Raw genomic sequence first — 56,291 nt, 5'->3', positions numbered from 1 at the left:
CGCGCTGATCATAGGTGCTTTCGGGAATATTGCCTTGTTTCAACAATATTTTAGCGCGTTCGAATTCCACCTTTGCCTGGGCCAGTTGCGAGCGCGCCTGATTGACATTGTTTTCAAGAATGCGGGTGTCTACCCGGGCAATCAGATCTCCCTTTTTGACCAACATGCCTTCTTTCACGGGAAATTCCTGCAAAACGCCGCCTTCAAGCAATGTCAAAACGGCAGATTGGTCAGGTTCCACCACAATTGGCTGAGAAATCTTGGTTTCACGGGGCCGTTCGGCAACGGCGATGATTTTTGCCGGACGCGGGGCACGTTCTGCCTCGGCGTCTTGCTCGGCCAAAGCCGGGCTCGACAGAGATAGCATCACACAACTGATCAGAGTCGCGACGGGAATGGAAAAAACTGCGGGCGACATTGGAAAACCTTTCGAATCCATTGACCTTTGAAATCAGCATAACAAGGCTGGAAATTAGAGTATAACTTTAGTTTGATCACGTAGCGTTACGGAAAGCAAAATCAAAGGCCCATCAGAGGGTGCAATCTGAACGCCACATGTCCCGTATTAAACGCCGCTTTCTGAAGCTCTCCAGCGAATCCAGGCCTCGGGTGTGTCCAGATCAGTTAGAGCGTTGTGATCTGGCAAAGGCACAAGGCGAACCGGCGTGGACTTTGACGCAATCACGGATCGTGCACCTTCGTCGCCTTTCAGGGCCTTCAATTGGGCAAAGCATGACTTTGGAAAGATCACCGGATGGCCCGGTTGACCATCTTTCGTAGAGGCCCGCAAAATAACACCGGATTGGGTTTCCGACCACGCAGAACACATATCCATCAGGTCTTCGCGGGTGATCTCTGGCATGTCTGCCGGCAGGATCAACACCGCCGTGCACCGGGGGGCCAACGCGGCCACGCCTGCGCGAATACTATAGGCCATTCCATTTGCGGAATCGGCGGATTGAACTACTGAAACATTAAGATCCTTTAATGCCTTAAGGCGGTCTTGGGGTGTGTGTGGCAGGGCAATTGTGACCGGCACTCTGGTTGACAGAGCACGCTCGGTCACCAGGCGGATCAAAGGTTGGCCAGCCACATCCTGTAGCAATTTATCTTCGCCACGCATGCGCGAAGACTTTCCGGCAGCAAGGATCAGGATTGACAGCATAGGCACCCTTTTCAGCGTAAAGATCACCGGAGGCAAGGTTGAGTGCCTCCGGTGGCTGCATTTTTACAAGAAAGACGCCGGTTTAAAAGGGTCAGCCGCGCATTCTTGAACCATCTGCATCAAACAATGGGTCCGTGACGAGCCGCGCCTTGCACATTTGTCCAAGAATTTCGATTTCGACCTCTAGCCCGTCCACAGCCCGGTCGGTTGGAACGAATCCCTGCGCGATTGATTTTTGGGCGTAGTGGCTGAAACCGCCGGATGTACAAAACCCGACAACTTCACCCTCGAGCCAGATCGGTTCATAAGCGTTGACGTCAGCATCAATGGCGTCGACCTCAAAGGCGCAAAGCTTGCGGGTTGGGCCCGCGTCGCGTTCGGCTTCGGCGGCGGCACGCCCAATAAAGTCGCCGGGCTTTTTAAAGCTGATAAAACGATCAAGTCCGGTTTCTGCTGCAGTATAATCCGGTGAGAATTCAGACAACCAGGACCCAAAGAATTTATCGAGCCGGAGCGACATCATCGCGCGCATCCCAAACGGGCGCATGCCATGGGGTTGTCCGGCGCTCCAAAGTGTGGACCACAACGCGCGTTGCGAGGGCAGGTCGCAGTAGATTTCATAGCCCAGATCACCTGTGTAGCTGACCCTTTGAATGATGCAGTCCGCCATGCCAACGCTCATGCGGCGCACATCCATAAACCGCATGTCGGAAATATCCTGACGGGTGCAGGCCTGAAGCACTTCGCGGGCTTTGGGGCCGGCAATTTGGAAACCGTTCAGCGTGTCAGAGATGTTTTCAACCGCGACCCCATGTTCCTTGTGCTGCAGGAACCAGCGCATGTGATAGGCTTGGGACCCATACGAAGCTGTCAACTGAAATTCGTCTTTGGAGAGACACGAGATGGTGAAATCCCCGATCAGACGCCCCTTGGGAGACAGCATCGGCGTGAGCGATAGACGGCCAACCGCCGGCACACGTCCGGCCATGATCCGATCCAGCCATGCACGGGCGTTCTTTCCCCGAATGCGATATTTTCCAAAGTTATGAACCTCATTGATTCCAACGGCTTCGCGCACCGCTTTGACTTCGCGGGCCGTCGCCTCAAAAGCGTTAGAGCGGCGGAATGAGGGCGTTTCAAAGCGGGGTTCATCACCTTTGGCAAAGTAGTTGGGAATCTCCATGCCATATTGCGCGCCCCAGACCGCGCCCATGCCATCAAAAATGTCATTCATCGGCGTGGTGCGGAAAGGCCGTGCGGCGGGCAGTTCTTCGTTCGGGTAGGAGACGCTAAAGCGTTTCTGGTAGTTTTCGATCACTTTGGGGCGAGTGTAGCCCGGCGTGATCCAGTTGCCAAACCGCGCGCAATCCATGGCGAATGTGTCACGTTCGCATTCGCCTTCGACCATCCATTGTGCCAGCATGAGACCGACGCCACCACCTTGCGAGAACCCGGCCATCACAGCGCAGGCAGACCAGTAGTTGCGCATGCCGGGTACGGGCCCCACGAGTGGGTTGCCATCAGGCGCAAAGGTAAAGGGGCCGTGGATCACGGATTTCACACCGGCCGCTTCAAGAGCCGGAAAGCGTTTGTAGGCAAAATCAATCGAGGCTTCAATCTTGTCAAAGTCGTCTTGCAAAAGTTCATGCCCAAAGCCCCATGGCGTGCCGTCGACGGCCCAGGGTTTGCAGGGTTGCTCATAAAACCCAATGCAAAGCCCACGCCCTTCCTGACGCAGATAGCTTTCGCCAGCCGGGTCCATCACATGCGGGTGTTCGCCGCCTGCATCGATGATCTCGGCGATCATCGGCACTTCGTCTGTGACGATGTACTGGTGCTCCATCGGATGCAGGGGCATGTAAACACCGGCCATGGCGGCGACTTCGCGCGCCCACAGGCCACCTGCGTTAACGATGTGTTCGGCGTGGATGGTGCCTTTGTTCGTGACAACATCCCATGTCCCATCGGCGCGTTGATTGGTTTCCTGTACCATGCAATGGGTTTCAATGGTTGCCCCGCCCATGCGCGCGGCCTTGGCATAGGCGTGCGTGGTGCCCGAGGGGTCAAGATGGCCATCCAGAGGGTCATAAAGTCCGCCAATTATGCCGTCTATGTTGGTGACAGGCGCAATCTTTTTGATCTCTTCAGGCGAGACGATTTCAGTCTCAAGCCCCATAAAGCGATGTTTGGCACGTTCAGCGACCAACATATCGAACCGATCCTGATTGTCGGCCAGTGTCACGCCGCCCACGTGGTGTAACCCACAGGACATGCCGGTGATCTCTTCGAGCTCTTTATAAAGGCGAATGGTATAGCCCTGGAGGGCCGCCATGTTGGTGTCGCCGTTTAATGTGTGAAAGCCACCTGCGGCGTGCCACGTAGATCCAGAGGTCAGCTCGGAACGTTCCAACAGCAACACATCGGACCAGCCCAGTTTGGTCAGGTGATACAAAACCGAACAGCCAACAACTCCGCCGCCGATCACGGCCACTCGTGTGGTGGTTTTCATGACGCTTCCTTTTTTGTCGCTTGATTTCTACCTTCACAATTACGGCATTTTGACAAATCGCTGGTCATTTTCCGACGACCTTTGTCGCAAACGTCCAAGTGGTTGCTGGACTGGCGGTAAGACTGTGTTAGGTCTGGGGCATGATACGCGCTTTATTTATTTGTTTTCTGACGATTTTCTCAGGGACGTCCGTTGGGGCTGCGCCCGTTCCTTACGCTTTGGACGTGAAAGACTCTGAAGTTGTGTTTTTCTATACATTGGGGGGGCGCGAAAACCGTGGCGCGTTTTCGGTCAGAAATGCCTCGACAATGATCGACTTGCAGGATGTCAGGCGTTCCTCTTTGGATGTGACCATTTCCACCAATTCAGTCCGCGCTGGCGATCCCTTTGTTACCCTGGCCCTTAAGGGCCCAGAACTTTTGGCGACGGGCAAGCATCCGGAGGCAAGGTTTGTCAGCAAACGGGTTTTTCCTACAGATCTGGGTGTTCGCATCGCCGGAGACCTCACTCTCAAAGGCATCACCCTTCCTGTAACCTTGAATGCGCTCTTTCAGCGCCGCGCAAATGCGCCGACGGACAATTCGGAACTGATTTTACAAGTCACAGGGGCAGTCCCACGTGCCTCTTTTGGTGTGACAGGTTTTCCCGACCTCGTCGGAGATATGATCACTTTGCGCTTTGTGGTGCATTTGGTTCGGGAATGAAGGAAAGGCTCAGAATGCGACGAGATATGTCGCAAAATGGCATTTGGCCGTTCTGACGCGGGGGCAGGCTTGGACCGTAGAAACCAAACCTGAACGGAAACTTTGTTATGCGAACCGAAGCCCAGGCAGTCGTCATTGGTGGCGGTCTTATCGGATGTTCAATTCTCTATCACCTGACCAAACTCGGCTGGACGGATGTCGTTCTGCTGGAGCGGGACGAGCTGACCAGCGGCAGCACATGGCACGCGGCGGCGGGCATTCACGGGCTGCACGACAGCGCCAACATCAGCCGTATTCAGCACTATACGATGACGCTTTATAATCAGCTTGAGGAAGAGACCGGACAAAGCTGCGGCGTTTTCCAGCCGGGCGCGCTCTATCTGGCACAGACCGAGAACCGCGAGCATCAACTGAAATTGCAGGCAGCCAAGGCCAAGCTTTACGGCATGAATTTCCATGAGATCAGCCGGGATGAGGCCGAACGCCTGCATCCGTTGGTCAATTTTGACGGTATCCGCACCATTATGTGGGAAGAGGATGGCGGCAATGTCGATCCCTCGGGTGTGACCCATGCCTATGCCAAGGGTGCGACGCAGCGCGGAGCAGAAATTCATCGTTTTACACCGGTCACAGGCACCGAGCAGCAGCCCGATGGCAGTTGGATCGTGCGCACGCCCAAGGGGGATATCAAAACACCCTGGGTCATCAACGCAGCGGGGCTCTGGGGGCGCGAAGTGGCGAAAATGGCGGGGCTGGAAATGCCTTTGCAACCCACGGAACACCAGTACTTTGTGACCGAGACCATCGCCGAGATTGACGCCATGGAGCGTCGTTTGCCTTCGGTCGCTGACCGCGATGGTGAGTATTACATGCGCCAGGAAGGCAAGGGGTTGCTGATCGGCGCCTATGAAAAGGACATGCGGTTTTGGGCCGAAAATGGCACACCGCTCGACTTTGCCCATGATCTTTTCCCCGACGATCTGGAACGCATCGAAGACAACGTCTTGCGCGCCATGGACCGAGTGCCAGTGGCAGGTACAGCCGGTATCAAGCGGGTCATCAATGGCCCGATGATCTGGTCGCCCGACAGCAACGTGATCCTTGGGCCAGTGCCGGAACTGGACGGCTATTTCATGTGCGGCGGCATCATTCCGGGTTTCTCGCAATCGGCAGGCATGGGGCTGATGGTGGCGCAATGGATCATCGAAGGTGAGATGCAATATGACATGTTCCCATGGGACGTGGCGCGTTTCGGCGCGTGGGCCAATAATCCTGAATTTGTCAAAGCCCGCGTGCGCGATGTCTATTCGCACCGTTTCGCTATCCACTTTCCTAATGAAGAACGCGCGGCAGGCCGGCCACTGCGCACAAGGCCCATTTATGAGACACAAAAAGCCATGGGCGCGGTCTTTGGGCTGAACTATGGTTGGGAACATCCGTTGTGGTTTGCCGACAAGCCCGGTGTTGTCGACACCAATGGCTTTACCCGCCAGAACTGGTGGGGACCGGTGGGCGAGGAATGCAAAATGCTGCGCGAGCGGGCAGGCATCATCGATATCTCGAACTTTGCCAAATACATTTGTAAAGGACCCGGCGCCGAAGGCTGGCTTAACGCGGTTTTTGCCAACACCATGCCCAAAGCTGTCGGTCGGTCGTGCCTCACACCATTGATTGGCAAACGCGGCGGGATTGCCGGTGATTTCACCGTGACTCGTGTTGAAGACGATGAGTTTTGGGTTATCGGATCAGGCATGGCCGAGCGGTATCACAAGCGGTTCTTCAAACAGGTGCCGCTGCCAGGTGGTACGACGTTTGAAAGCAAAACAGACGCGATGTGCGGATTTAACGTTGCTGGTCCCAAGTCTCGCGAGTTGTTGCAGCGGATGACCAATGCCTCACTTGCGACCGAAGATTTCCCTTTCATGCGTTCAAAAATAGTTGAGATCGCAGGTGTCAAAGCGTTGGCATTACGTGTGTCCTTTACCGGTGATCTGGGGTGGGAAATTCACTGTGCCGCTGAAGATCAGAAACGTCTGTACAAGGCGCTTCTTGAGGCGGGTAAAGAGTTTGGCGCAGGCCCCGTCGGTAGCCGCGCGTTGATGTCTTTGCGCGTTGAGAAGGGATATGGCTCGTGGAGTCGCGAATACAGCCCCGAGTACTGGCCGCAAGAGGTGGGGCTGGATCGTTTGTGCAAGATGGACAAAGATTTCCTCAACAAAGCGGCGGTCGCGGACACCATGGCAAATGACGCCCGTGAACAGCTTGTGCTGCTACATCTGGACGAGGCCGCGACAACCGCGTCCAACGCGGATGCCACAGGTGGTGAGCCGATCTTCAAAGAGGGTCAGGGCATCGGCCGTGTGACCTCTGGTGCCTATGGGTATTCCGTCGGCATGTCGCTGGCGTTGGGGTATGTGAAGAATGCCAAGGCGGGGGATGAGGTAGACGTCATGGTTCTTGGGCGCCCCCACAAGGCCGTGATCCTGCAGGAGCCACCGTTTGACGCAAAAGGGGCTCGTCTGCGGGCCTGATGAACGCCGCTTAGCGAGTTTCACTAGAATATGCCACAAGCGACGGGCTATTTACGGATCGGAACGCCGTACAGTTCGAGCTTGTGGCCCTTCAGCTTATAGCCCAGCTTTTCGGCGATCTTTTCCTGCAAAGCTTCGATCTCGGGATCAACAAATTCAATCACTTCGCCCGAGTTGATGTCAATCAGGTGATCGTGATGATCACGTTCGGCGTCTTCATACCGTGCGCGGCCATCGCCAAATTCCAGTTTGTCCAGAATGCCTGCCTCTTCAAACAGCTTGACTGTGCGATACACTGTTGCCAGTGAAATGCCGGCGTCCTTTGCAGAGGCACGGTTGTACAGTTCTTCCACGTCCGGATGGTCCGAACTTTGCTGTAAAACACCAGCAATGGTGCGACGTTGGCCTGTCATGCGCAGGCCTTTGGCTTCGCAGCGGGCAAGAATCGTGTCCGACATAAAGAGCGTCCTGTTTGGCTTGGATTAGCGTTTTAGCGGCGTGACAGGATGCTGGCCACCACTTTTGCACCTAAGACGCGCGGTTTATTTCCTTGACTTGTGAACCGCCAACCCCCATTTGCGCTAGCAACCGCCTTCTGCCGCGTGAGCAGTCGCCCAAGACCGGAGATAACCCGGCCAGAGCAAAGGCGTTCATCTGATCCCAACATCACGCGTGGGGCCAAGGTCCAGAAGGACTGTCGCAAGAACGTGACAGATCGCTTCGCGGCCTACCACCAACTGACCCCCGCGATGGGGCCACCTAAGGTGCGCACATCATGTGTCGTGCCAGAAAGACATTTATTATGACGACGTTTAATAACCTCGGTCTGCCACCAAAGCTGGTTGAAAAGCTGATCAGCACAGGCATCGACAAACCGACCCCAATTCAGGAAGGTGCCATTCCGCACGCGCTGGAAGGCAAAGACGTGATGGGGCTGGCGCAAACCGGGACCGGTAAGACTTTGGCCTTTGGCCTGCCGTTGATTGCCAAACTGCAATCTTATGGCCACCCACCGGCCCCCAAGACAGTCCGTAGCCTGATCCTTGCACCGACACGTGAGTTGGCCAATCAAATCAAGGACAGCCTTGGCATCCTTGTGGATGGCAGCCATTTCAAGGTGGGGCTTGTTGTCGGAGGTGTCGCCATCAATCCACAGATCAAACGCGCGGGCCGGGGCACTGACATATTGGTGGCCACACCGGGACGTTTGATTGACTTGATGGAACGCCGTGCGCTGGACCTTTCGCAGACCGATTTTCTGGTGCTGGATGAGGCAGACCAGATGCTGGATATGGGCTTTATTCATGCGCTGCGTCAGATCGTGGGATGGTTGCCGGAAAAACGCCAGACCATGCTGTTCTCTGCCACCATGCCCAAACTGATGGCCGAGATTTCGGCCTCTTATCTGAACAACCCTGTTCGGGTGCAGGTGGCGCCTCCGGGTAAAACAGCCGATAAGGTCACGCAAGGGGTTCACTATATCTCGAAGGCAGAGAAACCCAATCTGTTGATCGAGTTGCTGAGCACCCACCGTGACGAAGCGGCAATTGTGTTTTCCCGTACCAAACATGGGTCTGACCGTCTGGTGAAGGCTTTGGTTAAGAAAGGGTTTGAGGCCCTGACCGTGCATGGCAACAAAAGTCAGGGGCAGCGTGAACGCGCCCTAAAGGCGTTCCGCAATGGTGAGGCTATGGTGCTGGTGGCGACAGATGTTGCTGCGCGGGGGTTGGACATTCCGCAAGTGCGCCATGTTTACAACTTTGATCTGCCCAACGTTCCAGAAAACTATGTGCACCGGATCGGCCGGACGGCACGTGCTGGTATGGATGGCGCGGCAGTGGCGTTCTGTTCACCGGACGAAACGGATGAGTTGAAGGCCATTCAGAAAGTTCTGAAAATGGACATTCCCGTGCTGTCTGGTACGCCTTGGTTGGGGATGACCGATCCATCCCATAAGAACAAACCCAAAAGCAACGGCGGTGGTCGTGGCAAAGGTGGTCCGCGCCGTAGTGGCGGAGGCGGAGGCAATCCGAACCGTTCAGGCGGTGGTGGCGGCAAACCCTCGGGAGCGCCGGGCGGTCAGCAAAGGCGTCGGCGTCGTCCATCGAGCGGCAAAGCGGCCTAGAGTCCAAGTCCGCCTTTGGCGAAACGCTTTAGTAAGATGAAGAGGGGGCGGTGGTCAGTAGGCCAGCCGCCCCTCCATCGTTTTGACGGCCGCTCCGCTGATGGTGACCGAGCCGTTGTCAGTGGTGACGCCAATCACCGAAGGGCGTCCCAGTTCGTCGCCTTGATGAACCCGCAGAGTGACGTCTTGACCCTGAAGCTGGGCCAGAAGGGCGCCAAGGGTGGCGCAGGCGGACCCTGTGGCGGGGTCTTCGGGGATGTTATCAAGTGGAGCAAACATGCGGGCGTGGATCACGTCTGCTTCGCGCACGTATGCGAATTGCGCAAAATCAAGGCCAGAGGGATGCGCTTTGGTGCCTTCGCGAAATGCGCCGACGTCCGGTTGCAGCGCTGCAAGCGTGTCGCGGCAGTCAAGCTCGGTCAGGGTGAATGCCAGCCCAAGAGAGGCCATAACAGGGGCATGGGTGCTGGTCAGGATGGCGTCCTGAGATGCGCCGAGGGCGCGTGCAACCAGACAAGGGTCAGGATGGGCCATGATGTCGAGCGGTACATGGGTGGTGAACTGCGCACTGCCTTTTTCGGCACGACAGGCCAAGGGACCAACACCCAATTCCAGCACCATATCTGGGCCATATCCAAGATCAGCCAGTGCCACGGCAGTGCCTATTGTCGGATGGCCCGCAAAGGGGACTTCCATCGTGGGGGTGAAAATCCGTACCTTGGCCGTGTTGCTCAGATCATCCGGCGGAGTGACAAACGTCACTTCGGAAAAATTGAACTCGGCGGCGATGCTTTGCAGCTCTTGTTCAGGCAAGTCGCTAGCATCGGGAAAAACAGCCAGCTGATTGCCGCCAAAAGGCTTTTCGGTGAAGACATCGTAGACAACATAGCGGCGCATCACATCAAATCCGGTTCGCGGCCAACCCGGTTGGCCAGTGGAGCGATGGTCAGACCCTGAACGATGATCGAGAAAACCACAACAACGTAGGTGGCGGTCAGGATCAGGGGTTTCCATTCATTTTCAGGAATCGACAGCGCCAGAGCCACCGAAATACCGCCTTTGATGCCACCCCAGGTCATGATCGGTATCACGCCCTGGCTGAACTCTCGAAAGGGGCGCAGCAGCATGACAGGGACTGCCACGGCGGCCAGACGCGCGACCAGAGCCAACAGGATTGCTGCAACACCGGCCATCAGAAATTCACCCTGAAAAGCAACTGCGAAGACCTCAAACCCGATCAGCAGGAACAGGACGGCATTCAGGATTTCGTCAATCAGTTTCCAGAATGCATCCACATATTCACGGGTCTCAGCGCTCATCCCGTGTTTGGCTCCGATGTCACCAATCAACAGACCCGCGCAGACCGCCATGATTGGAGCAGACACGTGTAATGCGACGGCCAGCTCATAGCCTCCAAAGGCGAGACCCAAGGTCAAAAGCACTTCGAGAGAATAGTCATCAATCAGGCGCATCACACGGAATGTGAGCCAGCCCAGAACGACGCCCAAGACGGCTCCGCCCACGGCTTCCTGGAAGAACAAAATGGCGGCATCGTCCAATTGCGAGCTGCCGTGGTCAACGGCGCCGTGATGGCCTGCACCTGCAAACGCCATGCCTGAGATCACCAGAAACACCACATAACCAACGCCATCATTGAACAGGCTTTCGCCCGCGATCTTGGTTTCAAGGGTTTTGCGTAAGTTGGCCTCGCGCAGAACCCCCAGAACCGCAACCGGATCGGTGGGTGAAATCAGCGCGCCAAACACCAGTGCGATCATCAGGGGCATGCCAGTGATCCAGCTGAAACCAAAGCCGACAATTGCCGTGGAAAGCCCAACGCCAATTGTGGCCATCAACGCGACGGGCACCCATTGGGCGCGCAGATCGTGCAGTTTGACATGCAGGGCGCCTGCAAACAGCAAAAGGCCCAGCATGCCTTCAAGCAAAGTGTCTGAAAAATCGATGTCGGCGATCATGTTGCGCGCCGTGTCGGCGATGCCAAAGTGAGGTGCGATCAAGTCGATCGTCAGCAAGCCAAAACTGGCAAACAAGGCGACCACCAATATGCCAATGGCCGAAGGGAGCTTTAAAAACAAATAGTTGATCGCGCCAAATATTCCGGCCAGCACAATCAAAAGCGATGTGATCTGTAAAAAATTCATAAACCTGTCCCTTGGGTATTCTAAGGGTTGGCTAACATAGCCACGGGTTGCCAGACAAGGTAACGATCGGCTGAGGGCTGAGTTAGGCTCGTATCAAATCCGCCCACACTGGCAAGTGATCGGATGCGCTGGCGGCAGGGCGCTGTCTGTGGACACCGCAGCTTGTCGCGCGCAAATCTGCAGTCAATGCAAAAGCATCAAGAGCCGCTATGGGGCGCGGGGCCGGAAAACTATGACCGCCTTCAACAAAGTCCAATCCCGGCGTGGCGGCATCCAAAGCGGTTTTTGGACCCCATTCGTTGAAATCTCCGGCGATGATCGTGGGCATCGATGGGCGCCGTCGCAGTTCACGGGTGATGGCCATGAGTTGTAGCAAACGATAGCGGCGCAGCAGGCCAAGATGCACACCAACCACGCGCAAATAGCCGATTTTGGTACTCAATTCGGCGATGATAGCGCCACGAGGCTCAAGTCCGGGCAGATCAATCCCGGCGGTGCCCAAAACGCTGATATCGGGGCGCAACAGCATGGCATTACCGTGCCAGCCCAGAGACCCGCCCGGTTGGCCAAAGTCCAATGTGGTCCAGTCGTGACTTTGGATCAGATCATGTGGCAGGGCTGCGGGGCGAGGCGGCAGGCGCTTGTCAGCCTCTTGCAGAACCACAACTTCGGCCTGCAAAGCATTGATCACCTGCAGCGACCGATCCGGGCGGCGGCGCATGTCTATGCCGACGCATTTTTGAAGGTTGTATGTGGCAAGGCGTAAAGATGAGGTCATGATTGTCTTATCTGTGCTGCGCGGCCTTGTGACATGCGATGCCCCGATTGGCGAGCGACCTTAATGTCGCGACGCCGCGTTGTCTGGAGATTTACTTGACACGCTAATGAAATCGGGCGCCAGTGACGCAATGGAACGAAAGTCACATATGGATACATTTGGTGCCTCGGCACTAATCCTGTTCGCTATCACGTTGGCGTTTAATCAGGTGGTGATCAAGGTTACAAATGGTGGGTTTTCACCGGTTTTTCTGGTGGCCATACGGTCTGTGATTGCTGGTCTGGCTGTCGCTGGCTGGATGGCCTGGCGCGGAAAGCCTTTTGAATACAAGTGGTCTGTTGCCTGGCCTGGAATTCTAATTGGGGTCATTTTTTCCATTGAATTCATAAGTCTGTACATCGCTCTTGATCTTACAGATGTGTCGCGTGTCAGCGTGATTTTCTATTCCATGCCGGTCTGGCTTGCTCTGGCGGCACATGTATTGCTGCCCGGAGAACGCCTGACCTTCGTGCGTTTGATCGGGCTTGGTTTGGCAATGACGGGTGTTGCGGTTGCTTTGTTGGATCGACAAAGCGGTGCTGCCAACATCTGGGGAGACATTCTGGCCCTGATGGCGGCGATTGGATGGGCCGCGATTGCCTTGTTGTTGCGGATTACCCCTTTGTCAAAGACCAACCCGGAAACCCAGTTGATGTGGCAGTTGATTGTCTCGGCTATTGTGCTGAGCGCGATAACGCCGTGGTTTGGTGAGATCTTGCGTGATCCAGCCATAATCCATGTATTGGGGCTGTTGTTTCAGGCCATAGGGGTGGTAGCGATTGGCTATCTGGTTTGGTTCTGGATGTTGTCGATTTACCCAACATCGTCCGTCGCATCGTTCAGCTTTTTATCGCCGGTGTTCAGCGTGTTGTTTGGGTGGTGGATATTGGGCGAAAAGGTCGGCCCAAGCATCTGGATCGCGTTGGCATTGGTCGCCTTTGGTTTGTTCTTGATTAACCGAAAAGCTTAGGTTCCACAGAACGTGGCGCGTACCCGTTCCTGCTCAGACGGAGGGCGGCGCAGATCATCGAATTCACTTTTGTTTTCAAATGGCTGGGACAAGGCTTTCATTAACCGTTCAAAAGGGGCCATGTCGCCCTGAACCGCGGATTGAATCATCTGTTCCACACGGTGATTGCGCGGGATCAGAACGGGGTTTGTGATCTGCATGACCTCTTGGGGCGCGGCTTCGGTTTCCAGTCTGGATTGCCAATCTAAGGCCCAGTCAGCGTAAGCCTCGCGGTCAACAAACTGGTCGGTGGCATCTCCAGTGGTCAGGGCGGCGAAAGTGTTGGTAAAATCGGCGCCTTGCGCGGACATCATCTGCAACAGACGGGCTGTAAGCTGGTGATCTTGGTCGGTCGGTTCAGCAATGCCGATCTTGCGGGCCGATGTGGCATTCCACTTTGTATTCAACATCGCGGGCATGGCGTGCACGGCGTGGGTAAATGCCTCAACGGCGGCCTCTTGATCTGGCATGAGAGGCAAGAGAGAAGACGCCAGCTGCGCCAGATTCCACACGATCACGTTTGCTTGCGAGGCAAAGGCATAGCGCCCGGTTCGATCAATTGAGGAAAACACCGTCATCGGGTGATAGGCGTCCATAAAGGCACAGGGGCCATAGTCGATAGTTTCGCCGGAAATCGCGCAATTGTCGGTGTTCATCACGCCGTGAATAAATCCGACATTCATCCAATGCGTGATCAATGTTGCCTGTCGTTGGATCACCGCATTGAGAAAACCAAGAGGATCGCTGACGTCCGGATAATGGCGCTCGACTGCGTGTTCAAACAGGGCCTTCAGCCCTTCACTATCGCCACGTGCTGCCAAAATCTGAAAGGTGCCCACGCGAATATGGCTCGAAGCGACACGCGTAAGGACAGCGCCGGGCAGGGCGGTTTCGCGTTGAACAAGTTCGCCTGTGGCCACAGCGGCCAGCGCGCGGGTTGTGGGGATGCCAAGCGCGTGCATGGCCTCACTGACCACAAATTCGCGCAGCACCGGACCAACCCAGGCGCGACCATCGCCATTTCGGGAATACGGCGTGCGACCGGACCCTTTGAGTTGCAGATCAAAGCCTGCAACTTCTCCCAAGAGGATTGCACGCCCGTCCCCCAACTGAGGATTCCAATTGCCAAATTGATGTCCCGCATAAAGTTGCGCCAAAGGCTCCGCACCGTCCGGAATTGCATTGCCTGAAAACACGCGGGCCAATACGGCGTGGTCATCGTCTCCGGAAATCCCGAGGTCACGCGCAAGCGCATGGTTGAACGCCAGCAATTCGGGCGCATGCACCGGCTCGGGGCCAAGGCGCGAAAACAGGCGTTCAGGCAGCTTTGCGTAGCTGTTGGAAAAAGGGATCGTCAGAGGCATGAGCTTAGTTCACAATTTGCGAGACATCAGCATATAGCGCGGACGGGTGGTAAAACCAGCGCGCGTGTAAAGCCGCTGCGCGGTTTCATTGTCATGGTCGACCTCAAGATGAAACGCTTTGACGCCTGCATCCGCCAGAGCGCGCGGCAGAGCCGTGAGCACGTCCGTCCCCATGCCCCGCTTGCGTACAGCCGGGCGGATGTACAGTTCGTCAATGAACGCATCCATGCCGCCAAATTCAATCGACCAGCCAAAGGTGATGACGATATAGCCCACGGGCGCACGCGTTGGCCCAATCAGATAAGCCACACCTAGCGGAGTGCCTTCCAAGAGCGGCAACACGGCTGCGTGCCGGTCTTCACTGCTCAGCACAATGCCAGCTTCGGAGTGAAAGGCCTCGACCAAAGGCAAAAGGCGGTCAATGTCTTCAGGACGGGCAAGGTGCAGCGCAGTACTCATAATCGGGCGAGCCTTACTGTCAGAAGCTGAAAGAAGCCATCCGCATCAATATCGCCGATGAAAAGTGCGTTGGCCGGACGGTCCGTGACACCCCACCAATCGGCCACGGTCATGCCCATGGTCAGTTCGGAATGGGTTTCGATTTCAACATTGATATAACGACCTTTGAACAGATCAGGGCGGATCAGATAGGCGGTGACACACGGGTCATGCAATGGCGCGCCTTCGCTGCCGTATTTTTCCTTGTCGAACCGTTCAAAAAAATCGGTCATCTGGGCCACGGCGATGCCAACGTCCGAACCAATCGCACGGAAGGCATCGTTGCGGGATTTGGTGACCAGCGCCTTGTGGGTGACATCCAACGGCATAACCACAATTGGAACGCCAGATTTAAAAACAATATGAGCGGCTTGCGGGTCAACATAAATGTTAAATTCAGCAGCCGGCGTGATATTACCGCCCTCGAAATACCCACCGCCCATCAGGACAATCTCCTGCACCCGATCCATGATATCGGGCGCCTTTTCAAAGGCCATTGCAATGTTGGTCAGCGGCCCCAATGGGCAAAGTGTGACAGTTCCTGCAGGCTCAGCACGAAGAGTATCGATGATGTAGTCAACGGCGTGCTGATCCTGTAAGGGCATCACCGGGTCGGGCAGGTTGGGGCCATCAAGCCCGGTTTTACCGTGCACATGTTCCGCAGTGACCAGATCACGGCCCAAAGGTCGATCACACCCGGCAAAGACTTTCATTTCGGTCCTGCCTGCCAATTCACAGACAATCCGGGCGTTTTTCTGGGTCAGAGGCAGGGGAACATTACCGGCCACGGCCGTGATACCCAGAACATCAATGTCCTCGGGGCTCGACAGAGCCAACAGGATCGCAACGGCGTCGTCTTGGCCGGGGTCCGTATCAATGATGATCTTGCGTGGGCTCATTTGGGCATGTCCAGAAGTTCAGGTTGGATTGAACATGCAGACTGAGCAAAGACACGTGGATTGTCTAGGTCGGTTGGGAAATTATCTGTCTTGGAGAAGGGCTGTTGTGCGGGACAAACTGGACTTGTGCGGCTGCAGATATTGGTGACGAAGCAACCTTTCGCAGCTGCACTACGTTCGACACTGCGTTGCGGCGGGCTTGCACCAGAGCGGTCATTCAATACCACGTTGAAACGCTCTATCAAGCTGCCGTCGCGAATGTTGTCTTTGAAAAGCAATATGAGCGGGCGAACATTGCCCTTTGCAACTTCCTTGTTTGGGCAGAGCGACTATCGTGGATTTCTATGCAAGCCATGACCAACCATTACATTATTTGCAGTTCAACTTCCGCCCACGGCGAATCCAAAGCGTATTCGATCTCATCCTGCACACCTTTTACGGCGCTCTTGAGGTCTGAGATGAATGCTTGGCCAGCCATGGATTGGGTCGCATAGCCCGGGGTCAGGATCGAAACGCTGCTGGACACACTTGGCGCAAACCGGCGAAAGGCAAGTCCGGTGCTTTTTGGCGCGTTTAGAATGTGGCTGTAAACCGTGATCATGTCACAGACCATCACACATGCGCCTGCGGAAACAAATTGCAGGCCGGGCAAAAAGGTCCGCAATTCAAACCGTTTGGTAAACCTGGTTCCAGTAGCGCGAAAGGCAGCCTCGGTCTGAATAGCTGTACTGTGCTCATCAAACAAAACAGCCATCGGGCGTCCAGCGAGATCAACTGGCGTGACAACCGATTTTGCGGTCAACGGATCGTCTGCGGGCAGAACACATACGCATTCCATATTGTAATCGGATTGCTGGATCGATGCGCGCGGACTGGGCGTTTCAGAAAATCCCAGATCATATTGCTGAGACGCAATCATGTCCTCAATCACGTCCGAAGAGCGCATGATCAGGGATACTTCAAGGTCGTCGCGGCCTTTTAAAAACTGTGTCAGAAGCCGCGGAATAAAGATACTTGAAGCAGCAGGGTGACAGGCAATTTTGAGCTTGCCGGATTGCAGCGAGCTGATCCGCTCGAGTGTGCGTTCGGTGCGTTCCAGTCGCCCCAGAATATCCTCGCATTCTTCCAGAAAGAACTGTGCCTCCGGTGTCGGAGTCAGTTTTCCGTGTTTGCGCAGGAACAAGGCAAAGCCAATTTGATCTTCGAGCGTTTGGATCATGGTCGACACAGCGGGCTGTGTGCGCCCGACAGCTCGCGCCGCCTGGCTGATTGAGCCAGAGCGCATGACCTCTCGAAAGGTTTCAAGTTGGCGAAGTGTGAGATTCACAATGTATAAACTCAAGTTATGGAGTTAGATATATTTTAAAATTGATTTAATGTCGCTTGTCCAGTGAAATGACCCAAAGCCTATGTGGATTGTCATTTGGGCACGGGGGATACATGGACAAGTTTTCGAAATATTTGCTGACAGCACTGATTTGTTCAGTCGCGATGGGGCAATTTGTTCAGGTCATCACGCGCTATGTTTTGCAGGTGCCTGTGATGGGGCTGGAAGAGACCATGGCCTACCCAACGGTCTGGTTATACATCCTTGGGTCCGTCAATGCCTCGCGTGAAAACACACATATCCGCGCCAATGTGCTGGAGATATTTGTCAAAACCGACCGGGGCCATACGATTCTGGCCATCATCGGAGAAGTTATCAGCCTGATCGTTGGATTGTGGCTGCTGTCCTGGGCATGGGACTACACCCGCTATGCCTGGCGGGTCTGGCGTGAGAGCCCGACACTCTACATTCCCACCTTCTATGCAGACATCGCGTTGGTCATCGGCATGACCCTGATGATGATTTACACCGCTTGGCACCTTGTGCGCCACGTCAAAAGCCTGCGCCAAGGAGAGCCAGCATGATCGAGATTGCACTGATCGCTATCGCCCTGTTGGTCATCACACTGACTCTTGGCGTGCCGTTGCCCTACTGTTTCGGGTCTGCCCTTATGGTGATGTATTTCATGGGCGATGTGACCATGAAAGGCATGATGCTCTGGGGCTTCCAACAACTTGGAAATCCGGTCTTGCTGGCCATTCCCCTCTTTGTACTGGCTGGCACGATCATGTCCGAAAGCGGGATTGCCGCATCTCTGTTGCGGTTTGTGAACGCTTTTATCGGCCATGTTCGGGGTGGACTGGGTGTTGTGGCAGCGGTGTCCTGCGCTGTTATCGGGGCGATTTCCGGCTCTGGTCTGACAGGTATCGCAGCCATCGGCCCGCTTTTGATTCCCGAGATGGAAAAACGGGGTTATCCCCGTGAATACGCCACGGCGCTGATCGCCAACTCTTCGATCCTGGGCCTTTTGATCCCACCGTCAGTCACGATGATTGTCTATGGATGGGTCACGGACACGTCTATCCTCGCGTGTTTCCTGGCCACGCTGGGGCCGGGCCTGCTGATCATGACGTCATTTTCCGTGATCAACATTGTTATGTCGCGCAAATTCGACCTGATTTTGGATGAAAAACCCTCGTTCTCGGAACTCTCTGGCGAAGTGGCCCGGCGCGGCTTTCATGCGTTCCCCGCGCTCTTGATGCCGGTGATCATCCTTGGGGGCATTTATGGCGGGGTGATGACCCCGACCGAAGCCGCCGCGGTCGCAGTAATTTACGCGGTTCCGGTTGGCTTCCTGATCTACAAAGGCCTGCGTTGGGAAAACTTCTTCTCGGCGGGCAAGGAAGCGGCCACCGCCGTGGGCGCGATCATGATGATGATCCTGTTCTCGATGATCCTGAGCCAGATGTTTGTCTATGAAAGCATCCCACAGCAGCTGGTGCAGGGGATCTTTTCGATCACCGAAAACAAGGTGCTGTTGCTGATCATGATCAACATAATGCTGTTCCTTGTCGGCATGGTCGTCAACGATGTGACCGCGATTATCCTGATTGCCCCGCTGTTGCTGCCCCTGATGAATGCGATTGGTGTCAGCCCCGTGCAGTTCGCTGCGATCATGGGTGTCAACACCGCGATGGGTGGCGTGACCCCACCTTACGCCTCGATCCTGTATCTTGGTGCACGCATCGGCAATGTGAAGGTGACCAAGGTCATCCCACCCGCCATGAAACTCATCTTGTTCGGCTATGTGCCCGTGGTTTTCCTGACCTCGCTTTGGCCAGATTTGTCACTCTTTTTGCCACGCTTCTTTGGATACGACGTAGCGCCCTAAACAACCCTTTCAAATGATACCAACTCGGAGGAAATACCTATGAAACACGGACTTCTAACCACGGCTGTTGCCGCACTGATGGCGCTTGGCTCTTATGCGCAGGCCCAAAACCTTAAGATGAGCCACGTGCGTCCCCAGGATGCCACGATCGACGTCGAGCTGCGCGCCTTTTCTGCTGCCCTCTCGGAAGCCACCGGCGGCGATGTGACCGTCAACCTGTTCCCGGCCTCGGCCTTGGGGGATTATACAACTGTGCAGGAACGCATCAGCGTTGGCGCCATCGACATGGCAACCCAGCCAGCCGCAGCCGCCGCTGACCGCCGCATGCAGATCAGCTCATTTCCTTACCTTGCCGGCAACTGGGATCAGGCCCGCGCGGTTTATGGCCCCGGCGGTGCTGTGCGCGATGTCATGACCGGTCTTTACGCGGAACAAGACATCACAATGCTGGCCGCTTATCCGGTTTATTTCGGTGGTGTCGCGCTGAACGTTGCCAACCCAAATCCAGGGTCGGTTGAACCAAATGGCATCAAAGTGCGTGTGCCGGGCATCAAAAGCTTTCAGCTGACCGGTGAAGCACTGGGATACATCCCGGCCCCGATCCCATTCTCGGAAGCTTTCACCGCCGTTCAAACCGGTGTTGTGGATGGGGTGATCGGATCTGGCGCTGAAGGCTATTATGCCTCATTCCGCGACGTGACCAAAACCTACATCCCGGCCAATACCCACTTTGAGGTCTGGTACATGATCATCTCGAACGAGAGCCTTGCAGAGCTGTCCGACGAAGATCAGGCCGCCCTGAAAGAACAAGCCGCCGCGTTCGAGGCAACCCGTTGGGAAGTTGCCGAAGCGGATCAGGGCAAGAACGAGCAGCGCCTTGTCGATGAGCTGGGCGCAACCGTGGCCGAACTGAGTGCCGACGATCTGGCCGCCATGGCTGCCAAAGTCCGTGCCGATGTCTGGCCCGCTGTTCTGGAAGACGTTGGTGTCGAATGGGGGCAGGCGATCCTCGACAAAGTTGCCGCCGCCGGAAACTAAGCTAAAAACCGTCGGGGCGACGCGTGTCGCCCTGACGTCCTATTTCTCTCCATCGGAAAGCGGCCATGGACACCGACTATACAATCATCGGAGGAGGCATTGTCGGCCTTTCAGTTGCCTGGGGGTTACTCCAACGCGGATTGACGGTGACTGTGCTGGACGGTGACGACGGATCCTTTCGCGCCAGCAGGGGCAACTTTGGTCTGGTCTGGGTGCAATCCAAAGGCATGAATCAACCTCGCTACGCCAGTTGGTCACAGCAATCTGCTGCGATTTGGGCTGATTTTACACATGAGCTGGGCGAGAACACCGGACACACTGTCCCGCTCGAACAACGCGGCGGATACGATCTGCATTTTTCGGAAGAAACACTTGAAGCGACTGTTGCGCAGTATGAGGTACTCAAAGCCAAACTGGGCGGAAATTACCCCTATGACGTGCTGGGGCATAACGCGCTGCACAAGGAAGAGCCGCATATCGGCCCCAAGGTTGTCGGCGCGATCCTGCATCATCAGGACGGTCACGCGAACCCATTGAAACTGCTGACCGCGCTGGCGGCAGATGTGCGCCGGATGGGCGCACGCGTGTTGACCGGCAAAACAGTGACCGAAGTCAGCAAGCCGGACGCCTTTCGGGTCACTTGCGCCGATGGCACAACCGTTACATCAAACAAAGTGGTGCTGTCTGCGGGTCTTGGTGCCGCCACGCTTGGCCCGGCCATGGGGTTCAAAGCCCCCATTCGACCCCAACGCGGGCAGGTCCTTATTACCGAAAAGCTGCCCAAGTTGATCAACCGCCCGTCGCTGATTGCCCGTCAGGTTGATGAAGGCGGCATTCAGATCGGTGCCACCAACGAAGAGGTCGGTCTTGATGACCGCGTGACCCAACCGGGGCTGTCCGGCCTCGCCGCCGAGGCGATCGCGGCCTATCCCGCCTTGGCCCGCGCGCAGCTTGTGCGCAGTTGGAGCGCATTGCGGATTTTGTCGCCGGATGGATTGCCGATCTATCAGGAAAGTCCTGACATGGCGGGGGCATTTCTTGTGACCTGCCACAGCGGCATTACACTTGCTGCTGCACATGCGCGCCTTCTGCCGGATTGGTTGGAAGGCACTAATGCCACCTTGGATCTGGAGGTGTTTAATGAAAACCGCTTCACCATTTCTTGAACTGGAGGACACCCCGCGCGTGGACGTGTCGTTTGAGGGCACGACGTTGCGCCTGCCAGTGGGCGCAAACCTTGCGGCCTCTCTTTTGGCGGCCGGCGTCGAGGTGTTTCGACATACCCCTGTTTCGGGCGCTCCCCGTGCGCCGTTCTGTATGATGGGTGCCTGTTTTGAATGTCTGGTCGAGGTTGATGGCATCGCGCGGCAGGCTTGCATGATCGATGTGACGGAAGGGTTGAAAGTGACCCGAGCACATGGCCGGGAGGCTCAAAATGATGCGTCGTGATCTGGTTATTATCGGTGCGGGACCTGCGGGTATGGCTGCCGCGTCCGAGGCTGCAGGTCGGGGACTGAGTGTTAGCATTCTGGACGAACAACCCCGTGCAGGCGGGCAGATTTACCGGGATGTCGACCGGGTGGCACCCCTGCGAGGGGATATTCTGGGTCCAGAGTATACCCACGGCACCAGTTTGACAGCCGGACTGCTGCAGGATGCAATTGACCATATATGCGGTGCGGTTGTCTGGGCCATCGAAGAAGGATTTCGGATTTCCTTTACCCGCGATGGGAGTGGTGCTCAGATCGATGCAGATCGTATTTTGTTGGCAACCGGAGCGTTGGAACGCCCAATGCCACTTCCTGGTTGGACTTTGCCGGGAGTGATGACCGCAGGCGCGGGGCAAATCCTTTTGAAACAATCGGGTGTCGTCGCGCGCCATGCAATTCTGGTTGGCTCCGGCCCTCTTCTTTACCTAATTGCAGCGCAGATGGTGCGGGCGGGCACGCCCCCGACAGCAATGATCGAGACCCAAACCCGTGGCAACATGATTCATGCGGCACGCCATTTGGGCGGCGCCCTGCGAGGCTGGCGCTATCTGGTCAAGGGCGCGCGTATGCTGGCGGAAATCACCCGTGCCCGCGTCCCACGCTATACCGGTGCAACCGGAATCTCGATTGAGGGCACTGATAAGGCAAGAGCGGTATGCTTCACCAGCAAGGGCTGCACCCATCGCATACCCTGCGATACGGTCATGCTGCATCATGGGGTCGTCCCCAATACTCAAGCGGCCCGATCAATGGGTGTGAAGCACACATGGGAAACCACCCAAAACTGTTTCATTCCGCAGACGGATGATTGGTTTCAAAGTGGCATTGAAGGGGTTTTTATCGCGGGTGATGGCGCCGGAATCGGCGGAGCAAAAGCGGCGGAATTTGCCGGCAGGTTGGCCGCGCTTCAGATTGCTTGTCAGACAGGCCATTTGCCTCAAGCGGATCGCGACCAAAGCGCCACCATGCTGCACCGCCAACTGGCCTATGAAAAAGCCGCCCGACCGTTTCTTGATGCAGCTTATCCACCCTGCACCGAGGCGCTGCTGCCGGAAGATAAAACTGTGATCTGTCGCTGCGAAGAAGTCACCGCTGGCGATATTCGCCGCTTTGCAAAGCTGGGGTGCATCGGGCCGAACCAGACCAAAGCCTTTGGTCGGGCTGGCATGGGTCCTTGTCAGGGGCGGTATTGCGGGCTAAGCGTCACGGCTTTGCTCGCGCAAGCCAATGACCAGACCCCGGATGAGACCGGGTACTACCGCATCCGCCCACCTCTCAAGCCCGTCACATTGGGCGAACTTGCTGCCATGAATGACAGCACGCTGGACGCAACAGAATAGGAACCTGATATGATTGAAAGAATGGAAACCGGCCAACGCATGAGCAAAATCGTCAAACACAACGGCGTTGCGTATCTTTGCGGGCAGGTGGGATCAGGCGACACTGTGGCCGAACAAACCAAGGACTGTTTGTCTCGTGTGGATGCTTTGCTGGAAAAGGCAGGTTCATCACGGACGCGCATTTTGCAAGCCATCGTTTGGGTGTCAGACATGGCGGACTTCGCCGAAATGAATGCTGTCTGGGACGCATGGGTACCCGCAGGCCACGCCCCAGCCCGCGCATGCGGAGAAGCCAAGCTGGCGCGCCCGAGCCTGCTGGTCGAGGTGATTGTGACCGCCGCCTGCGACTGAGTTTTGTCTCTCAATGGAGCAAACCTCACTGGTAACTAGGTCCGGACAAACCGACGTAAGGCAAAGAACAGCTGAAACTGGATAAATCCCAAGACTTGTAAGCTCTGGTGTTAATTCTCTTTTCTGGGCGCATGAACGACTGGTCTGATCGCCTCAAGGAAGCGGGGATAATCTCGAATCTACGGCGATTTTCATCCTACGGGCGCGCGCAGTAAAAACTTGGCACTTCTCCTGTGGGCCTCTTAGCCGACATTGACGCTAGTCTGCGGAACGAACTCTCTATCTCCACCATTTTTACGTCTCGGCGGAAATCCACGCATCACGCGGGGTTTACTGGCGCGTCCATTGTGCAAACCAAACCGATACCTATCTGAGGCAGAAGGAGAGAGGCCCGAGCAGAAAGGACCCCTGATGACACATCCATTCAACTCCATAATCGACATGTTTCTCAGCCGTGCCGAAAAGAACGGTGACTTTTCCGATCTTCCCGGTATGGGCAAACCGTTGGCCAATGTGAACGTGCCGAAAGATGCGGTTGTGACGCGCCTTATGACAGAGGCCAAAATCAAGCCACCGGCCGTTGCGCTAAAGCAGCAGATTATCGTGGCCCAGGCCCGTCTTAAGGGTGTTTCCGACCCGGAAGAGCGTAAGGCCGAGATGCGGTTGCTCTCGGACTTACAAATGCGACTGTCGATGGAGTTGGAAGCTTATCGCCGTTACGCCTGAGGCTATTCGGCAGCGGTTTCATTCAGCTCCATATGACCACCGGACTTTGAAAACACCCGGCGCAGCATGGGCTCAAAGAACTCTAGCGGCTTGGTTGGGTAATCCGGGTCAAACGCGTTCTGGTCGTAGTTGTGACAGAAATAGACCGCGTCGTCGTAATAGGGGCTGTCTTTGTATTTGTCGCGCGCGTTGCGATCACCGCCCAGCAAGTGGTTATAATAATACCCCTGAAATACGCAGTGATGTTCGACAATCCAGCGCGCCTTTTCGCTCATGTAGGGACGCACCATGGCGCCCGCCAGTTCGCCGTGGTTGTAAGGCGACAGGATGTCTCCGATATCGTGGATCAGCGCCGCTACGACGATCTCTTCGTCGGCTCCGTCCTCATGTGCGCGAGTGGCGGCTTGCAGGCAATGCTGATAACGGTTGATCGGGTAGGGGGTCCAATCCTCGTCCAATGATTTCAGCATGGCGATGATGCGATCCACGAGGTCGGCGTTGAACTGTTCTTCATAGGCCATCACCGCCTGCCAGTCGGCCTCGGTGGTTTGGTCAAATCTGATCCAGGTGGGTTTTTGCGATTTGTCGAGCATGATTTGGGTCTCCTGTCCTGATAAGACATCGCTAGCAAAGGTTTTGCGATAGATAAAACGTATTGTTTTTATCAATCCAATAGAGTTTTGTTCTCACTATGGATGAGAAACTGCTGCAAACCTTTTTGGCCGTGGCCGAGACACATAGCTTTCACCGCGCTGCGGATCGGCTGAATGTCACTCAAGCGGCCATAAGTTCACGTGTGCGCACATTGGAACGCTCTTTGGAAGCCACATTGTTCGAGCGGGGGCCCGGAGGGACGCGCCTGTCCGAAGCGGGGCAGCAGCTTCGCCCACAGGCAGAACAGATGTTGGCGCAATGGCAACAATTGCGGGCAGGTCTGGGGCGGCAGCACAGCAACCGAATTGCATTGCGGCTGGGTTGTCAGTTGTCGATCTGGGATTCGATGTTGGTTGATCTGACAATTTGGGCAGAGGAATCATTGGGAAAATTGCCTCTGTCGTTGAATTTCGATCATGAAAGCAATGCTTTGGATATGTTGCACGATGGGGTGGTTGATCTGGTGATAACGGCTGAACGGCCAGCTGGTCAAAAGCTTGCGGTTGAGCCCCTCAGGCCAGAGCCCATGGTTCTGGTGGCCACGTCGCCTTGTTCCTTAAGTGATGAGGATTTGCCACTGTTCCTGAACCTTCAACTTGGCCCGGAATACGACGCAGCTGTGCGCGAACAACTTGCTGACCGGTCTGGGCATCTGTTGTTGGGTAATGCGCTTATGGCGCTGCATTACATGAAAAAGCGCGGGGGTATTGCATTTTTGCCAGAGCGGTTGAGTGGCGGATTGCACTGCGTAGCTGGTGCCGCGCGGTTCGACATTCCGCGATATGCAGCCCACAACCCATTGGGCCCGTCCCGAGATTTGGTGAGCCAGATTTTACCGGGTCTGCATGAGATTACTCGGCTGCCGGGTTCCTAATTCGCCACAAAAAAGGAACGCCCGAAAGCGTTCCTTTTAAGTCGTGATTGTTGGCGGCGTTAACCGTCAAAATCCACTTCCTCGGTAATACGTAGGGCGGCTGGGCGGTTGCCCGCCAATGTCATCAGGTTGACGTCATCTGCGGTGAAAGTGCCCCAGCTTTGAACCAAGGGGTCAGCTTCGGTGCCGGGTGCAATCGGGTATTCAAAATTGGCCTTGGCATAGACTTCCTGAGCGCCTGGTGATGTCAGGAACTCCATCATTTTCAATGCTGCTTCTGGGTTAGGTGCATGTTTCGCCATGGCCACGCCCGACACATTCACGTGTGTTCCAGCGTTTTCAAAGGTTGGGAAAACCACGTCGACGCTGTCGGCCCATTCTTTTTGCTCGTCATCGGCCAGCATTTTACCCATGTAGTAGGTGTTGCCGATGGCCACGTCGCATTCGCCTGCCCAAATCGCCTTGACCTGCGCACGATCGTTGCCTTGCGGTTTGCGGGCAAGGTTGGCTTTGATGCCTTCGAGCCATGCTTTGGCACCTTCTTCACCGTGATGCTCAATCACCGCTGAAGTCAGCGCAATGTTATAGGCGTGGGTGCCGGAACGCGTACAGATACGTCCCTTCCATTTTGGATCAGCAAAACCTTCGTAAGTGGTGATTTCACCATCAGCGACACGATCCTTGGACGCATAAATAATGCGCGCCCGCGTGGTCAACCCGAACCAGTGACCGTCCGGATCACGATATTCAGCAGGCACGTTGGCATTCAGGATATCGCTGGATGTAGGTTGGGTGAGGCCTTGGCTCACGACAGCTGACAGGCGGGAGATATCCACTGTAAACACCAGATCAGCGGGCGAGCGTTTGCCTTCGGCCTGCATGCGTTCGATCATGCCTTTCTTCAGATAGGCCACATTCACCTTGATCCCGGTTTGGGCGGTAAAGGCGTCTGTCAGAGGCTTGATCAACTCAGGCTGACGGTAGGAATAGATATTAACCTCTTCGGCCAGAACGGGGGCAGCCACGGACAGGGCTGTCATTGTGAAGAGGGCGGATTTCAGATTAGCCAACATTGGAGGGTGCTTTCAGGTTCGCTGTTTTGGTTGATCAGCGAAATACCTGAGCGATTTACTTGGGTCAATACCTGAATAAAATATTCAGGTATTATTCACCGCCTTTTCATCGGCTTTGACAGCATCCCAAAGCGCATCCATTTCTTCCAAATCTGAGTGCTCGGGTTTTTTGCCCAATTCCGCCAACTTTGCTTCAACGCCTTCAAACCGCCTTACAAATTTGGCGTTGGTGGCGCGCAGGGCTGCTTCTGGTTCGATGTTCAGATGACGCGCAAGGTTGGCAATCACAAACAACATATCGCCAAATTCTTCTTCGATTTCCACCTGCGTCATCGTATCGCGCGCTTCGGCCAGCTCACCGGCTTCTTCGACAATTTTATCGACCACTTGCGAGATATCAGGCCAATCAAACCCCACACGTGCGGCGCGTTTTTGCAACTTTACCGCTCGCAAAAGCGCCGGCAACCCCAAGGCAACGCCATCCAATGTGCCTTTTTGATCCTTACCCGCACGTTCAGCCGCCTTCACAGTTTCCCAGTCTTTGGTTTGCTGTTCCGCAGATTTATCGCGGTTCTCATCGCCAAACACATGCGGATGACGTGCCAGCATTTTTTCCGACATGGTGTCGGCCACCTCATCAAAGGTGAAAAGTCCAGCCTCGCTGGCCATTTGCGCATGAAACACCGACTGAAACAGCAAATCGCCCAATTCGCCTTTTAACTCGTCCCAAGCCTCGCGTTCGATCGCATCCGCGACCTCATAGGCTTCCTCAATCGTATAGGGTGCAATGGTCGAAAAATCCTGTTCGATGTCCCATGGGCAGCCCGTTTTCGGGTCTCGCAGACGCCGCATGATTTCCAACAGACGCGGCATGCCACCATGCGGGTTCAGGATCAGCGGGTTTTCGGCCATTGCAGTTCTTTCTTTGACGGTGTTGAACTGCATATCAGATGAACGCGAACCCGGAGTCCAGCCCATGCCCGTCGTAAACCGTATTGCCGCCTTTGCCGATGAAATGAAAACATGGCGTCGCCACTTACATGCCAACCCCGAACTGGAGTTTGCCTGTCATGAGACCGCGGCTTTTGTGGTGGACCGGTTGAAAGAGTTTGGCGTGGATGAGATTCACGAAGGGATTGCCACCACCGGGCTTGTGGCCATCATCAATGGTCGCGGTGAAAATATCGGGCAGGGCGGCACTATCGGTCTGCGCGCTGACATGGATGGATTGCCGATGCCCGAGACCACCGGGCTCGACTATGCCTCAACTGTGGATGGCGCGATGCATGCATGTGGTCACGATGGTCACACCACAATGCTGTTGGGGGCGGCAAAGTATCTTGCGGAAACCCGGAATTTTTCTGGCAAGGTTGCGCTGATCTTTCAACCCGCCGAAGAAGGTGGCGGTGGTGCTGGTGTGATGGTCGAAGAAGGCATAATGGAGCGCTTTGACATCAATCAGGTCTATGCACTGCACAATATTCCCGAGATTGAGACCGGGCATTTTTACTCTACACCTGGGCCACTCATGGCGGCGGTAGACGAGTTTCACATCGATATCCAGGGGCGCGGTGGGCACGGTGCCTACCCGCAAGACACGGTAGATCCGGTTGTCGCCGCTTTGGGGATTGGTCAGGCATTGCAAACCATTGTCAGCCGAAACCATGACACGCGCAATGAATGTGTGGTGTCGTTGACCCAGATCCACACAGGGTCGACAGATAATGTGATCCCTGACACCGCCTATCTAAATGGTACGGTGCGCACTTTTGATACTGATGTGCAGGATATGATCATTCGCCGAATGGAGAAAATTGTCACCGGGCAGGCGGCTGCATACGATGTTGAGGCCACATTGCGCTATGAAAAAGGGTATCCCGCAACCATTAACAACGCTGAAAAAGTTGCCTTTGCTGCTGACGTTGCACGAGAGATATCTGGCGAAGACGCCGTCGATGACGACACAGGTATGGAAATGGGCGCCGAAGACTTTTCCTATATGCTGAATGCGCGACCCGGCGCATATTTCTTTCTGGGGCAGGGCGAAGGACCGGGTGTTCATAACCCAAATTACGATTTCAATGATGAGATTTCACCGATTGGAGCTTCGTTCTTTGCGCGTCTGGTTGAAAAAGCCCAACCGCTTTAAACTGCCTGTCTTCACTTTTTGCAAAATACGCCTACCGGTGACTTCAAATCATTTGACCGGAGGGTGACACCACAGAAAGCTTGACCTTTTTTATGGTTCAGATAGGTTTTTGATCAAATTATTGACCCACCGATAAAAGGACAGGCGGACATGTCACTGGAAGAAGCCAAAAATCAGGTAGACGAGGCGTTTACGCGGAAAAACAACCGTGGTTGCAGCTTTGAAAACACTTTTGGTGGGGCTACCTCGTTCCTGCGCCGCCGTTACACCAAGGACCTGACGGGTGTGGATATCGCCGTCACTGGCGTGCCCTTTGATCAGGCTGTGACCAATCGCACTGGTACGCGACTGGGGCCACGCGCGGTGCGCGAAGCTTCGGCCTTGCAGGCTTTTGATGCGCCATACGGCTGGGATTATAACGTTTTGGAAGAGTTCAACATCGTGGACTACGGTGATGTGGCGTTTGACTATGCCAAAGTCAGCGACTTTCCAGATGCTCTGACCAATCACATCCGCGGTATCCTGAATGCAGGTGCCGCCAGCCTGACCATTGGTGGCGACCACTACATTTCATTTCCGATCCTCAAGGCCTACGCCGAGAAATACGGCCCGTTGTCGCTCTTGCAGTTTGATGCACATTCCGACACCTGGGCAGATGATGACATGGACCGGATCGATCACGGCACAATGTTCTATAAGGCTGTGAAAATGGGTCTGATTGATCCTACTCGCTCGGTGCAGGTAGGCATTCGCACCACCAACGAAGACAATCTGGGTGTACCGACGATTGATGCCCGTGAAGTGCACGAGACCGGACCAGCGGCCGTCGTGAAGAAAATCAAATCTATTCTTGGCGATCATCAGACCTATGTCACCTTTGACATTGACTGCCTTGACCCGGCCTTTGCGCCAGGCACTGGGACGCCGGTTTGGGGCGGCCTTTCGTCTGGGCAAGCCTCAATGATCCTGCGGGATCTGGCGGGTGTTAACATGGTTGGCGGTGATATGGTCGAGGTGTCGCCACCGTTCGATACCACAGGAGCGACCGCCATTGCCGGGGCTCATGTGGCCACGGAATTGCTGAGCATTTGGGGCGCAACCCGACGAAAAGGTTAATTCAGGTTAACCAAAATGCCACGGTTCTGACACGACAGGACCCCCAAATTGCTAGGGCTTGGCCTTTGAATCGACCGAGGTTCAGGGCACAAGTACGGGATAAGATTGCACATCAACCTTGGGTCCGCATACCACTTGGTCTGAATATTGGAATGCCAGGGTGATTTGTGAAATTGATGGCGAACAGGAATACCTTTATGTATTTGATTTGGATTGCAGCTTTTGCAGGATTGGCGTTTTTAGCGTATGTGCGTCTTGCGCCAAGCGACGAAGATATCTGGCATGTTGTTCCAAAAGTGTCCGATGACAAAACCTTTGGAAACGGGGTGACCCGACGCGTTGTCGTCGGCAAAGACGGCCTGCGTCGCATGGATGCACTGATTGGTTCAGACCCACGCACACAGCAATTTGCCGGCTCATTAGAGGAAGGCATGATCACTTACATCAGCCGCTCTCGGATGATGGGATATCCAGATTATACAACTATGATGCAATCCGGCGAGGATCTGCTGATCTATGCGCGATCACGATTTGGACGGAAAGACTTTGGCGTTAACGCCGCCCGAGTGGATCGCTGGATTGCGACTTTGACCGCCTACTGAGGGGCGCGTTAGTCCTGATGACAAGCAGGAAGGCGCGACTTCACGCCAGATAGGTACATTCAAAGACATCTGACATTGCGCCATAAAGCTACGCCCATCAACGTGCAGGCAAATCGTTTCACCCACGTCGACCTCGCCACCTTGGGTGTCGGTGCAATAGCAATCAATGATTTTGCCATTCATATTGTAATCAGCGACTGCCGGAGTAGCTGCTAAGGCGAAAAGTAGCGTGAGATGTTTCATACGAGCAGTATACCGCAAAGCGGCCCCTTGACCAAGTCAGCGGATTGTCCCACTTAGCCTTATGGTTCCAATAGAACGACTAGAACAAATCACCCAGCGGTTTGAATTTCTCGAAGCGCAGATGGCTGAAGGCACGGCGGGCGGCGATATCGCGGCGCTGGCCAAAGAATATTCCGATCTCAGACCGGTGGTCGAACAGATTACCGCCTATCGCCAGCTTCTTGCCGACCTCGAAGAAGCCGAGTTGATGTTGGATGATCCGGATATGCGGGAGCTGGCGGAAGAAGAGCTGCCGATCTTGAAAGAGAAGCTGCCCCTAGCCGAGCAAGCTTTGCAACTGACGCTTTTGCCGAAAGATGAAGCAGACAAACGCCCGGCAATGGTGGAAATCCGCCCAGGCACTGGCGGCGATGAAGCGGCCTTGTTTGCTGGGGATTTGCTGCGCATGTATCAGCGCTATTCAGAATCGCGCGGATGGAAGTTCGAGATTATCGAAGAGCAGATCACCGAACTTGGGGGCATCAAGGAAGTCGTGGCGCACGTTAAGGGCCAAAACGTCTTTGCCCGGTTGAAATACGAATCCGGTGTGCACCGGGTACAGCGTGTTCCTGAAACCGAAAGCGGCGGGCGTATTCATACCTCTGCCGCCACCGTGGCCGTTTTGCCCGAAGCAGAAGACGTCGACATTCATATCGACCCGGGTGATTTGCGAATTGATACCATGCGTGCCAGTGGATCAGGTGGGCAGCATGTCAACACCACAGACTCCGCCGTGCGCATCGTGCATGAACCGACGGGCATCATGGTGGTCAGTTCTGAAAAGTCTCAGCATCGCAACCGTGAGATTGCCATGCAGGTTCTCAAAACCCGGCTTTATGATTTGGAACGTCAACGTGTGGATGATGAACGCTCGGCAGACCGGCGCTCGCAAGTGGGGTCGGGCGATCGTTCCGAACGCATTCGCACCTATAATTTTCCGCAAGGGCGCATGACGGATCACCGCATCAACCTTACGCTTTATAAACTGGACGCGGTGATGGGCGGAGATCTGGACGAGATCGTCGATGCGCTGACTGCGGACGATCAGGCCCGGATGCTGGCCGAGATGAACGGATGACCCTGCGCGAGGCTTTGGTTCGTGCGACGGAACAGCTACGCGCTGCAGAGATTGAAAACGCGGCACGTGATGCCCGTGCGCTGCTGGCGATGGCGGCTGGTATCCCGGCAGATCGTGTGACGCTCGAAGGGGCCATGGAATTAGCCGATCCAACCCTTGTTGAGAGGTTGGTACAGCGCCGTATCAGCCGCGAACCGGTGTCCAAGATTCTCGGCAAACGCCTGTTTTGGGGTCATGAGTTTACGGTTTCCCCTGAAACACTTGACCCACGCCCTGAAACTGAAACGTTGATTTCTACGGCGCTTGAGATTGGCCCAGTCAACCGTTTTGCGGACCTTGGGACCGGCACGGGTATCATCGCGATCTCGCTATTGAAGGAATGGCCCAAAGCCCAAGCCGTGGCGACCGACATCAGCCCTTCAGCGCTTGAGGTGGCAGCGGCCAATGCTGAAACATTGAATGTACAAAACAGGCTTGGGTTTCATCAGGTTCACAATAACAATCAATGGCTGGATGAAGATTTGGGGTGTTTCGACCTAATTCTTTCGAACCCACCGTATATCTCAGATGCCGAAATGACTCAGTTGTCACCTGAAGTGTTCAATCACGACCCGCATTTGGCCCTGACGCCGGGAGGTGATGGGATGGGGCCTTACCGGGATATTGCGGCTCAGTCATTGGCGCATTTGAAGTCGGGCGGCCACCTTATGGTAGAAACCGGATGGCGACAGGGCGCGGATGTCAAAGCCATATTTGAGCGTGCGGGATTAACGAATGTTCAGATTTTGCCCGATATGGATAAGCGTGATCGCGTGGTTCAGGCCACAAAACCGTAAGAATGCACAAAAAAGGGGGCAAATTGCATCATCTTTGCCGAATCCCCTTGTGCCGCGCGCAAAGGCGTTTTACTCAAGAGTTGTTCAGACGGTGACGCCGTAATGGCTCTAATGAACGCCAAGCCCAAAAGTCGATACTCCGGGACAAAGAGCGCAAGAGGCGTGAAACGGATTTTCCGACACCCTATCTGGATCAAGGCTGGACCACAGATACATGAGATCTTCCAAATCCCGTTCGCGGAATAAAAACAACCGCAATAACAATCGCCCTTCGGGCAATATTGTCAATCGCGTCTTTGACAGCTCGGGCCCCGAGGGCAAGGTGCGTGGCACCCCACAGCAGATCATTGACAAATACAACCAGCTTGCACGTGATGCACAGCTGGCCAATGATCGCGTTGCTGCCGAGAACTTTCAACAACACGCTGAGCACTACATGCGCCTGTTGTCGGTCGCTCAACGCGAGCAAGACGCCAAACGCGAAGAGCAAGAACGTTTGAACCGGGAACGTCAGGCCGAGCGGGATCGCGATCGCCAGGAACGTATGGAACGTCAGGAACGTGAAGCCGCCAATCAGCCCCCCCAGCCTGCTGTTCCCACTGATCCGGCCGAGGCGCCACAACCAGATTTGATTGATTCCGCAGCAAGTGGTGACAACGGTCTGGTAGAAACACCCGAGGCCAAAGCGGAAGAAAAGCCAAAACAGCGCAGACCGCGCCGCAAGCCAGCTGTGAAAAAGCCACAGCCGGATGCGCCCAAAGTAGAAGAGCCAAAACCGGATAACCCCGAAGCGGCAGAGTAAGATTTCAAAGAATTGAGGAAAACCCGGCCACGTGCCGGGTTTTTTGTTTTCAGCCTTTGGCGACTTCCCGCGCCAAAGCACAGAATTGCTCCAGCGACACTTGTTCAGCGCGCTCAGTGGGCTTGATGCCTGCCGCCAACAGACGGTCTTCGATATCAGGCGCTGTCCCCTTGAGCGCCGCGCGCAGCATCTTGCGACGTTGATTAAAAGCCGAAGCCACAACGCGGCTCAGAACCTTGGCATCTGCTTCAAAGCGGGGCTCGGGCAGGGCGGTCAGATGCACCACGGCGCTGTTGACCTTGGGCGGTGGCGTAAAGGCTTCTGGGGGCAGGTTCATGACGATTCTGGCCTCGGCGCGCCATTGCGACAGGATCGCCAACCGCCCATATTTTTTTGTACCGGGTGCGGCCACAATCCGTTCTGCCACTTCACGCTGAAACATCAGGGTCAGGCTTTGCCAGAACGGCGGCCATTGTTTTGGAGTGAGCCAGCGCACCAGCAATTCCGTGCCGACATTGTAAGGCAGGTTGGCCGCGACCCGGATGGGAGGCGTAAGATGCGCCAATGGGTTCACTTCGAGAGCATCGCCATTGATGGCTTCAAGACGTCCAGGGTAGGCCGCCGCAATTTCCTCGAGCACCGGCATGCAGCGGATATCTTTTTCAATCGCCAAAACTTTGCGCGCACCTTCGCTTAGTAATCCCCGCGTAAGCCCGCCGGGACCGGGGCCAATCTCAAGCACATCGCATTCGGACAGATCACCCGCCTGCCGGGCAATCTTGGCTGTGAGGTTCAGGTCGAGCAAAAAGTTTTGTCCAAGAGATTTGCGCGCGGACAGGCCGTGGTCTGCAATGACCTTGGCCAATGGGGGAAGATCGTCGATCGTACTCATAGCTTCTTTCTTATAAGTATGCTCAAACCCCGGCCTTTGATCTGGCCATACGGGCTGCCATTTTCAATGCCTCAACCAGGCTCGAGGGGTTGGCGATACCTTGGCCTGCAATATCGAACGCGGTGCCATGATCAGGCGACGTGCGAATAAACGGCAACCCAAGAGTGACATTCACTCCCTTGTCGAAATCCAACGTCTTGATGGGGATCAGGGCCTGATCGTGATACATCGCAATGGCCGCGTCATATTTTGAGCGGGCAGCGGTGTGAAACATCGTATCGGCGGGCAGGGGACCTATGAGATCATAGCCCTCCTGGATCAGCTGCGTGATCGTTTCATTGATCCAGTCAAGCTCTTCCATCCCCATCGCACCACCTTCTCCGGCATGCGGGTTCAACCCGGCGATTGCGATCCTTGGGTTTTCAATACCAAACTGATCTTGCAATCCTCGTGCCGTGATATGGACAGTATCCCTCAGCAATTGAGGCGTCAGGACCTTGGGCACATCAGACAAGGAAATGTGGATCGTGGCAGGCACCACCTTTAACTGTTCACTGGCCAGCATCATCACTACGTTTTCTACGCCAGCAAGATGCGCCAGATACTCAGTGTGCCCCGGAAAGCCAAACCCGGCGCCATCTTTGAGCGCCTTTTTGTGGATCGGTGCAGTGCATAATGCGCTGACCTTACCCTGCATCGCCAGAGAGGTTCCCAAAGCAATCGCATCCATGATGGCGCTGGCATTGTCGGAATCTGGCGCGCCCGGTACGGCATTGCCGTCAAACGCCATCGGTAAAACAGGGAGCCCTTTGGGCATGGCCGCCGTGGCCTCGGCGGGATCCGTAAGAAGGATCACAGGTACGCCGCCCGGCAAATGGAAGGGATCTGCGATCAGAAAAAATGCCAGCTCATCACGCAGCGCCTGCCAGGCCTTTTCTGCCAACTCCAAACCAACGCCTGCAGGCTCACCACAACTCAGAGCGATGGGTAGGGGGGTCATTTTATGACAATCGTTGCATCGGACCGGAGTTCTTCCAGATACCCCCGCGCAAAGGATTGAAGCCGCTGATTCCTCAAGGACAGAGCGATATCTTCACGCGAAATCTCTTCGCCGAGTTTGGCCGTCCGGCCGCATAGCATAACCATCAGCATCAGCGGCTGGCCTGCTTCCGTTTTCCGGCTCAGAGCCGTCGAAATCTCATTACGGTCAAGCTTTGCCAGCTCCAGTCCGATATCCCGGGGAATTTTGGATGGCTCCACTGAACTGCGTTCCATGTATTCTTTGGGATAGGCGCGGGCCTCGCCAAATAGATCATCACAAGTGTCGATGCGCCCGCTAATCTTGGCAGCCGTTTGCAGGTTTTCCTCAGTACGGCCACCGGGTAATCTCAGAACCGCATAGTCAATCGCTGAATAGGCGGGGGTGCGGGTTGCGGCTTCGGCTTTGCGGCGCAGTTGAAACAAGGCGACCGCATTGGGCAATGTCACCGGAGCCGTAACGTCGTTGGGACCAAGCGCCATGATCTGCGGCCGCAGCTGTGGCGGCAATTTGGTTATAGACAGCCACTCAAGGCGGCCACCATCATCCTTGGTGGCGGACTGCGAGTATTTTTTGGCAGCGGCTTCGAAATCAGCTTGCGTTGTGATCTGGCTCAACTGATAGGCCAGAGCTTCGACTTCACCAACAGTTTGCGGCGTCACAGGAATAACGATTTCAGACAACAATACGTTAATGCCGCCCACGCCTGTGTTTGAAGCAATGGCTCGGTCAATCTCGGCCTCAGAAATCTGAACGTTGCCTCCAAAACGTGTTTGCACAACGCCCTGCCAGGAAATGCCCGCATACAAGAAGTCGCGCAATGCCTCTTCTGAAACACCTTCTCGTTTCAAGGCAACAACGAGTTCTTCCGGTTTCAAATTGGCACGGGCCGCGAAATCTACAATCGCCGCCTGAAGACCTTCTTCGCTGGGTTGGATGCCCATGATCTGAGCAGCGCCGAGTTGCAGGCGTTCGTTAATCAAAACCTCGAGCGCCTGTTTTCGAATGTCGCCCGGCGCATTCATCAGCGTCATCAAGAGGGCGCGCTGCTCGATTTCATAGTAGGTCACAACCTTGTCGTTAACGTACACAGCCGGAGAGAAGGCACTTTGAGCAAAAGCCGGTGATCCCACCAGACCCAATCCTACAACAACTGTCGCCATCAAACGTGAAAAGAAGCGGTGCGCAATCATTACGGCTTTATCCTGCGTTAGCACTGCACGTGCGGTTATAACTTTTGTCCTTGGCATTCACACTAAACCCAAGAAGCGCCACGGTCAGCCCGATATCCGTGCTTGGCCTTACCGTAGCTGAGTTGACGAAGTTGCGCGAGACCGAAAGGCCAATTTTCACGCATTCATTGCGGTACTCAAACCCGATCCCGGCTTCGGCGGATTCTCCGGCAGCGGCATCAAACCGCCAGTCAGCCGAAGCAGTCCAATGACGGCTCATTCTATAGCGGGTATCCAAAACCCATTCTGACAGGTTTTGAGTGCGATCTTCCTGAGCGTCAGCACGCAACCAGATATAGCTGGCATCCAACCAAAGCTTTTTATTTGTCCAGCCAGCGCGCGCCGATGCTTTGTTAAAGCCAGTGGTTCCGTCCCAAAGGCCGCGGGCCATAAGCTGCAAACCATTTTGCGTGGTTATCTGGCCAGCCATAAGAAAATCGGACGTTGTACCGGACAGTCCCGACGTCAAAGAAAAATCCGGATGCGGGCTTTGATGGTAGACTTGCCCAAAAGACAAATGCGCCTGCCACCCATTTGGATCATAGCGCGCCCAGTTCATACCCACAGCCCCAACCGCCCCGCGTTCGCGTCGGTCAGTAGAAGGGAATCGTGATAAGGCGAGCAAGTTGCCTTCGTCAAACTCAACGCGGGAACTTTCGTCGTTGGCAATATTCAGAGTGTCCCCGCCACTATAGCTGATCTGAGCCAACGGCTCGATCACATATGTGCTGCCGTCTGCCCCAAGCTTGGACATTGGATACCGAAAATGGGCCGCTACAGTTGGTGTGATTTGCGACTCTGTACCTTGGTAAACCGCATCCTGATCCGTATAATACGTGTCTGCGGCAAGCTCACCAGTGATGCCCGTCCGCAATCCGTTGTTCAGCGTCCAGTTCCGCCGCCACCACATGGCTGCCGTTGCGCCAACAGCGTCCCGCCCGTCAGTATCGGTGTCAATATCACCGCCATCTGTATCAAGATCCGACGTCCGATACTGGCCCCGCAACTGAAGTGTCATCCTGGCTTCGCCACCAATGATTTTGGGGAAATACCGCCGTTCGGTTTCCGCAATCCCGACCCAGCTAGGAAGCGTATCATTGTCGTCTGAAGCCCTTAGAGATTTATAGTGATAAAGCGCTATCCGGGTGTTTTCGTCGCGCCGTGAGCGCCTAAGCGCAATGTCACTGGTCAGACGATCTTCATCAGAATAATTGTAGTCCTGCAAATAGGCTCGATCGGAAACGGTTTGCACATTGAAGGTTAGCTTGTAGTCGCGTTTCAGGTCGAATGCACCGTCGGCAAAAAGGTAATACCTTGGTTGACTGGGATAGAATGAATCGTCAGAAACCGCACCTTCCCATTGCATCCGCCCATTGCGGAAGGCCTGCCGGTACCGGAACTCCAGAGTTGTCGAATGCTCAGACAAATAGGGCGTCAGCAAAAGGTCCTTGTGATCCCCAAGTGTCAGAAAATATGGAATCTTTATCCCAAATCCCAACTGGCTGTTCTGACGTAGTTCCGGGATCAGAAAGCCGTTCGCCCGTTTGAGCGTCGGGTCCGGCATGCGAAGTTGCGGAAAATAGAACACCGGGACATCCAAAACCCGCAACTGCGCGTGATCAAAATAGACCTGGCGTTCTTCCTGATCATGCACCACGCGGCGTGCCCGAATTTGCCAAAGGGGTGGTTTTCCGTTGTCACACACCTGACAAGAACTCACCGAAGTTTTGTGAAGAACGTTGTAACGTCCTTCGACCCTGTGCAGTTCAACGGATGCCATCTGAACGTGCTCGTTCATCACCAGACGCGCACTTTTCAAAACTGCAGTGCGGAAATCTTTGTCCAATTCAGCGTAACTTGCGACGATGCGAACGTAATCGCTTTGCTGAAAATGGATGGGGCCCGTCACTTTTATGATGTCAGAACTGCCATCATATTCGATTTTTTTAGCCCGAAGCCGAACGTCGCCCTGAAGCGCCTCCACCTGACCTTCTGCGATCAGAATATTATCCGGAGTCACATAAACACGGTCCGCAACCAAGACCATATCACCTTCAGGTGCGGTCTGTTGCGACGTGGCAGGCAACGCAAAAAACAAGGTGGCCGCGACAAATACAAAAAGGCGAAAAGCAGCGGTCATCCGTCCTCCATATGCAACAAAAGACCCAAGGCCAACATGACACTGGCGATCGGAGGCGCCCAAGCCGCAAGAGCGGCGGGAATTTCTCCGTTTTCCCCCAGAATTTGGGCAAAGTTTCGCACATAATACAGCGCAAAGCCCATCAACACGGCCCCGAGAACTGCTATTCCAGTGCGCCCAAAACGCGTATGGCGCATCGTAAACGCCGAGGCGATCAGCACCATGGCACATAGAAATAGCGGCTGCGCCAACTCCATCATTAACCAGACCTTGTGGCGTCTTGCGGAAAACCCGGCTTCCTCAAGTTCGCGGATGAACTGAGGCAGATCCCAGACAGACACAACAGACGGCTTTCCGAAACTGTCGCGGATGCGGTCGTGGGTTAACGTGCTGTCAAGTTTTAGCACATCATGATGCTGTGCTGTTTCTTCGGGATTTGTGCCCGCGATCAACGACCATTCAGTCGCCTCTCTGAGTTCCCAGGCACCATCAAGCAGTTTCGCTGACTGGGCTTCAACCCGACGCACGGGACCTCCGCCACGTTCATAAGTCGTAATGCTGACATCAAAAAACACCGTGGCATCTGGGTTAGCGCTTACAGCGTGGATCACAGCCTGTCCCGTTGCCCCCCCTTGCCGTAGCCACAACCCTTCGGCGCTAAGCGACAAAGCGCTTTTACCGCCAGACCGGAATTTTTCCGTTAAGGCGTGATACCGTTCCGTTGTGGCCGCCACAATTGGGTTAAAGGTAGATACCGCCAAAAGACCAATCACCAAGGCCACGCAAACCGGAGACACCAGGGACATCAAAGCGGACCGACCAGAGCCGCGCACTACAACCAACTCGCTGGAACGTGCCAATCCAAGAAACAGGGTGATCGTCGACAGAATGACCACCAAGGGCAAAATCTGATACAACCCCTCAGGAGCCTTCAAAAGCGTCAGCTGCAAAATGTTGGAAAAGCCGATTTCATCCACGTTAAAGCGGCGGAACTGCTCCATCATGTCGACCAAGGCAAGTAGCGCAAGAAAGACGGCTTGTAAGCCCATAAATATAAACAGAAATTTACGTGCGAAATAAAGGTGAATGATCATGACGCGATCCTTCGCCTAATATGCAACGGATGCGCAGCCAGCCACAACAGCGCAGCACTCAGACACAGCCCCAAAACCGTTGGGGCATAGATCAACGGCCACTTTGAGGCATCCTCTAAGACCGGATCAATCGTGGCTGAGCGGCTCATTTCCACCAAAACCAAAACGACAAAAGCAATGACGATCTGGCGCCAGACGCCGAACCGGCTATAGCCACCCAAAAGGAGTGTGGCAAACCCTACAAGAGCAGCGGAAATGACCATCATTGGACGATTGAAACGCCCATGAGCCTCCTCCATAACAGCGCCCATTGAGGCGCCGGTTTCCTGACTGATCTCAGCGGCATCACGCAAAAGCTCTGCGGTGGGAATGTATTCAATACGTCGTTTCTTTGTCTCGGACTTTCCGATTAAGCCGCTGATGTCATAGGTAAAGTCCGAGAAATTTGTGGTGAACAACCGGTTTTCGCTAGTCAGCATGACCTGAGATAACCCATCAACCATGACCAGTTTGGGTCCGGTGTCGGTGTTCACCAGATAAGATTCACTTGCGGAATAGGTCGACACCTCAGCTTTGTTTCGCCGATCTGACAGGAATACATCCTTCAACACGCCCGCTGGTGTGATCTCGCGAATGTAAAAGGTCACGCCAGTTGTCGGGTGCAAGAAAGTGCCTTCGGTCAACAACCGCGCGGTGATGTTTTCGGTGACTTCTTTTTGGCGCGAGGTCAGCTGTTCGGTGCTGACTGGCACCAAAACATGCATCAAAACACTCATCATCAAAGTCACGATGACCCCAAACAGCAATACAGGACGCGCCAGCCGCCAAGGGCTGAATCCAGTCGCCTGCATCACAGTCAGTTCGCTTTCGCTGCTCAGGCGGTTCGTCACATAGACCGACGCGGCAAACGCCGACATTGGAATAACCAAACGGATCACATTTGGCAGGCTGAGTGTGGAAAACTCCAAAAACACCCAGGCCGACTGCCCGTTTGCGATCAACTGGTCGAACAATACCACTGCGCGGTTCACCCAATAGACTGAAACCAGCACAAGTGCGAAAAAGCTGAACAGGATCAGCAATTGCGACAGCATGTATCTGTCGAATCTGCTCACGGCGCTCGAATCCCCCGATTGCGCTTCTTGTTGGCGCGACCTTAGAGGAATTGGTGCGCTACGGAAACTGATATCTGGTCAACAGGAGAAGCCCGAGGTACCAATTGGCCAGCAACAGGAGTGAATGACCGTGGTGAAACCCGTATCGTACGAATTTCTTGAGACCAATCTGGACATTTTGGCCGAGACCAAGGGCCGTATTGCCGTGATTGTTCCACCCGAAGGCAAAATGGATCCGGCCACACGTCGGGTGAACCGTTTGACGAAGGGCGCGCTGGCTAGGCTGATCGATGCCAAGGCGGCAGACGCCAAGCCGGGCAAGACTGTGACGCTTGCTTATCCAACGGGTATGGCAGCCGAGGCCGTTGTCGTTTTGTTTCTGGCCCGAAACGCCAACCAGACCGATGCGCGCAAGGCTGGGGCTGCACTGGCCAAATTGCGGGGCAAAGATGGCATGACACTATGTGTGGGCAGCCAGAGGCGCGCGGCCGAGATCATCATGGGCCTTGCCCTGCGGGATTATGGTTTTGATGACCACAAAAGTGCTGATCCGGACAAGGATGATAGAACAGTGCGGGTGATGGCTACAAAACCGGATGAATTGTCCACCGAAGCTGCGCCTTTGCTGGCCGTGGCCGAAGGCGTGTTCTTTACCCGCGATCTGACAAACGAACCCGCCAATGTGCTGACCACAACAGAATTTGCCAAACGTCTGAGTGACATGAAATCCATCGGCCTTGAGGTTGAGGTTCTGGACGAAAAGAAACTCACCGAGCTGGGCATGGGGGCCTTGCTGAGCGTGGGGCAGGGATCTGTCAGCCCCTCAAGCGTGGTGGTCATGCAGTGGAACGGTGGTGCCAAAGACGCGGCGCCGTTGGCGTTGGTAGGCAAAGGCGTAGTGTTTGACACCGGCGGTATATCGCTGAAACCCGCAGGCGGCATGGAAGATATGACCATGGACATGGGCGGCGCGGGTGTCGTTGCAGGTGCGATGCGCGCTCTGGCGCTGCGCAAGGCCCCGGCCAATGTCGTGGGGCTGGTTGGGCTGGTTGAAAACATGCCATCGGGCAATGCCACCCGTCCGGGGGATGTTGTGACATCCATGAAAGGTGACACCATTGAGGTCATCAATACAGACGCCGAAGGCCGGTTGGTGCTGTGCGATGTGCTGCATTATACACAAGACCGCTTTAAGCCGGCAGCGGTAATTGATCTTGCCACATTGACTGGTGCGATCATTATTGGCCTTGGCCACGACAAAGCCGGCGTGTTTTCCAACGATGACGCGCTTTGCAATCAATTCCTTCGCGCTGCAGACACCGAGAACGAGGGCGCTTGGCGGATGCCTTTGGGGCAGTGCTATGCAGATCTGCTGAAATCTCGGATTGCTGACCTGAAAAATACCGGAGGCCGTCCGGCGGGATCCGTCACGGCAGCGGAGTTTCTGCATCGTTTCATTGCTGAAGGTACCCCTTGGATTCACCTTGATATCGCAGGTGTGGCCAGCGTGAAGGCAGAAACGCAATATGCCCCCAAAGGCGCCACCGGTTGGGGCGTTATGGCATTGAACCGGCTTGTGTCGGATCAGTTCGAAGTGGACAGCTGAGATGGGCAAAGCCCTGTTTTATCACCTTACGCGTCATCCGGTTGAGGTGACGTTGACCACACTTGTGGGCAAGGCGCTGGAACAGGGCTGGCAGGTTCTTGTACGGGGACGCGATGCAGAGCGTATGGATTGGCTGGATCAAAAGCTATGGCAGACTGGGGGCGATGAAGGGTTCTTGCCACACGGTTTGGCCGGAGGGCCTCACGATTCAGACCAACCCATTTTGCTGACAACAGCCCCAGACAATACCAACAATGCGGTGTATCTTGTCAGCATCGACGGCGCTGAGATCACCCGTGATGAAGTGCAAAAAGCCGAACGTGGCGTGATCTTGTTTGACGGTCATGACGCAGCCGCGTTGGCTCATGCACGGACCCAATGGAAGACTCTGACCGATGCGGGCTGCCCGGCAGAATACTGGTCCGAAGAAACTGGAAGATGGGAAAAGAAAGCTGAAAAAATAGTGGATTAAGTGTCGTTCTTTATCTTTCTTGAAGTGCGTCCACCAAAGTGTCTAGCTTGCCAGCAGATCAAACTTATCGCACCAAAAGCAGCTTTCCAGCGGAAATTGTAATCTCGCGGTAGCGCTGCAAATAGCTCATCCCAAGTAACGATTGATCCAAATCGCCTCCGTTGACGCTGGCGCCGACCCGAGTGTCTACATACGCGCCAAGCCGCAATTCATCCAATATGACCGGGGCTGTGCGAACTTGTCCATTGGCGGTTTGGGCGCGGCCAATATAGGCCAATGTCTCAAGGTCCAGCCCGGCCTTGGTTGCATCTGACTTGCTCAGAACGATATCACTGGCGCCTGTGTCGACAACAAACACAATCGGAGCACCGTTTACTTCAACCGTCAGACGATAATGACCGTCCGGGTTGCGCGGGACTTCGATGGTGCCTGTCTCAGAATGGACTGTCGCCGTTGGGACCACTGTGCTGCGGATATCCCCCCACATTCCGTAGGCTGCGATCACACCAACAAAAATTAGAAACCACGCCAATCCTTGCTGAATGCTTTTACCAAAGCTTTGCCGGTGATTGGTGACGAACCAAAACAAAACGGCACAGCCGAGGATTATCAAATACACCAGATTTCCTACGTCGTCGCCTGCCATCACATCCTCATCATTTAGATCGATATAGGTGTCCAAACGGACAGACAAAAGGGGTCAGCTGGCAAAGCCAAAATTGCGCAGTCCTTCAAGGATGAACTGAACCGAGAGAGCAGCCAACAGCATACCCAACAGGCGGGTTGCAACGTTAACGCCGGTTTTGCCAAGCAATTTTTCCAGAAGACCAGCCGCCAGGAACAGGCCCAAAACAACAACCAGAACCGCGATGGCCACACCCAGCACCAAGACTGAGCCGGTAAGACCTTCGGCCATCTGACCGCCTAGCAGAATCACCGTGGCAATCGATCCGGGCCCTGCAATTAAGGGTATCGCCAATGGAAACACGCTGGGGTCAGGATTCTCGTCTTCCTCTACCCGGTCTTCGCGCCGTTTGGTGCGACGTTCAAACAGCATGTCCAAAGCAGTCAGAAACAACAAAACGCCACCTGCAATGCGAAATGCCGGCATTGAGATGCCAACAAATCCCAACACCGCTTCGCCAAAAAAGGCAAACAGCGCCAGAATACCAAAGGCCGTGAGACAGGACCGAAGAGCAATAGACCGCCGTGTTGCCGCATCTTCGCCTTGGGTCAGCGCCACAAACATCGGCGTCAGCCCAATAGGGTCAATGATCACGAACAAGGTGACAAAGGCAGTGATGAGGGCAGAGGTGTCCATCGGGCCAGCCTATCTCTTAGGCCTCGGCTTTTTCAAGCTTTTCCAAGGCGCGAAGCCACAGCTCTTCGGCGCGATCCTGGGCATCCCGTACTTCGGCGTATTTACGTTGCCAGACTTCCATCTCGCCCAGCTTGCCATCCTGATAAATCTTAGGATCCGCCAGTTTCTTGGCCAGCTTGTCGCTCATATCATTGAGCTTTTCGACCCGTTGCTCGCATTTGCGCACTTCAGCCTTCAACACAAGCACATCGTCGCGTGATGCGCGTTTGGCGGCGGGTTTCACTTTGGGCTTGCCCGCAGGTTTGTCTGCCGTGAGCAGCAGCTTGCGATAGGTAGGAAGGTCTTCTTCATAAGGCTTAACGGTGCCATTGTTGACCAGCCACAAGCGGTCTGCGACCAAAGTCAAAAGGTGCATATCGTGGCTGACCAGAATAACGGCCCCGGAGTAAGCCGTCAGCGCCTCGACCAATGCCTCGCGGCTTTCGATATCGAGGTGGTTGGTCGGCTCATCGAGGATCAACAAATGCGGTGCATCAATGGTGGCCAACAGCAGCGACAAGCGTGCTTTTTGCCCCCCGGACAGTCGCCCGACCTCAGTTTCAGCCTGCGCTGCCCCAAGGCCAAATCCAGCAAGACGCGCTCGCAAACGGGCCTGACCTTCGGCAGGGCGCTCGCGCAGCAGGTGTTGGATAGGGGTCTCGTCCACATAAAGCTCATCGACCTGATGCTGGGCAAAGAACCCGATCCGCAATTTGCTGGAAGTAGTGAATTTGCCCCCCATTGAGCCCAATCTACCAGAGAGAAGTTTGGCGAGTGTTGATTTTCCCTGACCGTTCTTACCTAAAAGCGCGATGCGATCGTCCTGATCAATCCGCAGATCGAGATTTTTCAAGACCACCGTGTCGCCATAGCCGGTCGAGCCACCTTCGATAGAAATGATGGGCGGAGACAGTTCTTCAGGTTTTGGAAAGGTGAACACCACACGCGCCGCATCTTCGGGCGCTGTGATTGGCGTCATTTTCTCCAGCATTTTGACGCGTGACTGCGCCTGTTTGGCTTTGCTGGCCTTGGCCTTGAAGCGATCCACAAAGGCTTGCAGGTGCTCGCGGTGGGCCTGTTGTTTCTTGGCGGCGGCGGCCTGAACTGCACGTTGTTCTGCGCGTTGGCGGGCGAATTGGTCATAAGGCCCGGTGTAATAGGTGAGTTTACGTTCGTCCAAATGCAGGATCGCGCCGACTGAGCGGTTCAAAAGCTCGCGGTCGTGGCTGATGATCAGCACTGTATGAGGGTATTTGACCAGATAGTTCTCGAGCCAAAGTGCGCCTTCGAGATCCAGATAGTTGGTTGGTTCGTCCAAAAGCAGATAGTCAGGCTGTGCAAACAACACAGCCGCCAAAGCCACCCGCATCCGCCAACCGCCGGAAAAGGCAGAGCAGGGCATTTGTTGTTCCGCGTGATCAAAGCCCAGACCTTTGAGGATTGATCCCGCCCGCGCTTCGGCGCTCCAGGCATCTATATCCGCCAGTCGCGTCTGAATTTCAGCAATACGATGCGAGTCGCTCGCAGTTTCAGCTTCGGCCATCAAAGAAGCCCGCTCAGTGTCTGCGGCCAGAACCGTGTCGATCAGCGAAACTTCATTGCCCGGCACTTCCTGAGCGACACCGCCAATGCGCGCGCGCTGAGGCAGAGAGATCGCCCCACCTTCCAAGGCCAATTCGCCCCGGATCAGTCGAAACAACGTGGTTTTGCCAGCCCCATTGCGCCCGATCAGGCCCACTTTGTGGCCCGGAGGAATGGTAGCGGAAGCGCCTTCAAACAGAGGGCGGCCTTCGACGGAATAGCTAATGTCTGATATCTTGAGCATGAGCACCGTTTGACCCAAGCAAGGCGCGGCGTCAATCACCGCTTTTCAAGTTGCTTTCCTCATGCTATCGGAGCGCAAATTCGAACAGGGGCGGGCAGGGTGCCTATTCCCCATTACAGGAGATAAGACCATGGCTCTGGAACGCACGTTCTCAATCATCAAACCCGACGCCACACGCCGCAACCTGACCGGTGCGATCAACGCAAAATTCGAAGAAGCTGGTCTTCGCGTTGTTGCGCAAAAGCGTATTCACCTGACCAAAGCTCAGGCTGGTGTCTTCTATTCGGTGCACGCAGAACGCCCATTCTATGACGAACTGTGCGAATTCATGGCGTCTGAGCCAATCGTTGCGCAGGTTCTGGAAGGCGAAGGCGCCATCGCAAAAAACCGCGAAGTCATGGGCGCCACCAACCCAAGCGACGCCGCTCCCGGTACGATCCGCGCAGAATTTGCGGAATCAGTGGGCGAAAACTCGGTTCACGGATCGGACGCTCCGGAAACTGCAGCGGTTGAAATCGCTTACTTCTTCTCGGGCCTCGAGCTTGTTGGCTAAAGGGTTTCGGATTGCCGAATGGTAATCCGACAGGGCGGGGGCCTTGCCCCCGCACCCCCAGAGTATTTGTGACAAGATGAAGATTGGAACGCCCGGGGTTCACCTTGGGCGTTTTTTATTTCGGTTTCTCTATTACGTCGATCTGGTTCAATACAGTTTCAAGTTCTGACGACCCGGCGTCAAACGACTTGGCCTTGATGGCATCAAACCGTTTTCTTAAAGCTTGTTTTCTTTGCCTTTGCAATCGTTCCAGGGACGACCCTGAAGGGCGATAACCAATACATAGTACCCAATAAAGTGCGGTTTGGTGCCGGTTTCCAACAAACGTGCATAGGCTTTGTCTGCGCCGAGACTGTGCAAGTCTTGCGCACAAGAGATGCCCGCACGGTGACAGGCATCCTGATAGGCCGGGTCCAGATTTCTGATCGACGAGATGTCTGCCATCTAAAACCAAAAAAGCCTCCAACCCGTTGAGGTTAGAAGCTTTTTATGGCTCCGGCGGTAGGGATCGAACCTACGACCAATTGATTAACAGTCAAAATTTACAACCTTTCAGTCCCTAACTATGTAAAGCTATCCACAAAAAATATACGTTTAAAAATAGTAAGGTACTTGCTTCCGTTAGAGTAAGTTGCTAACTTGGGGTAACGGTGCAAAACAGTCAAAAGTGTTACCCCTGTGTTACCCCTGACGACCATTTGATTTTTCTGAGGACCATTCGACATGGCTCGCGCTCTGACCACAAAATCAGTCGAAAACCAAAAACCAGATCCGAAAAGGAGGCAGGAAATAGCCGATCCAGCCCTTTCCGGCCTTTACCTTGTAATTCAGCCAAGTGGTTCAAAATCATGGGCGCTGCGTTATCGTTTTGCAGGGAAACCAAAGAAGCTAACTCTGGGCAAGTGGCCCATTATGGGCGTGGCTGACGCGCGCTCTGCTGCCTCCGATGCGATAGAACAGATTGACTATGGGAAGGACCCAAGCGCCATTAAGAGGGCAACCAAGGCTGCTCAACTCGAAGCACAGATTTCTGAGCGAGATAAGATAAAGACCCTCATTGAGCAGTACGACAAAAGGCACCTTTCCACATTGAAGAGTAGGGCGAGCGCCAAGCAGTTCCTGGACAGGTTTGTTGTTCTGGCTTGGGGTGAGCTTGACGTGCACGAGATAACCAAGCGCGATGTTGTCGATTTGCTAGATGAGATTTGCGACAGCGGGCGCGAAACTACGGCAAACAGAGTGCTTGCCCATACCCGCAAATTCTTCAACTGGTGCGTTGAGCGCGACGTTATCGAATACGCCCCTACCACGGGCGTAAAAGCTCCCCTAAAGGAGCAACACCGAAAGCGTGTCTTAAACGACGATGAAATTCGGTGGTTCTGGGCTGCATGTGAAGCCGTCAGAGAGCCTTGGGGCAAATTCGGTAAGATGCTGTTGCTTACGTCTCAAAGGCTCAATGAAGTTGCCCAGATGACAGAGGGCGAAGTCAAGGGCGACCTGTGGCATCTCGACTCTGGGCGCACCAAGAATGGCCTATCGCATGACGTGCCATTGTCTGAGGGCGCTCTACGCGTTCTGGCAAGCGTTGAGATGATTGAAGGCAAGCCTGGCTATGTGTTCACCACAAACGGGGAGACGCCCGTCAGTGGTTTTCACAAGGCGCGAAATTACATCGCCGATCAGATGACGGTTCTTGCTTCAGAGGAGCGGGGCGAGGAAGAGGAAATACCGCATTGGACCTTTCACGACCTACGAAGAACAGCGGAAACCGGCATGGCTCGGTTGCGAGTACCTCAAGAGCATATTGACCGAGTAACCAACCACGTGACCGGCCAGCACCGAATGGCGCGGGTTTATAACCAATATGACTATCTGGAAGAAAAAAGAGGGGCCTTAGAGGCTTGGTCGCGGCTTGTGGCCGACATTGCCGAGGGCGGGGCGGCAAACGTTGTGCAATTGGGGGTGATCAAATGACAGAGGAAAAGCCGGATTGGGTCGTGTTAACTGAAAACCTAGAAGAGCCAATGGATCTTGAGGAAAGGGCTTCAAGGATAGCGGCTGTTTTATCGACTGGGGGGGCATCTACTCTGTTCCAAAAAATGCTTTCTCATATGATTGATCCCACTGGAAAAAAGGACAGGTTTTGCCTCGCGTTGCGGCACGAAAACGTCGGGAGACCAAAGGGTCCTGATTGGGCGGTCGGGTTTGAAATGCTCAAGCTTGTCGATGACGAGGGATTGAGTGCTGATGAAGCCATATATCGAGTGAAGCAGAAGTTCGGCAAAGCCGGCACTTCTAGAACGAAATGCTTCGATGCATTAAGGGCAGCGCGCGAGGAAACGCGCCTACGTAACATTGCCGAGCGACTCTTGGATTAAGCCAGTCCGGGAAAACAGTTAGTTTTCTGAACCCCAATTCTTTGGCGTCGGGGCAGATTGTGTGAATATTAGGAAGCCGTAACCGTTTTAACGAAAGGTAACGGCGATGAACTCACACAAACGAATTACTGCAAAAACAGTCCGGCAAATCTGTGGTGACGTATCCGATATGTGGATTTGGCGTCGCCTCAACGAACCTGAATCGGGCTTCCCTAAACCGGTTTACATCGGGCGTCGCAGATTTTGGCGCGAAGCCGAAATCCTCGAGTGGCTCGACGGTCAATCTGCACAAGTCGCATAAAAAACCCCCACCTGCGACGGCGCGGCGGGGGCTTTGCAATTCAGAGGCTTAGCGGGCTTCTCTAATGCAAAACCTACCACTCTGCGCAGTCAAAGGCAACTTTGAGGTCAGAGAAATGCAGACACTCCAAATAAAACTTTTGATGCGCCTTCACGGGCTGACAGAAGCCCAGGCAAGCGCCTTGGCCACCCTGATCTGGGGGAGCTAAGCGATGGTGGCAACAAAGAAGATATCCCGGCAAGAGCGGTGGCGTCAGCGAAACCCCAAGAAGGTCTGGGCGCACGTCGCAACGCAATCGGCACTGCGGCGCGGCCTGATTGATCGCCAGCCTTGCGCCATTTGCAGCGATGAAAAGGCCGAGGCACATCACCCCGACTATGACCGCCCTCTCATGGTGCAATGGCTCTGCCGCAAGCACCACAAGCAAGCGCACAAGCGCAAGGGGGGCAACTAATGGCTCCCAGAAAAGAGGGCAATGAGCACTTCGCCAGGATGACCCGGCAGCACATGGAGCGTCCCGCTTGGCGGGCGCTCTCTCTGCCTGCCCAAGCCATTTACCCTTGGCTCAAATTGGAATGGAAAGGGCCGAAAGCGAACAACAACGGCAAGATTGAGCTTTCGCTACGTCAAATCGCCGATCGGGTGGGTTGCAACGCAAAAACAGCAATGCGCGCAATGCAAGACCTGCAACGGAAGGGGTGGGTTGTGGTTAAGAAATCGGCCAGTCTAGGCATGGCCGGAGAAGCTCGCAGCCATCAAGTCGAATTGACCGAGATAGCCTGCCCACCTGAAACACGCCCAAGTTATTTGTTCCTGCAATGGATAGAAGGTTCTGAATTTCCGGTTGTTGCTGTGAAGACCAACAACCCGTCCGGCAAGAACGGAAAACAAAACCCTGTGCCCTCTAAGGGAACAACACGTTCCGTAAAAGGGAACGAACAAAATAACCACGTTCCCCCAAAGGGAACAGCCTGTTCCACCAAAGGGAACGAACAGCCCTCATATTCAACCTCTCCCGTTCCCTTAAAGGGCACATCCTTATCTACCAAGGGTATGGGCGAAGAACCCCAACATTCTACAGCGGAGGAAATCGGTGATGAATGACCGAGACCGCGAATTGGCCGCAGCGCGCCAGAGACGTCACAGGCTTCGAAAACGTTGCGGCCTTCGGCCCATCACAATTGAAGTCGAAGAGTGGGTGTTTGAGGCACTGCACGCAGATGGGATTCTAAGCTCTGAGGATCTGAAAAATAGGCATCTGTTGGCCGAGACATTGGGCTATTTTTTCTGCGAGTTCATCGCGTTACGGCGTGACGTTGAATGATTTCGGTGTGGTATCTTGGAGCGAAAGAAAGGATAGCGAATGTTTGACATTTTTCGAAGCAAAGGAACCGCCGCTGAGCAGGCATCGCCTGAACTGCGGAAGCTCAAAAGTGAGTTTGCCGAGGCTGAGAACTTGCACAAGGCAGCTTCAGAGCAAATCCGAAAAATCCGGTCCCGGGCAAATCCTAGCAATATTCCGCCTGGCAGTCCGATGGATCGTCGAAGAAAGCCCGTCGGACTATCCGCACGTGATAGCCAGGCTCTTGAAGCGGCTGTCAAACAGCGGACCGAAGTAAGGGAAAAGATCGAGGAGCTAAAGGGCCAGATTGCATCCGCCAACACTGCGGCGATGCAAAAGATTTGCGCTGATACTCGCCCTGAATACTCCACGCATCTCAAAAAGCTCTGGTCCTCTCGGCTTGCTCAAATCCAAGAAGAAATAGTTGCCGTTGAGAACTTGGAGCGTATCCGCATGGGCCTTGAGGCCCAGCAGGTTCGCCTCACTGGATTGCCGCCGTACTCCAAGGAACAACGCGAATTGGCAGAGCGATCAAAAGACCTATGCACAGAGGTCGTTGAGTTGCTGGAAGATGGTGCGCTGACACGGCGGGATATTCCGAAAGCACTGCTCACAGCATGGAGGATCAAATGATGAACTTCAAAGGCAATGCACACAATCGCGCCCGCAAGGAACTCGCGACCCCTCGCCCAAGCAGGCACAAGCAGGGAGACGTGAAATTCATCCGCCTGCCCAATGGCAAGATCAAGGTTGATGGTGATGCCGACCCGGCACTCGTAGCGAGAGCCATCACGCGCGCCAAGGAAAAGCGGGAAAACGGCAAGCGTCCCATAGGCAAAGCGAAGGCGGCTAAAGTACGGGATCGTATGCGGAAGCAACTCAATGCCACAACCGGTCGGGGGCTTTAATGATGGTAGGATTGCGCGGCTTATTGCTCTTTGACGCGCGTCCGCTCCCAGCGGGCGGTGGAGTGTCAAATAAAACACCCGCAGCCGGAGCGTGGCACCTCCTGTCACGGCTCCGGCCTACCAGGGGGGGTACCTCTAATCCTCAGGGCCATTCCGCCCGAAACCGACGCCCCCGCTTTCTTCACACATCCCCAATTCAGAAATTCCGAGGTTCGACATGCCGAGACCCAAAACACCACTAGCCAAGGCCAAGCTCACAGGGGCCTATAGCAAGCACCCAGAGCGTTACAGGGACATTCAGGAGCCTGAAGGGCTGACAGCCCTTGGTGAGCCGCCTGCGTACCTCTCTGAGCCTGAGAAGATGGCTTGGGCAACCTTTGCCGACGAACTGCCCTGGTTGGTATCGAGTGATCGAGCGTTGCTTGAATCGGCCTGTCGGCTTCGCGCCGGCATTCAGGGCGGTGGCGATGTAACAGCCGCGCATATCCGAGAATTGCGGATGCACCTGACGGCGCTTGGCGGCACCCCAACAAGTCGTCACAGCGTTCAGATCCCCGAGGACGAAGACGAAAATGACCCTTGGGCGCAGTTTGAGAGCCAATATGGTTAAGGGGCTGCTCAGCCGGATTAGCAGACCTTTGCTCTGGCCAGCCAACTCCCGTTTTCGGCCGATTGTGTTGAAAAACTCTGTTTTTGCAGAAAATCAGTGAAAAATTTGCCGGTTGAGGGGCGTCGAGATTTTTGGCCAGGGGCTCGGCCAAAACACCGCTTTGGTGATGTGAACGGCTGTCATGACCCTCTCTAGCCAATTGGCACCGACTTTGAGGGCGCAATGGAAATTGGCGGAAAATGGGGGTAACCAAATTTTCGAGTTTTTCAACACAATCCGCCCAAACCGGACCTTGATGGTTTTTGCAGCGAATGGCGGCAATGAAGCCCAGATCGACTGATGCTGCAGGTTGCACCAATGTCCGCACAGGGCCGTCGGCAACGTCAGCTCATCATATGAAACCAGAACAGATTCTTTGCCACCGCATCGCCGCTAAGAGCCCAAACCCGACGGCCTTTACCGCATCGCCATCAAGTTTGCGATAAGCATGTCACGTTTCTTGTCCATTTGCTCCTGGATTTTATGGACCAGATCAGCTTCTGGGCCGCAGCAGATAACAGCAGTTTCCTTCATGTCCCGATGTGTGCGGGTAGCGGAGTCGAGCATCGCTTGCTTAACGATACTCAGAATGGCGTTCCGTTCCGCATCCGGAATATCGGAAAGGGCCGTATTCATTTCTTTTGTTACTCGGTTAACAAGGTTTTCGAGGTTCATTTTGGTGTCTCCGGGTTTGCAATCGCAAGGTTGGACATAACACCAAACGGGCGCATTGTCCCGCATAGCAAAAGTTCAGCTGGTTTGACTGCTCGAAGACGCGTCGAATGGAGGCTATGAGCCCTCTTTACCAAATGCCGTCCCGCAGCATTTCGCATGAGCACAAAATCCAGCCTGTCGCGAACGGCCCTGACCTGCCGTCCGAGGCCACCTCCGATGCTGCGATGCGGCCCGTCGAACCGGACTTTGATGCGCCGCGCAGCATGTTTGAGAAGCGAATTCACACAACGCGGACGAAGCTGGCGCCAACACTCACCCTTCGCATTTCTAGCGGAGCGACAACATTGCCAGTTGGACAAACTTTGAAAGCTGATCGATAGTACGACGACCCAACATGAGAAAACGACCAATGCTCAGACGCCGATTTCTTTTTGCTTTCGCCAGCCTCGCTACTTTGACCGCATGCATGGGTGGGCAAGAGGCGGGAACCGTAATGCAGACCGGTTCATCTTTCGAGGCTCCCGCAGGTAAGGCGTTGGTGGTGTTCTACCGCCCTGCAGCGTTTGCCGGTGGCGCAATCCGCTTCGACGTGCAGCATACAGACGGGTCTGTAGGCCAACTCACCAGCGGTGCTGTGCTACAGAAAGTGGTCAATCCAGGCGAACATACTTTCTGGGCACAAGCGATAAGTCAGGACGCCATTACCATTCAAGCGCAGGCGGGCCAAACCTATTATGTGCGAGGTGATGTTCGTATGGGGATCTACGCAGGTCGTCCACAGTTCACGCAGGTATCCGAGACTACAGCGCGTCAGGATATGTCGCGTTAGAGTGGCGACCAATTCTTGTTAGCTCAGTCAACTTCTGAAAAGGGCTCATACCGCGCGATACCTGAAGGGCCGGTGAGCGGACTTTTCAACCATTCACAAACTGAGTTGAGCTTTTGGGCGTCATGCTTTGTGCTTATTGTAGTAATGATCTTGGCATTCTCAATCTGTGCTCTGTATGCTTCAACTAAACGAAGTTGAAGGCAATCATGGAAAATGAACCAATCGAACGTCGGTTGACGGCAATACTTGCCGCAGACGTTGTCGGGTATGGGCGTTTGATGGAAGCCAACGAAGAGCGCACATTGGCGGCTCTAAAGCATCATCGCCGTGAGTTTTTCGATCCGACACTAGCCAAACATGGTGGACGCCTATTCAAAGTTATGGGCGACGGATTTTTGGTCGAGTTTTCCAGTGTGACAAGAGCTTTACAATGTGCTGTGGAAATTCAACGAGGTATGCCGGGGCGTAATACCGGTGTTCCAGAGGATCGCCAGATTAGGTTCCGCATCGGCATCAATGTTGGCGATCTGATCGTTGAAGGCGACGATTTTTTTGGAGACGGCGTGATACTAGCGACCCGGCTGGAGGGATTGGCCAAACCGGGTGGGATCGCATGTTCAGCTTTTACGCGCAGTCAGATCGGAAACAAGATAGATGTCGATTTCGCCGACCAGGGTGAAATTGCCATCAAGAATGCGTCGAAGCCGGTTCACGTCTATTTCGTAGAATTGAGCGAAAGGTCTTCAGATAAGTCGTCGGGATTGCATACCCACGCAAAGGACACCCTTATTTCAGACAACCCTTCAGTGGCGGTCATTCCATTTGCCAATGTCAGTAATGACCCTGAGCAGGAATACTTTAGCGACGGAATTACAGAAGATATCATTACCGATCTGTCGAAGGTCTCAGGCCTTTCAGTTATCAGTCGGAACACTGTTTTCACGTTGAAGGGCAAAGCATTAAATTTGGAGGAGACCGCCAAGAATCTAGGGGTGTCCTATTTGGTTGACGGGTCGGTCAGAAAGGCTGGCAATCGCGTCCGGATCACCGTTCAATTGGTAGAAGGCGTCACGGACCAACCGATATGGGCAGAGCGGTATGATCGCGACTTGACGGACATTTTTGCTGTACAAGACGAGATTACTCATGCGGTTGTCGATCAACTCAAGGTGACTCTATTACCAGAAGAAAGAAAGGCAATTGAACAGGAGCAAACAGGCAGCCCAGAGGCCTATAACGCCTATCTTCGCGGCGCGGAGTTTCTGCGGAACCGTACCAAGTCGTCTTTGTTGAGTGCACGACAGTTGTTCTCTCAAGCGGTCGAATTCGATCCTGAATATGCAAAGGCATATGCCGGGATAGCCAATTGCGCTACATGGCTGAAAACGCACCATGGCGCAGACATTACGATTGAAGAGATACTCTCGATCACAGACAAGGCGTTGGCCATCGATCCAGATCTGGCGGATGCTCACGCAGCCCGCGGGGCTGCTATGTGGATCGACGATCGGCGCAATGAGGCAATTTCTGCTTTCGAACAAGCCCTTTCAATTGACCCAGATAGTTATGAAGCCCTTTTCTATGCCGCGCGGTTTTTCGAAACGATTGGCAATTTTGAAAACGCAGCAGTGCACTACACAAGGGCAACTGAAGTTCGCCCAGACGACTATCAAGCACCACTGCGGCTTTCCGAGGCATTGTTTTCATTGCAACGGCCGGAAACGGCAAAGCAATATACACAAATTGGTATCAAACGTGCCCAAGAGGCTCTTAAGCTACATCCGGAGAACTCAAGGCCCGCTCAACTGGGGGCCGCTGCTCTTGCCAGGATCGATGAAAAAGCAAAAGCAAAAGCGTGGCTTAGTCGCGCGATGGAAATCGACCCAGACGACAACCACATGCGTTACAATGCGGCTTGCACTTACGCACAGCTCGGTGAAATTGATCTTGCTTTTGAAATGCTGAACAAGTGGATCGAAAAGGCTGCCACCAACCTACTGCTGTGGTTTCAGAAAGACCCGGATCTGGGCCCAATTCGCAACGACCCGCGCTATCAGGGCTTGCTAGATCGGGCACAATCATAACACCGTTGGTCATACTAATCTCGCAGCGTTTCGGGCTCACAGCCGCCTTGCGGCAGTGCAGCGGACATCTCGGTTTCAAGCAAATGTGGATGTCGGCTATCAACGGAGAGGCTTGATCGGTTCGCGCTCGCGGCGAATTCACACTTTCCGCCCTAAGTTCCAAATGCTGCGATTGGTCTAAAGGCCTGCTTTTGGCTCGGAGCGTCATCTTACGATTCTAGTCCGGTCCCACGAACCTTGGGCATGACCGCCAAAACTCCGGGCGTCTAAGTCAGTCAATTGGAGGGGTGAGGGGAAAGAATCGCCTTAGTTCCCCCCAACTTATGCCCAATTCCGGTTGTAGTATTAAGGTGCCGGGCCGATGGGTTTAAGGCTCTGCTTACAT

57 protein-coding genes and 1 pseudogene (1 of these 58 running past the window's edge) are annotated in these 56,291 nt (G+C 54.7%); 33 read left to right on the top strand and 25 right to left on the bottom strand.

Annotated elements, in window-relative coordinates; all coding sequences use genetic code 11:
* The 3 genes from BUC32_RS06955 to BUC32_RS06945 all read right to left on the bottom strand — a co-directional run.
* Positions 1-418 carry the start of an efflux RND transporter periplasmic adaptor subunit gene (locus tag BUC32_RS06955; protein ID WP_175556909.1) on the bottom strand. Its footprint begins 665 nt before the window's first position, so only the first 418 of its 1,083 coding nucleotides appear in the window; its start codon is at positions 416-418; the stop codon falls past the left edge of the window.
* A gap of 147 nt (positions 419-565) precedes the next feature.
* Positions 566-1,165, bottom strand: coding sequence for a nucleotidyltransferase family protein (locus BUC32_RS06950; RefSeq protein ID WP_073251025.1), 600 nt, complete (start codon positions 1,163-1,165; stop codon positions 566-568).
* A 91-nt stretch (positions 1,166-1,256) separates the two neighbouring features.
* Complete coding sequence (locus tag BUC32_RS06945; protein WP_073251023.1) at positions 1,257-3,674, bottom strand: GcvT family protein; 2,418 nt, start codon at positions 3,672-3,674, stop codon at positions 1,257-1,259.
* Between the two features lie 140 nt (positions 3,675-3,814).
* Here BUC32_RS06945 and BUC32_RS06940 point away from each other — a divergent pair, with 140 nt between their 5' ends.
* Together BUC32_RS06940 and BUC32_RS06935 are read left to right on the top strand one after the other, a co-directional pair.
* On the top strand, positions 3,815-4,378 hold the full coding sequence (locus BUC32_RS06940; protein ID WP_073251022.1) for a YceI family protein: 564 nt from the start codon (positions 3,815-3,817) through the stop codon (positions 4,376-4,378).
* 107 nt (positions 4,379-4,485) lie between these two features.
* Complete coding sequence (locus BUC32_RS06935) at positions 4,486-6,909, top strand: GcvT family protein (RefSeq protein WP_073251020.1); 2,424 nt, start codon at positions 4,486-4,488, stop codon at positions 6,907-6,909.
* Between the two features lie 47 nt (positions 6,910-6,956).
* On the opposite strand, the gene BUC32_RS06930 is transcribed toward BUC32_RS06935, so the two are convergent.
* Entirely contained in the window at positions 6,957-7,367 is a 411-nt protein-coding gene (locus BUC32_RS06930) for a Fur family transcriptional regulator (RefSeq protein WP_073251018.1), read from the bottom strand.
* Positions 7,368-7,711: 344 nt separating this feature from the next.
* Between BUC32_RS06930 and BUC32_RS06925 the strand changes: the two genes are divergently transcribed.
* Positions 7,712-9,034, top strand: a complete 1,323-nt coding sequence (locus BUC32_RS06925) for a DEAD/DEAH box helicase (RefSeq protein WP_073251016.1) — start codon at positions 7,712-7,714, stop codon at positions 9,032-9,034.
* Between the two features lie 54 nt (positions 9,035-9,088).
* Here the strand turns inward: BUC32_RS06925 and BUC32_RS06920 are convergent, their stop codons facing one another.
* The 3 genes from BUC32_RS06920 to BUC32_RS06910 form a co-directional block, all read right to left on the bottom strand.
* Positions 9,089-9,931, bottom strand: a complete 843-nt coding sequence (locus tag BUC32_RS06920; RefSeq protein ID WP_073251014.1) for a PhzF family phenazine biosynthesis protein — start codon at positions 9,929-9,931, stop codon at positions 9,089-9,091.
* Positions 9,931-11,196: a cation:proton antiporter gene (locus BUC32_RS06915; protein ID WP_073251012.1), complete on the bottom strand. Its 1,266-nt coding sequence runs from the start codon at positions 11,194-11,196 to the stop codon at positions 9,931-9,933. The genes BUC32_RS06920 and BUC32_RS06915 overlap by 1 nt, the downstream gene beginning before the upstream one ends.
* An 82-nt stretch (positions 11,197-11,278) precedes the next feature.
* On the bottom strand, positions 11,279-11,974 hold the full coding sequence (locus BUC32_RS06910) for an endonuclease/exonuclease/phosphatase family protein (RefSeq protein ID WP_073251010.1): 696 nt from the start codon (positions 11,972-11,974) through the stop codon (positions 11,279-11,281).
* A gap of 148 nt (positions 11,975-12,122) precedes the next feature.
* Here BUC32_RS06910 and BUC32_RS06905 point away from each other — a divergent pair, with 148 nt between their 5' ends.
* A complete protein-coding gene (locus BUC32_RS06905) occupies positions 12,123-12,983 on the top strand; it encodes a DMT family transporter (RefSeq protein ID WP_245815146.1) in 861 nt (286 codons plus the stop codon).
* Here BUC32_RS06905 and BUC32_RS06900 read toward each other — a convergent pair.
* The 4 genes from BUC32_RS06900 to BUC32_RS06885 all read right to left on the bottom strand — a co-directional run bounded on the left by BUC32_RS06900 (position 12,980) and on the right by BUC32_RS06885 (position 17,110).
* The gene (locus BUC32_RS06900; protein WP_073251008.1) at positions 12,980-14,386 is read right to left on the bottom strand and encodes a protein adenylyltransferase SelO; all 1,407 of its coding nucleotides are present in this window, start codon (positions 14,384-14,386) and stop codon (positions 12,980-12,982) included. The genes BUC32_RS06905 and BUC32_RS06900 overlap by 4 nt on opposite strands.
* 9 nt (positions 14,387-14,395) lie before the next feature.
* Positions 14,396-14,845, bottom strand: a complete 450-nt coding sequence (locus BUC32_RS06895) for a GNAT family N-acetyltransferase (protein WP_073251006.1) — start codon at positions 14,843-14,845, stop codon at positions 14,396-14,398.
* The gene (locus BUC32_RS06890; protein ID WP_073251004.1) at positions 14,842-15,783 is read right to left on the bottom strand and encodes a nucleoside hydrolase; all 942 of its coding nucleotides are present in this window, start codon (positions 15,781-15,783) and stop codon (positions 14,842-14,844) included. The genes BUC32_RS06895 and BUC32_RS06890 overlap by 4 nt, the downstream gene beginning before the upstream one ends.
* Before the next feature lie 364 nt (positions 15,784-16,147).
* A complete protein-coding gene (locus tag BUC32_RS06885; protein WP_073251002.1) occupies positions 16,148-17,110 on the bottom strand; it encodes a LysR family transcriptional regulator in 963 nt (320 codons plus the stop codon).
* A gap of 113 nt (positions 17,111-17,223) precedes the next feature.
* On the opposite strand from BUC32_RS06885, the gene BUC32_RS06880 reads away from it, so the two are divergent.
* The 8 genes from BUC32_RS06880 (at position 17,224) to BUC32_RS06845 (ending at position 23,946) form a co-directional block, all read left to right on the top strand.
* Complete coding sequence (locus tag BUC32_RS06880) at positions 17,224-17,694, top strand: TRAP transporter small permease (protein ID WP_073251000.1); 471 nt, start codon at positions 17,224-17,226, stop codon at positions 17,692-17,694.
* Positions 17,691-19,001 (top strand): TRAP transporter large permease, encoded by a 1,311-nt coding sequence (locus BUC32_RS06875; protein ID WP_073250998.1) that lies wholly within the window; start codon positions 17,691-17,693, stop codon positions 18,999-19,001. Before BUC32_RS06880 ends, BUC32_RS06875 begins: the two co-directional genes overlap by 4 nt.
* A gap of 39 nt (positions 19,002-19,040) precedes the next feature.
* Complete coding sequence (dctP, locus tag BUC32_RS06870) at positions 19,041-20,039, top strand: TRAP transporter substrate-binding protein DctP (RefSeq protein ID WP_073250996.1); 999 nt, start codon at positions 19,041-19,043, stop codon at positions 20,037-20,039.
* A gap of 65 nt (positions 20,040-20,104) precedes the next feature.
* Positions 20,105-21,205, top strand: coding sequence for an NAD(P)/FAD-dependent oxidoreductase (locus BUC32_RS06865; protein WP_073250995.1), 1,101 nt, complete (start codon positions 20,105-20,107; stop codon positions 21,203-21,205).
* Positions 21,180-21,488 carry a (2Fe-2S)-binding protein gene (locus BUC32_RS06860; RefSeq protein WP_073250993.1) on the top strand — a complete coding sequence of 103 codons (309 nt, stop codon included), beginning with the start codon at positions 21,180-21,182 and terminating at the stop codon, positions 21,486-21,488. The genes BUC32_RS06865 and BUC32_RS06860 overlap by 26 nt, the downstream gene beginning before the upstream one ends.
* A complete protein-coding gene (locus tag BUC32_RS06855) occupies positions 21,475-22,869 on the top strand; it encodes an FAD/NAD(P)-dependent oxidoreductase (RefSeq protein WP_073250991.1) in 1,395 nt (464 codons plus the stop codon). The genes BUC32_RS06860 and BUC32_RS06855 overlap by 14 nt, the downstream gene beginning before the upstream one ends.
* Positions 22,870-22,878: 9 nt before the next feature.
* The gene (locus tag BUC32_RS06850) at positions 22,879-23,220 is read left to right on the top strand and encodes a RidA family protein (protein ID WP_073250989.1); all 342 of its coding nucleotides are present in this window, start codon (positions 22,879-22,881) and stop codon (positions 23,218-23,220) included.
* A 411-nt stretch (positions 23,221-23,631) separates the two neighbouring features.
* On the top strand, positions 23,632-23,946 hold the full coding sequence (locus tag BUC32_RS06845; RefSeq protein WP_073250987.1) for a DnaJ family domain-containing protein: 315 nt from the start codon (positions 23,632-23,634) through the stop codon (positions 23,944-23,946).
* Positions 23,947-23,948: 2 nt separating this feature from the next.
* Here the strand turns inward: BUC32_RS06845 and BUC32_RS06840 are convergent, their stop codons facing one another.
* A complete protein-coding gene (locus BUC32_RS06840; RefSeq protein ID WP_073250985.1) occupies positions 23,949-24,539 on the bottom strand; it encodes an HD domain-containing protein in 591 nt (196 codons plus the stop codon).
* Positions 24,540-24,637: 98 nt separating this feature from the next.
* Between BUC32_RS06840 and BUC32_RS06835 the strand changes: the two genes are divergently transcribed.
* On the top strand, positions 24,638-25,474 hold the full coding sequence (locus tag BUC32_RS06835; protein WP_073250983.1) for a LysR family transcriptional regulator: 837 nt from the start codon (positions 24,638-24,640) through the stop codon (positions 25,472-25,474).
* 59 nt (positions 25,475-25,533) lie between these two features.
* Here BUC32_RS06835 and BUC32_RS06830 read toward each other — a convergent pair whose 3' ends face one another.
* Together BUC32_RS06830 and mazG are read right to left on the bottom strand one after the other, a co-directional pair.
* Positions 25,534-26,547, bottom strand: a complete 1,014-nt coding sequence (locus tag BUC32_RS06830; protein WP_139280666.1) for a Fe(3+) ABC transporter substrate-binding protein — start codon at positions 26,545-26,547, stop codon at positions 25,534-25,536.
* Positions 26,548-26,631: 84 nt separating this feature from the next.
* Complete coding sequence (gene mazG / locus BUC32_RS06825) at positions 26,632-27,459, bottom strand: nucleoside triphosphate pyrophosphohydrolase (protein WP_073251237.1); 828 nt, start codon at positions 27,457-27,459, stop codon at positions 26,632-26,634.
* Positions 27,460-27,523: 64 nt separating this feature from the next.
* Here mazG and BUC32_RS06820 point away from each other — a divergent pair, with 64 nt between their 5' ends.
* The 6 genes from BUC32_RS06820 to BUC32_RS06790 all read left to right on the top strand — a co-directional run bounded on the left by BUC32_RS06820 (position 27,524) and on the right by BUC32_RS06790 (position 33,412).
* A complete protein-coding gene (locus BUC32_RS06820) occupies positions 27,524-28,696 on the top strand; it encodes a M20 aminoacylase family protein (RefSeq protein WP_073250981.1) in 1,173 nt (390 codons plus the stop codon).
* A 150-nt stretch (positions 28,697-28,846) separates the two neighbouring features.
* Positions 28,847-29,812: an agmatinase gene (speB, locus tag BUC32_RS06815; RefSeq protein WP_073250980.1), complete on the top strand. Its 966-nt coding sequence runs from the start codon at positions 28,847-28,849 to the stop codon at positions 29,810-29,812.
* 197 nt (positions 29,813-30,009) lie between these two features.
* Positions 30,010-30,414 carry a DUF1499 domain-containing protein gene (locus tag BUC32_RS06810; protein WP_073250978.1) on the top strand — a complete coding sequence of 135 codons (405 nt, stop codon included), beginning with the start codon at positions 30,010-30,012 and terminating at the stop codon, positions 30,412-30,414.
* 304 nt (positions 30,415-30,718) lie between these two features.
* Positions 30,719-31,774: a peptide chain release factor 1 gene (prfA, locus tag BUC32_RS06800; RefSeq protein WP_073250974.1), complete on the top strand. Its 1,056-nt coding sequence runs from the start codon at positions 30,719-30,721 to the stop codon at positions 31,772-31,774.
* Positions 31,771-32,610: a peptide chain release factor N(5)-glutamine methyltransferase gene (gene prmC, locus BUC32_RS06795; protein ID WP_073250972.1), complete on the top strand. Its 840-nt coding sequence runs from the start codon at positions 31,771-31,773 to the stop codon at positions 32,608-32,610. The genes prfA and prmC overlap by 4 nt, the downstream gene beginning before the upstream one ends.
* A 214-nt stretch (positions 32,611-32,824) precedes the next feature.
* Positions 32,825-33,412: a DUF4167 domain-containing protein gene (locus BUC32_RS06790; protein WP_073250970.1), complete on the top strand. Its 588-nt coding sequence runs from the start codon at positions 32,825-32,827 to the stop codon at positions 33,410-33,412.
* A 49-nt stretch (positions 33,413-33,461) separates the two neighbouring features.
* Here BUC32_RS06790 and rsmA read toward each other — a convergent pair whose 3' ends face one another.
* The 6 genes from rsmA to lptF are packed head-to-tail and all read right to left on the bottom strand — an operon-like array spanning position 33,462 to position 40,924.
* Positions 33,462-34,304 (bottom strand): 16S rRNA (adenine(1518)-N(6)/adenine(1519)-N(6))-dimethyltransferase RsmA, encoded by an 843-nt coding sequence (gene rsmA, locus BUC32_RS06785; protein ID WP_073250968.1) that lies wholly within the window; start codon positions 34,302-34,304, stop codon positions 33,462-33,464.
* A 22-nt stretch (positions 34,305-34,326) separates the two neighbouring features.
* Entirely contained in the window at positions 34,327-35,304 is a 978-nt protein-coding gene (pdxA, locus tag BUC32_RS06780; RefSeq protein WP_073250966.1) for a 4-hydroxythreonine-4-phosphate dehydrogenase PdxA, read from the bottom strand.
* Positions 35,301-36,536: a peptidylprolyl isomerase gene (locus BUC32_RS06775; protein WP_073250964.1), complete on the bottom strand. Its 1,236-nt coding sequence runs from the start codon at positions 36,534-36,536 to the stop codon at positions 35,301-35,303. Before BUC32_RS06775 ends, pdxA begins: the two co-directional genes overlap by 4 nt.
* 7 nt (positions 36,537-36,543) lie before the next feature.
* Positions 36,544-38,715 (bottom strand): LPS-assembly protein LptD, encoded by a 2,172-nt coding sequence (locus BUC32_RS06770; protein ID WP_073250962.1) that lies wholly within the window; start codon positions 38,713-38,715, stop codon positions 36,544-36,546.
* Positions 38,712-39,809, bottom strand: coding sequence for an LPS export ABC transporter permease LptG (gene lptG / locus BUC32_RS06765; RefSeq protein WP_073250960.1), 1,098 nt, complete (start codon positions 39,807-39,809; stop codon positions 38,712-38,714). The genes BUC32_RS06770 and lptG overlap by 4 nt, the downstream gene beginning before the upstream one ends.
* Entirely contained in the window at positions 39,806-40,924 is a 1,119-nt protein-coding gene (gene lptF / locus BUC32_RS06760) for an LPS export ABC transporter permease LptF (protein WP_073250958.1), read from the bottom strand. Before lptF ends, lptG begins: the two co-directional genes overlap by 4 nt.
* A 124-nt stretch (positions 40,925-41,048) precedes the next feature.
* Here lptF and BUC32_RS06755 point away from each other — a divergent pair, with 124 nt between their 5' ends.
* Entirely contained in the window at positions 41,049-42,530 is a 1,482-nt protein-coding gene (locus BUC32_RS06755; RefSeq protein ID WP_073250956.1) for a leucyl aminopeptidase, read from the top strand.
* A gap of 1 nt (position 42,531) precedes the next feature.
* Complete coding sequence (locus BUC32_RS06750; protein ID WP_073250954.1) at positions 42,532-43,002, top strand: DNA polymerase III subunit chi; 471 nt, start codon at positions 42,532-42,534, stop codon at positions 43,000-43,002.
* A gap of 64 nt (positions 43,003-43,066) precedes the next feature.
* Here BUC32_RS06750 and BUC32_RS06745 read toward each other — a convergent pair whose 3' ends face one another.
* Genes BUC32_RS06745 through BUC32_RS06735 form a run of 3 tightly spaced genes read right to left on the bottom strand, consistent with a single transcriptional unit; the run spans position 43,067 to position 46,187 of the window.
* On the bottom strand, positions 43,067-43,696 hold the full coding sequence (locus BUC32_RS06745) for a retropepsin-like aspartic protease family protein (RefSeq protein WP_322788015.1): 630 nt from the start codon (positions 43,694-43,696) through the stop codon (positions 43,067-43,069).
* A 6-nt stretch (positions 43,697-43,702) separates the two neighbouring features.
* On the bottom strand, positions 43,703-44,323 hold the full coding sequence (locus BUC32_RS06740; protein ID WP_073250952.1) for a MarC family protein: 621 nt from the start codon (positions 44,321-44,323) through the stop codon (positions 43,703-43,705).
* A 16-nt stretch (positions 44,324-44,339) separates the two neighbouring features.
* The gene (locus BUC32_RS06735) at positions 44,340-46,187 is read right to left on the bottom strand and encodes an ABC-F family ATP-binding cassette domain-containing protein (protein ID WP_073250950.1); all 1,848 of its coding nucleotides are present in this window, start codon (positions 46,185-46,187) and stop codon (positions 44,340-44,342) included.
* A 130-nt stretch (positions 46,188-46,317) separates the two neighbouring features.
* On the opposite strand from BUC32_RS06735, the gene ndk reads away from it, so the two are divergent.
* Positions 46,318-46,740: a nucleoside-diphosphate kinase gene (gene ndk, locus BUC32_RS06730; protein ID WP_073250948.1), complete on the top strand. Its 423-nt coding sequence runs from the start codon at positions 46,318-46,320 to the stop codon at positions 46,738-46,740.
* Positions 46,741-46,855: 115 nt separating this feature from the next.
* Here ndk and BUC32_RS06725 read toward each other — a convergent pair.
* Positions 46,856-47,184 (bottom strand): annotated as a pseudogene (locus tag BUC32_RS06725) (TfoX/Sxy family DNA transformation protein).
* A 279-nt stretch (positions 47,185-47,463) separates the two neighbouring features.
* Here BUC32_RS06725 and BUC32_RS06720 point away from each other — a divergent pair.
* The 9 genes from BUC32_RS06720 (at position 47,464) to BUC32_RS20380 (ending at position 52,279) form a co-directional block, all read left to right on the top strand.
* Positions 47,464-48,714 (top strand): tyrosine-type recombinase/integrase, encoded by a 1,251-nt coding sequence (locus BUC32_RS06720; RefSeq protein ID WP_073250946.1) that lies wholly within the window; start codon positions 47,464-47,466, stop codon positions 48,712-48,714.
* The gene (locus BUC32_RS06715; protein ID WP_073250944.1) at positions 48,711-49,118 is read left to right on the top strand and encodes a hypothetical protein; all 408 of its coding nucleotides are present in this window, start codon (positions 48,711-48,713) and stop codon (positions 49,116-49,118) included. Before BUC32_RS06720 ends, BUC32_RS06715 begins: the two co-directional genes overlap by 4 nt.
* Before the next feature lie 106 nt (positions 49,119-49,224).
* A complete protein-coding gene (locus tag BUC32_RS20785) occupies positions 49,225-49,419 on the top strand; it encodes a helix-turn-helix transcriptional regulator (protein WP_073250942.1) in 195 nt (64 codons plus the stop codon).
* Between the two features lie 211 nt (positions 49,420-49,630).
* Complete coding sequence (locus BUC32_RS06705; protein WP_073250940.1) at positions 49,631-49,873, top strand: hypothetical protein; 243 nt, start codon at positions 49,631-49,633, stop codon at positions 49,871-49,873.
* On the top strand, positions 49,873-50,523 hold the full coding sequence (locus tag BUC32_RS06700; RefSeq protein ID WP_175556908.1) for a helix-turn-helix domain-containing protein: 651 nt from the start codon (positions 49,873-49,875) through the stop codon (positions 50,521-50,523). The genes BUC32_RS06705 and BUC32_RS06700 overlap by 1 nt, the downstream gene beginning before the upstream one ends.
* The gene (locus BUC32_RS06695; protein WP_073250936.1) at positions 50,516-50,743 is read left to right on the top strand and encodes a hypothetical protein; all 228 of its coding nucleotides are present in this window, start codon (positions 50,516-50,518) and stop codon (positions 50,741-50,743) included. Before BUC32_RS06700 ends, BUC32_RS06695 begins: the two co-directional genes overlap by 8 nt.
* Positions 50,744-50,782: 39 nt before the next feature.
* The gene (locus BUC32_RS06690) at positions 50,783-51,394 is read left to right on the top strand and encodes a hypothetical protein (RefSeq protein ID WP_073250934.1); all 612 of its coding nucleotides are present in this window, start codon (positions 50,783-50,785) and stop codon (positions 51,392-51,394) included.
* Positions 51,391-51,669, top strand: a complete 279-nt coding sequence (locus BUC32_RS06685; RefSeq protein WP_139280665.1) for a hypothetical protein — start codon at positions 51,391-51,393, stop codon at positions 51,667-51,669. Before BUC32_RS06690 ends, BUC32_RS06685 begins: the two co-directional genes overlap by 4 nt.
* A 217-nt stretch (positions 51,670-51,886) precedes the next feature.
* On the top strand, positions 51,887-52,279 hold the full coding sequence (locus BUC32_RS20380; protein ID WP_139280664.1) for a hypothetical protein: 393 nt from the start codon (positions 51,887-51,889) through the stop codon (positions 52,277-52,279).
* 456 nt (positions 52,280-52,735) lie between these two features.
* On the opposite strand, the gene BUC32_RS06675 is transcribed toward BUC32_RS20380, so the two are convergent.
* Positions 52,736-52,993 carry a hypothetical protein gene (locus BUC32_RS06675; protein WP_139280663.1) on the bottom strand — a complete coding sequence of 86 codons (258 nt, stop codon included), beginning with the start codon at positions 52,991-52,993 and terminating at the stop codon, positions 52,736-52,738.
* 493 nt (positions 52,994-53,486) lie between these two features.
* On the opposite strand from BUC32_RS06675, the gene BUC32_RS06665 reads away from it, so the two are divergent.
* Together BUC32_RS06665 and BUC32_RS06660 are read left to right on the top strand one after the other, a co-directional pair.
* Positions 53,487-53,822 (top strand): DUF2846 domain-containing protein, encoded by a 336-nt coding sequence (locus BUC32_RS06665; RefSeq protein WP_175556907.1) that lies wholly within the window; start codon positions 53,487-53,489, stop codon positions 53,820-53,822.
* A 206-nt stretch (positions 53,823-54,028) separates the two neighbouring features.
* Positions 54,029-55,906 carry an adenylate/guanylate cyclase domain-containing protein gene (locus tag BUC32_RS06660; RefSeq protein ID WP_073250922.1) on the top strand — a complete coding sequence of 626 codons (1,878 nt, stop codon included), beginning with the start codon at positions 54,029-54,031 and terminating at the stop codon, positions 55,904-55,906.
* Positions 55,907-56,291: the final 385 nt, after the last annotated feature.

This window comes from Shimia gijangensis, from assembly GCF_900142085.1.
Lineage (GTDB): Bacteria > Pseudomonadota > Alphaproteobacteria > Rhodobacterales > Rhodobacteraceae > Shimia > Shimia gijangensis.
The sequence above is the reverse complement of the archived record's forward strand: the minus strand, read 5'-3'. Positions and strand labels throughout refer to the sequence as shown.

Bases quoted from the DNA above. Each gene is read 5' to 3' on its own strand.
- BUC32_RS06950 (WP_073251025.1), bottom strand. From the start codon at position 1,165: ATGCTGTCAATCCTGATCCTTGCTGCCGGAAAGTCTTCGCGCATGCGT.
- BUC32_RS06945 (WP_073251023.1), bottom strand. From the start codon at position 3,674: ATGAAAACCACCACACGAGTGGCCGTGATCGGCGGCGGAGTTGTTGGC.
- BUC32_RS06940 (WP_073251022.1), top strand. From the start codon at position 3,815: ATGATACGCGCTTTATTTATTTGTTTTCTGACGATTTTCTCAGGGACG.
- BUC32_RS06935 (WP_073251020.1), top strand. From the start codon at position 4,486: ATGCGAACCGAAGCCCAGGCAGTCGTCATTGGTGGCGGTCTTATCGGA.
- BUC32_RS06930 (WP_073251018.1), bottom strand. From the start codon at position 7,367: ATGTCGGACACGATTCTTGCCCGCTGCGAAGCCAAAGGCCTGCGCATG.
- BUC32_RS06925 (WP_073251016.1), top strand. From the start codon at position 7,712: ATGACGACGTTTAATAACCTCGGTCTGCCACCAAAGCTGGTTGAAAAG.
- BUC32_RS06920 (WP_073251014.1), bottom strand. From the start codon at position 9,931: ATGCGCCGCTATGTTGTCTACGATGTCTTCACCGAAAAGCCTTTTGGC.
- BUC32_RS06915 (WP_073251012.1), bottom strand. From the start codon at position 11,196: ATGAATTTTTTACAGATCACATCGCTTTTGATTGTGCTGGCCGGAATA.
- BUC32_RS06910 (WP_073251010.1), bottom strand. From the start codon at position 11,974: ATGACCTCATCTTTACGCCTTGCCACATACAACCTTCAAAAATGCGTC.
- BUC32_RS06905 (WP_245815146.1), top strand. From the start codon at position 12,123: ATGGATACATTTGGTGCCTCGGCACTAATCCTGTTCGCTATCACGTTG.
- BUC32_RS06900 (WP_073251008.1), bottom strand. From the start codon at position 14,386: ATGCCTCTGACGATCCCTTTTTCCAACAGCTACGCAAAGCTGCCTGAA.
- BUC32_RS06895 (WP_073251006.1), bottom strand. From the start codon at position 14,845: ATGAGTACTGCGCTGCACCTTGCCCGTCCTGAAGACATTGACCGCCTT.
- BUC32_RS06890 (WP_073251004.1), bottom strand. From the start codon at position 15,783: ATGAGCCCACGCAAGATCATCATTGATACGGACCCCGGCCAAGACGAC.
- BUC32_RS06880 (WP_073251000.1), top strand. From the start codon at position 17,224: ATGGACAAGTTTTCGAAATATTTGCTGACAGCACTGATTTGTTCAGTC.
- BUC32_RS06875 (WP_073250998.1), top strand. From the start codon at position 17,691: ATGATCGAGATTGCACTGATCGCTATCGCCCTGTTGGTCATCACACTG.
- dctP (WP_073250996.1), top strand. From the start codon at position 19,041: ATGAAACACGGACTTCTAACCACGGCTGTTGCCGCACTGATGGCGCTT.
- BUC32_RS06865 (WP_073250995.1), top strand. From the start codon at position 20,105: ATGGACACCGACTATACAATCATCGGAGGAGGCATTGTCGGCCTTTCA.
- BUC32_RS06860 (WP_073250993.1), top strand. From the start codon at position 21,180: ATGAAAACCGCTTCACCATTTCTTGAACTGGAGGACACCCCGCGCGTG.
- BUC32_RS06855 (WP_073250991.1), top strand. From the start codon at position 21,475: ATGATGCGTCGTGATCTGGTTATTATCGGTGCGGGACCTGCGGGTATG.
- BUC32_RS06850 (WP_073250989.1), top strand. From the start codon at position 22,879: ATGATTGAAAGAATGGAAACCGGCCAACGCATGAGCAAAATCGTCAAA.
- BUC32_RS06845 (WP_073250987.1), top strand. From the start codon at position 23,632: ATGACACATCCATTCAACTCCATAATCGACATGTTTCTCAGCCGTGCC.
- BUC32_RS06840 (WP_073250985.1), bottom strand. From the start codon at position 24,539: ATGCTCGACAAATCGCAAAAACCCACCTGGATCAGATTTGACCAAACC.
- BUC32_RS06835 (WP_073250983.1), top strand. From the start codon at position 24,638: ATGGATGAGAAACTGCTGCAAACCTTTTTGGCCGTGGCCGAGACACAT.
- BUC32_RS06830 (WP_139280666.1), bottom strand. From the start codon at position 26,547: ATGTTGGCTAATCTGAAATCCGCCCTCTTCACAATGACAGCCCTGTCC.
- mazG (WP_073251237.1), bottom strand. From the start codon at position 27,459: ATGGCCGAAAACCCGCTGATCCTGAACCCGCATGGTGGCATGCCGCGT.
- BUC32_RS06820 (WP_073250981.1), top strand. From the start codon at position 27,524: ATGCCCGTCGTAAACCGTATTGCCGCCTTTGCCGATGAAATGAAAACA.
- speB (WP_073250980.1), top strand. From the start codon at position 28,847: ATGTCACTGGAAGAAGCCAAAAATCAGGTAGACGAGGCGTTTACGCGG.
- BUC32_RS06810 (WP_073250978.1), top strand. From the start codon at position 30,010: ATGTATTTGATTTGGATTGCAGCTTTTGCAGGATTGGCGTTTTTAGCG.
- prfA (WP_073250974.1), top strand. From the start codon at position 30,719: ATGGTTCCAATAGAACGACTAGAACAAATCACCCAGCGGTTTGAATTT.
- prmC (WP_073250972.1), top strand. From the start codon at position 31,771: ATGACCCTGCGCGAGGCTTTGGTTCGTGCGACGGAACAGCTACGCGCT.
- BUC32_RS06790 (WP_073250970.1), top strand. From the start codon at position 32,825: ATGAGATCTTCCAAATCCCGTTCGCGGAATAAAAACAACCGCAATAAC.
- rsmA (WP_073250968.1), bottom strand. From the start codon at position 34,304: ATGAGTACGATCGACGATCTTCCCCCATTGGCCAAGGTCATTGCAGAC.
- pdxA (WP_073250966.1), bottom strand. From the start codon at position 35,304: ATGACCCCCCTACCCATCGCTCTGAGTTGTGGTGAGCCTGCAGGCGTT.
- BUC32_RS06775 (WP_073250964.1), bottom strand. From the start codon at position 36,536: ATGATTGCGCACCGCTTCTTTTCACGTTTGATGGCGACAGTTGTTGTA.
- BUC32_RS06770 (WP_073250962.1), bottom strand. From the start codon at position 38,715: ATGACCGCTGCTTTTCGCCTTTTTGTATTTGTCGCGGCCACCTTGTTT.
- lptG (WP_073250960.1), bottom strand. From the start codon at position 39,809: ATGATCATTCACCTTTATTTCGCACGTAAATTTCTGTTTATATTTATG.
- BUC32_RS06755 (WP_073250956.1), top strand. From the start codon at position 41,049: ATGACCGTGGTGAAACCCGTATCGTACGAATTTCTTGAGACCAATCTG.
- BUC32_RS06750 (WP_073250954.1), top strand. From the start codon at position 42,532: ATGGGCAAAGCCCTGTTTTATCACCTTACGCGTCATCCGGTTGAGGTG.
- BUC32_RS06740 (WP_073250952.1), bottom strand. From the start codon at position 44,323: ATGGACACCTCTGCCCTCATCACTGCCTTTGTCACCTTGTTCGTGATC.
- BUC32_RS06735 (WP_073250950.1), bottom strand. From the start codon at position 46,187: ATGCTCAAGATATCAGACATTAGCTATTCCGTCGAAGGCCGCCCTCTG.
- ndk (WP_073250948.1), top strand. From the start codon at position 46,318: ATGGCTCTGGAACGCACGTTCTCAATCATCAAACCCGACGCCACACGC.
- BUC32_RS06720 (WP_073250946.1), top strand. From the start codon at position 47,464: ATGGCTCGCGCTCTGACCACAAAATCAGTCGAAAACCAAAAACCAGAT.
- BUC32_RS06715 (WP_073250944.1), top strand. From the start codon at position 48,711: ATGACAGAGGAAAAGCCGGATTGGGTCGTGTTAACTGAAAACCTAGAA.
- BUC32_RS20785 (WP_073250942.1), top strand. From the start codon at position 49,225: ATGAACTCACACAAACGAATTACTGCAAAAACAGTCCGGCAAATCTGT.
- BUC32_RS06705 (WP_073250940.1), top strand. From the start codon at position 49,631: ATGGTGGCAACAAAGAAGATATCCCGGCAAGAGCGGTGGCGTCAGCGA.
- BUC32_RS06700 (WP_175556908.1), top strand. From the start codon at position 49,873: ATGGCTCCCAGAAAAGAGGGCAATGAGCACTTCGCCAGGATGACCCGG.
- BUC32_RS06695 (WP_073250936.1), top strand. From the start codon at position 50,516: ATGAATGACCGAGACCGCGAATTGGCCGCAGCGCGCCAGAGACGTCAC.
- BUC32_RS06690 (WP_073250934.1), top strand. From the start codon at position 50,783: ATGTTTGACATTTTTCGAAGCAAAGGAACCGCCGCTGAGCAGGCATCG.
- BUC32_RS06685 (WP_139280665.1), top strand. From the start codon at position 51,391: ATGATGAACTTCAAAGGCAATGCACACAATCGCGCCCGCAAGGAACTC.
- BUC32_RS20380 (WP_139280664.1), top strand. From the start codon at position 51,887: ATGCCGAGACCCAAAACACCACTAGCCAAGGCCAAGCTCACAGGGGCC.
- BUC32_RS06675 (WP_139280663.1), bottom strand. From the start codon at position 52,993: ATGAACCTCGAAAACCTTGTTAACCGAGTAACAAAAGAAATGAATACG.
- BUC32_RS06665 (WP_175556907.1), top strand. From the start codon at position 53,487: ATGCAGACCGGTTCATCTTTCGAGGCTCCCGCAGGTAAGGCGTTGGTG.
- BUC32_RS06660 (WP_073250922.1), top strand. From the start codon at position 54,029: ATGGAAAATGAACCAATCGAACGTCGGTTGACGGCAATACTTGCCGCA.